The 56,401-nt window shown below is 71.7% G+C and carries 47 protein-coding genes (2 of these 47 only partly in view); 21 read left to right on the forward strand and 26 right to left on the reverse strand.

Annotation, left to right across the window (positions count from 1 at the left end; all coding sequences use genetic code 11):
• On the reverse strand, positions 1-598 hold the beginning of the coding sequence (locus GWK15_RS10790; protein ID WP_168041280.1) for a CaiB/BaiF CoA transferase family protein. The gene continues 650 nt to the left of window position 1, outside the view; only the first 598 of its 1,248 coding nucleotides appear in the window; it begins with the start codon at positions 596-598; the stop codon falls past the left edge of the window.
• An 8-nt stretch (positions 599-606) separates the two neighbouring features.
• Positions 607-1,575 carry a Bug family tripartite tricarboxylate transporter substrate binding protein gene (locus GWK15_RS10795; RefSeq protein ID WP_168041281.1) on the reverse strand — a complete coding sequence of 323 codons (969 nt, stop codon included), beginning with the start codon at positions 1,573-1,575 and terminating at the stop codon, positions 607-609.
• A 131-nt stretch (positions 1,576-1,706) separates the two neighbouring features.
• On the opposite strand from GWK15_RS10795, the gene GWK15_RS10800 reads away from it, so the two are divergent.
• Positions 1,707-2,186: a hypothetical protein gene (locus GWK15_RS10800; RefSeq protein ID WP_168041282.1), complete on the forward strand. Its 480-nt coding sequence runs from the start codon at positions 1,707-1,709 to the stop codon at positions 2,184-2,186.
• A gap of 103 nt (positions 2,187-2,289) precedes the next feature.
• On the forward strand, positions 2,290-2,856 hold the full coding sequence (locus tag GWK15_RS10805) for a hypothetical protein (protein WP_168041283.1): 567 nt from the start codon (positions 2,290-2,292) through the stop codon (positions 2,854-2,856).
• 105 nt (positions 2,857-2,961) lie between these two features.
• Here GWK15_RS10805 and bcp read toward each other — a convergent pair whose 3' ends face one another.
• Both bcp and GWK15_RS10815 read right to left on the reverse strand, forming a co-directional pair.
• The gene (gene bcp / locus GWK15_RS10810; RefSeq protein WP_168041284.1) at positions 2,962-3,429 is read right to left on the reverse strand and encodes a thioredoxin-dependent thiol peroxidase; all 468 of its coding nucleotides are present in this window, start codon (positions 3,427-3,429) and stop codon (positions 2,962-2,964) included.
• Positions 3,426-6,416: a bifunctional [glutamine synthetase] adenylyltransferase/[glutamine synthetase]-adenylyl-L-tyrosine phosphorylase gene (locus GWK15_RS10815; protein WP_168041285.1), complete on the reverse strand. Its 2,991-nt coding sequence runs from the start codon at positions 6,414-6,416 to the stop codon at positions 3,426-3,428. Before GWK15_RS10815 ends, bcp begins: the two co-directional genes overlap by 4 nt.
• 50 nt (positions 6,417-6,466) lie before the next feature.
• Between GWK15_RS10815 and GWK15_RS10820 the strand changes: the two genes are divergently transcribed.
• From GWK15_RS10820 to GWK15_RS10830, 3 genes are all read left to right on the forward strand, one after another.
• On the forward strand, positions 6,467-9,631 hold the full coding sequence (locus tag GWK15_RS10820; protein ID WP_168041286.1) for an AsmA-like C-terminal region-containing protein: 3,165 nt from the start codon (positions 6,467-6,469) through the stop codon (positions 9,629-9,631).
• Between the two features lie 56 nt (positions 9,632-9,687).
• On the forward strand, positions 9,688-10,989 hold the full coding sequence (locus GWK15_RS10825) for an aspartate aminotransferase family protein (protein ID WP_168041287.1): 1,302 nt from the start codon (positions 9,688-9,690) through the stop codon (positions 10,987-10,989).
• Positions 10,990-11,060: 71 nt separating this feature from the next.
• Positions 11,061-11,372, forward strand: coding sequence for a chorismate mutase (locus GWK15_RS10830; RefSeq protein ID WP_168041288.1), 312 nt, complete (start codon positions 11,061-11,063; stop codon positions 11,370-11,372).
• Between the two features lie 29 nt (positions 11,373-11,401).
• On the opposite strand, the gene upp is transcribed toward GWK15_RS10830, so the two are convergent.
• Positions 11,402-12,034, reverse strand: coding sequence for a uracil phosphoribosyltransferase (gene upp / locus GWK15_RS10835; protein ID WP_168041289.1), 633 nt, complete (start codon positions 12,032-12,034; stop codon positions 11,402-11,404).
• A gap of 150 nt (positions 12,035-12,184) precedes the next feature.
• Here upp and GWK15_RS10840 point away from each other — a divergent pair, with 150 nt between their 5' ends.
• Positions 12,185-13,426 carry a nucleotide sugar dehydrogenase gene (locus GWK15_RS10840; protein ID WP_168041290.1) on the forward strand — a complete coding sequence of 414 codons (1,242 nt, stop codon included), beginning with the start codon at positions 12,185-12,187 and terminating at the stop codon, positions 13,424-13,426.
• 10 nt (positions 13,427-13,436) lie between these two features.
• On the opposite strand, the gene GWK15_RS10845 is transcribed toward GWK15_RS10840, so the two are convergent.
• From GWK15_RS10845 to GWK15_RS10855, 3 genes are read right to left on the reverse strand one after another with little or no spacing between them, the layout of a single operon-like run.
• Complete coding sequence (locus GWK15_RS10845) at positions 13,437-15,062, reverse strand: caspase family protein (RefSeq protein ID WP_168041291.1); 1,626 nt, start codon at positions 15,060-15,062, stop codon at positions 13,437-13,439.
• Positions 15,063-15,109: 47 nt separating this feature from the next.
• The gene (locus GWK15_RS10850; protein ID WP_168041292.1) at positions 15,110-17,530 is read right to left on the reverse strand and encodes a glycosyltransferase family 2 protein; all 2,421 of its coding nucleotides are present in this window, start codon (positions 17,528-17,530) and stop codon (positions 15,110-15,112) included.
• Complete coding sequence (locus GWK15_RS10855; protein WP_168041293.1) at positions 17,531-19,165, reverse strand: thiamine pyrophosphate-binding protein; 1,635 nt, start codon at positions 19,163-19,165, stop codon at positions 17,531-17,533.
• A gap of 163 nt (positions 19,166-19,328) precedes the next feature.
• Between GWK15_RS10855 and GWK15_RS10860 the strand changes: the two genes are divergently transcribed.
• From GWK15_RS10860 to GWK15_RS10870, 3 genes are all read left to right on the forward strand, one after another.
• Positions 19,329-20,315 (forward strand): Bug family tripartite tricarboxylate transporter substrate binding protein, encoded by a 987-nt coding sequence (locus tag GWK15_RS10860; RefSeq protein WP_168041294.1) that lies wholly within the window; start codon positions 19,329-19,331, stop codon positions 20,313-20,315.
• Positions 20,316-20,345: 30 nt separating this feature from the next.
• Entirely contained in the window at positions 20,346-21,320 is a 975-nt protein-coding gene (locus GWK15_RS10865) for a Bug family tripartite tricarboxylate transporter substrate binding protein (RefSeq protein WP_168041295.1), read from the forward strand.
• A gap of 70 nt (positions 21,321-21,390) precedes the next feature.
• Positions 21,391-22,365 carry a Bug family tripartite tricarboxylate transporter substrate binding protein gene (locus GWK15_RS10870; RefSeq protein ID WP_168041296.1) on the forward strand — a complete coding sequence of 325 codons (975 nt, stop codon included), beginning with the start codon at positions 21,391-21,393 and terminating at the stop codon, positions 22,363-22,365.
• A 70-nt stretch (positions 22,366-22,435) separates the two neighbouring features.
• On the opposite strand, the gene GWK15_RS10875 is transcribed toward GWK15_RS10870, so the two are convergent.
• Both GWK15_RS10875 and GWK15_RS10880 read right to left on the reverse strand, forming a co-directional pair.
• Positions 22,436-24,478: a BAR domain-containing protein gene (locus tag GWK15_RS10875; protein ID WP_168041297.1), complete on the reverse strand. Its 2,043-nt coding sequence runs from the start codon at positions 24,476-24,478 to the stop codon at positions 22,436-22,438.
• A 48-nt stretch (positions 24,479-24,526) separates the two neighbouring features.
• Positions 24,527-25,114: a LysE family translocator gene (locus tag GWK15_RS10880; protein ID WP_168041298.1), complete on the reverse strand. Its 588-nt coding sequence runs from the start codon at positions 25,112-25,114 to the stop codon at positions 24,527-24,529.
• A gap of 96 nt (positions 25,115-25,210) precedes the next feature.
• Between GWK15_RS10880 and GWK15_RS10885 the strand changes: the two genes are divergently transcribed.
• Positions 25,211-25,678: a RidA family protein gene (locus GWK15_RS10885; protein WP_168041299.1), complete on the forward strand. Its 468-nt coding sequence runs from the start codon at positions 25,211-25,213 to the stop codon at positions 25,676-25,678.
• Between the two features lie 49 nt (positions 25,679-25,727).
• On the opposite strand, the gene GWK15_RS10890 is transcribed toward GWK15_RS10885, so the two are convergent.
• The gene (locus GWK15_RS10890) at positions 25,728-27,182 is read right to left on the reverse strand and encodes an N-acyl-D-amino-acid deacylase family protein (protein WP_168041300.1); all 1,455 of its coding nucleotides are present in this window, start codon (positions 27,180-27,182) and stop codon (positions 25,728-25,730) included.
• Between the two features lie 159 nt (positions 27,183-27,341).
• Between GWK15_RS10890 and GWK15_RS10895 the strand changes: the two genes are divergently transcribed.
• Together GWK15_RS10895 and GWK15_RS10900 are read left to right on the forward strand one after the other, a co-directional pair.
• Positions 27,342-28,589, forward strand: a complete 1,248-nt coding sequence (locus GWK15_RS10895) for an ABC transporter substrate-binding protein (protein WP_168041301.1) — start codon at positions 27,342-27,344, stop codon at positions 28,587-28,589.
• A 180-nt stretch (positions 28,590-28,769) separates the two neighbouring features.
• Positions 28,770-31,190, forward strand: a complete 2,421-nt coding sequence (locus GWK15_RS10900; protein ID WP_245211520.1) for a recombinase — start codon at positions 28,770-28,772, stop codon at positions 31,188-31,190.
• Here the strand turns inward: GWK15_RS10900 and GWK15_RS10905 are convergent, their stop codons facing one another.
• Genes GWK15_RS10905 through GWK15_RS10930 form a run of 6 tightly spaced genes read right to left on the reverse strand, consistent with a single transcriptional unit; the run spans position 31,191 to position 37,602 of the window.
• The gene (locus GWK15_RS10905) at positions 31,191-32,387 is read right to left on the reverse strand and encodes a hypothetical protein (protein ID WP_168041302.1); all 1,197 of its coding nucleotides are present in this window, start codon (positions 32,385-32,387) and stop codon (positions 31,191-31,193) included.
• The gene (locus GWK15_RS10910; RefSeq protein ID WP_168041303.1) at positions 32,384-33,514 is read right to left on the reverse strand and encodes a hypothetical protein; all 1,131 of its coding nucleotides are present in this window, start codon (positions 33,512-33,514) and stop codon (positions 32,384-32,386) included. Before GWK15_RS10910 ends, GWK15_RS10905 begins: the two co-directional genes overlap by 4 nt.
• A gap of 46 nt (positions 33,515-33,560) precedes the next feature.
• Positions 33,561-34,343, reverse strand: a complete 783-nt coding sequence (locus tag GWK15_RS10915; RefSeq protein WP_168041304.1) for an enoyl-CoA hydratase/isomerase family protein — start codon at positions 34,341-34,343, stop codon at positions 33,561-33,563.
• 30 nt (positions 34,344-34,373) lie between these two features.
• Positions 34,374-35,312, reverse strand: coding sequence for a 2-hydroxyacid dehydrogenase (locus GWK15_RS10920; protein WP_168041305.1), 939 nt, complete (start codon positions 35,310-35,312; stop codon positions 34,374-34,376).
• Positions 35,309-36,598, reverse strand: coding sequence for a phosphopyruvate hydratase (gene eno / locus GWK15_RS10925; protein WP_168041306.1), 1,290 nt, complete (start codon positions 36,596-36,598; stop codon positions 35,309-35,311). The genes GWK15_RS10920 and eno overlap by 4 nt, the downstream gene beginning before the upstream one ends.
• Positions 36,595-37,602 (reverse strand): phosphotransferase family protein, encoded by a 1,008-nt coding sequence (locus GWK15_RS10930; RefSeq protein WP_168041307.1) that lies wholly within the window; start codon positions 37,600-37,602, stop codon positions 36,595-36,597. The genes eno and GWK15_RS10930 overlap by 4 nt, the downstream gene beginning before the upstream one ends.
• Positions 37,603-37,729: 127 nt before the next feature.
• Here GWK15_RS10930 and GWK15_RS10935 point away from each other — a divergent pair, with 127 nt between their 5' ends.
• The 7 genes from GWK15_RS10935 to GWK15_RS10965 all read left to right on the forward strand — a co-directional run bounded on the left by GWK15_RS10935 (position 37,730) and on the right by GWK15_RS10965 (position 44,567).
• A complete protein-coding gene (locus GWK15_RS10935) occupies positions 37,730-39,319 on the forward strand; it encodes an ABC transporter substrate-binding protein (protein ID WP_168041308.1) in 1,590 nt (529 codons plus the stop codon).
• Positions 39,320-39,424: 105 nt separating this feature from the next.
• On the forward strand, positions 39,425-40,393 hold the full coding sequence (locus tag GWK15_RS10940) for a S1C family serine protease (protein ID WP_168041309.1): 969 nt from the start codon (positions 39,425-39,427) through the stop codon (positions 40,391-40,393).
• Positions 40,394-40,948: a cupin domain-containing protein gene (locus GWK15_RS10945; protein ID WP_168041310.1), complete on the forward strand. Its 555-nt coding sequence runs from the start codon at positions 40,394-40,396 to the stop codon at positions 40,946-40,948.
• Positions 40,949-41,043: 95 nt separating this feature from the next.
• Positions 41,044-42,381, forward strand: coding sequence for an ABC transporter substrate-binding protein (locus tag GWK15_RS10950; RefSeq protein WP_168041311.1), 1,338 nt, complete (start codon positions 41,044-41,046; stop codon positions 42,379-42,381).
• A 68-nt stretch (positions 42,382-42,449) separates the two neighbouring features.
• Complete coding sequence (locus GWK15_RS10955) at positions 42,450-43,364, forward strand: carbohydrate ABC transporter permease (RefSeq protein WP_168041312.1); 915 nt, start codon at positions 42,450-42,452, stop codon at positions 43,362-43,364.
• Positions 43,361-44,188 carry a carbohydrate ABC transporter permease gene (locus tag GWK15_RS10960; RefSeq protein WP_168041313.1) on the forward strand — a complete coding sequence of 276 codons (828 nt, stop codon included), beginning with the start codon at positions 43,361-43,363 and terminating at the stop codon, positions 44,186-44,188. Before GWK15_RS10955 ends, GWK15_RS10960 begins: the two co-directional genes overlap by 4 nt.
• A gap of 58 nt (positions 44,189-44,246) precedes the next feature.
• Positions 44,247-44,567, forward strand: a complete 321-nt coding sequence (locus GWK15_RS10965) for a hypothetical protein (RefSeq protein WP_168041314.1) — start codon at positions 44,247-44,249, stop codon at positions 44,565-44,567.
• On the opposite strand, the gene GWK15_RS10970 is transcribed toward GWK15_RS10965, so the two are convergent.
• A complete protein-coding gene (locus GWK15_RS10970) occupies positions 44,568-45,107 on the reverse strand; it encodes a carboxymuconolactone decarboxylase family protein (RefSeq protein ID WP_168041315.1) in 540 nt (179 codons plus the stop codon).
• A gap of 125 nt (positions 45,108-45,232) precedes the next feature.
• Between GWK15_RS10970 and GWK15_RS10975 the strand changes: the two genes are divergently transcribed.
• Entirely contained in the window at positions 45,233-46,654 is a 1,422-nt protein-coding gene (locus tag GWK15_RS10975) for a M20 family metallopeptidase (protein WP_168041316.1), read from the forward strand.
• Between the two features lie 57 nt (positions 46,655-46,711).
• On the opposite strand, the gene GWK15_RS10980 is transcribed toward GWK15_RS10975, so the two are convergent.
• The 8 genes from GWK15_RS10980 to GWK15_RS11015 all read right to left on the reverse strand — a co-directional run bounded on the left by GWK15_RS10980 (position 46,712) and on the right by GWK15_RS11015 (position 54,162).
• Positions 46,712-47,914, reverse strand: a complete 1,203-nt coding sequence (locus GWK15_RS10980; protein WP_168041317.1) for an ABC transporter substrate-binding protein — start codon at positions 47,912-47,914, stop codon at positions 46,712-46,714.
• Between the two features lie 26 nt (positions 47,915-47,940).
• Positions 47,941-48,972 carry a branched-chain amino acid ABC transporter permease gene (locus GWK15_RS10985; RefSeq protein WP_168041318.1) on the reverse strand — a complete coding sequence of 344 codons (1,032 nt, stop codon included), beginning with the start codon at positions 48,970-48,972 and terminating at the stop codon, positions 47,941-47,943.
• Positions 48,973-48,974: 2 nt separating this feature from the next.
• A complete protein-coding gene (locus GWK15_RS10990; protein WP_168041319.1) occupies positions 48,975-49,847 on the reverse strand; it encodes a branched-chain amino acid ABC transporter permease in 873 nt (290 codons plus the stop codon).
• A 9-nt stretch (positions 49,848-49,856) separates the two neighbouring features.
• Positions 49,857-50,567: an ATP-binding cassette domain-containing protein gene (locus GWK15_RS10995; protein ID WP_168041320.1), complete on the reverse strand. Its 711-nt coding sequence runs from the start codon at positions 50,565-50,567 to the stop codon at positions 49,857-49,859.
• Complete coding sequence (locus tag GWK15_RS11000; protein WP_338147233.1) at positions 50,551-51,339, reverse strand: ABC transporter ATP-binding protein; 789 nt, start codon at positions 51,337-51,339, stop codon at positions 50,551-50,553. The genes GWK15_RS10995 and GWK15_RS11000 overlap by 17 nt, the downstream gene beginning before the upstream one ends.
• Before the next feature lie 195 nt (positions 51,340-51,534).
• Positions 51,535-52,347: a DUF169 domain-containing protein gene (locus tag GWK15_RS11005; RefSeq protein WP_168041322.1), complete on the reverse strand. Its 813-nt coding sequence runs from the start codon at positions 52,345-52,347 to the stop codon at positions 51,535-51,537.
• 67 nt (positions 52,348-52,414) lie between these two features.
• Complete coding sequence (locus GWK15_RS11010; protein WP_168041323.1) at positions 52,415-53,227, reverse strand: DUF6065 family protein; 813 nt, start codon at positions 53,225-53,227, stop codon at positions 52,415-52,417.
• Between the two features lie 71 nt (positions 53,228-53,298).
• Positions 53,299-54,162 carry a hypothetical protein gene (locus GWK15_RS11015; protein WP_168041324.1) on the reverse strand — a complete coding sequence of 288 codons (864 nt, stop codon included), beginning with the start codon at positions 54,160-54,162 and terminating at the stop codon, positions 53,299-53,301.
• Positions 54,163-54,688: 526 nt separating this feature from the next.
• Here GWK15_RS11015 and GWK15_RS11020 point away from each other — a divergent pair.
• Positions 54,689-56,401, forward strand: partial view of a BTAD domain-containing putative transcriptional regulator gene (locus tag GWK15_RS11020; protein WP_168041325.1) — the 5' portion only. Its footprint extends 195 nt past the window's final position; 1,713 of the gene's 1,908 nt are visible here — the first part of the coding sequence; its start codon is at positions 54,689-54,691; the stop codon falls past the right edge of the window.

The following is a 56,401-nucleotide window of genomic DNA, read 5'->3' on the forward strand; positions in this document are numbered from 1 at the left end:
CGCCGCCCGCTTCCGCATGACGCAGCGCGATCATCGCGACCGAGGCGCCGTAGAGGCCCGCATAGGCATCGCCCATGAACATCGGCGGCAGCACCGGCTCGCGGTCGTCGAAGCCGTTGACGGCCGCGAAGCCGGAATAGCCCTCGACCAGCGTGCCGAAGCCGGGCTTGTGCTGGAACGGCCCGTCCTGGCCCCAGCCCGAGATGCGCACGATCACCAGGGCGGGATTGATTTCCAGCAGCACCGAAGGCGGCAGGCCCATCGCCTCGAGCACGCCGGGGCGGAAGGATTCAACGAAGATCGCGGCGTCCTTCACCAGCGCCTTGACCACCGCGATGCCCTCGGCGCGCTTCAGATCCAGCGCGACCGACTTCTTGTTGCGGCAGATGGTCTTCCAGGATGTCTCGACGCCGCCGACGCGCCAGGCGCGCAGCGTGTCGCCCTCGGGCGGTTCGACCTTCACCACCTCGGCCCCGTGGTCCGAGAAGACCTTGGTCAGCACGTTGCCGGCGACGAGGCGCGAGAGGTCCACCACCCGCACGCCGTCCATGGCGCCGCGCGCGGCGGGGTCGAAGTGCTTGCGGTGGATGCCGGTCATGGCGGTCCTCAGTCGATGCGGATGTTCGCGAGCTGTGCGACCTCGCGCCAGCGGGCGATGTCGGCGCGCAGCATGGCGGTGAATTCCGCGGGCGTCGCGGGGGAGGGGCGGGCGCCCTCGCCCTGGTAGAGCCGCGCCATGTCAGGGTCGCGCAGGGCAGCGTTGGCCTCGGCGTTCAGCCTTTCGAGCAACGGCGCCGGCAGACCGTGCGGCGCGAAGAGGCCCCACCAGATCGAGATGTCGTAGTCGAGCCCGCTCTCGGTCACGAGCGGCGCGGGCGGCGAGCCCTCCGGGATGCCCTGCGCGCTGTAGGCCAGGAGCCGCACGCGCCCGTCCCGCACCACGCCCGCCGCGCTCGGCAGCGTCGTGATCATCAGCTGGATGTGGCCCGCGACGAGGTCCGTCACGGCCGGGCCGGTGCCGCGATAGGGCACGTGGTTCATCTGCACGCCGGCGCGCTGGCAGAAGTATTCCGTGACGAAGTGGTTGATGCCGCCGGGCCCCGAGGTGCCGTAGTCGATCCGCCCGGGACGTTCCTTCGCGAGGTTCACGAGGTCCCGCACGCTGCGCGCCGGCAGGTCGTTGTTGACGATGACGATGAAGGGCGAGCGCCCCAGCCAGGCGACCGGCGTGAAGTTCTCGAGCACCCCCCAGGGCACGCGCTGGGAGACGGAGGTGGTCGCGAAGGAGGAGGAGGAGACCATCAGCGTGTAGCCGTCCGCAGCGGTCTGGGCGACTGAGGTCGCGCCGATCGCCCCGCCGGCGCCAGGCCGGTTCTCGATGATCACCGGCTGGCCGAGCCGCTGCTGCAGCCGTTCGGCGAGCGGGCGGGCCACCACGTCGTTCGACCCGCCGGGCGGGAAGGGCACCACGATCTTCACCGGCCGGTTTGGCCAGGCGCCCTGTGCGCGCACCGCCGGCGCGGCGAGCACAAAGCCCGCCGCCAGCGCCGCGCGGCGTCCCGTCATCATGGTCATGGTCGTCACTCCCGGTCGTTTCCTGGCGCGAGTGTCGCCCAACCCGCAACGCGCCGGAAGCCGGGGACGTCAGCGCTGCGTTAACCCGCGCCTGTCACATCGCTGGGGCAGACCAGGAGGGTCCGCCGCCGATGGAGTCGGACAGGCCGTTCCGGGAATGGCCGCTGGAACAACTGGCCGAACAGGCCATGCTGCATCGCGCCGATGCACGGGTGCTGGCCGGCCTCGCCGCGGAGGCCGCCCGCCGCCCCGGCGTGCGCGCCAAGGCCGTCCATGCCCGCATCCGCCAGATGCAGGACGGGGCAGGCCCATTGGCCGGCGCAGGCGTGCCCGAGCTGCGGGAGATGCTCGCCGCCGCGGCCGGGGAGATCGCCCGGCTGCGCGCGCGCCTTGCCGCTGTGACGGCCGAGGAGGCGGGGGCGGGGCCACATCGCCGCGTCTACCTCACCCCCGATGCCCCGGCCTGGCTGATTGCGGAAGTGCGTCGCGCCTTCCGCAGGCGCTACCATCCCGATTCGCAGCCCGACCCATCGCGCAGGACGCGGGCAGAAGAGGTGTTTAAGCGCGCAGAAGCAGTGTTCATGGCAATTGAGCGCACGAAACAGTTGTAATTGCTGGAATCGATTCGCTGGCTCGCGCAACCGCGAGTTTCTTGAACTGAGACGTAAGCCCGGTTACGTTCGAATTTCGAGAGCGGGGACCAGAATAGACCCCATGGCGGCAGGAACAATTCCGCTTCCAAACCGGAAGTCGATCCAGAGCTGGCCTTCGGCCCGGCTGCTGGAACTCGCCGAGGCGCATGTCGGCGATCGCGACCTGTTGGAATTCATCCAGGTCGAGCTTAAGCGCCGTGACGTCGAGGTCGCGCACGCCGCGGCCCAGCGCGTCGCGGACCTGCTGAGCCGCGGCGTCGCGCCGGCTGCCGCCGCAGCGCCCGCGGACGACGAGGACGAGGACGCTCTCGCCCAGCGCGACCTCCGGATCGGCGCCCTGAAGGCGCGCATCGAGGCACTTGAGCAGCGCGTGCGCGAATCGGAGATGCGGGCGACCGCGGCGGAGCGGGCGCTGTCGATGGAATCGCTCCCCGCGCGCGGCGGCGGACTGCTGCGCCGGGTCCATCTGGCGGATACCGCGCCGGCCTGGCTGATCGACGCGGCGCGCCGCGCCTTCCGCCTGCGTTTCCACCCCGACCGCTTCGCCGACCCGCTGATGAAGTCGCGGGCCGAGGAAACCTTCAAGGAAGCCGAGGAAGTCTTCCGCCAGATCTCCGGCGGAAGCTGACCGGCTGCACGGGGCGGATCCCGACCGGGTTGGTTTGCCCGGCCGGGATGCCAGCGCGCCGGGAGAACGCGCCGTCGCCCTGCGCCAGTCCGGCCGTGACCGGCTTCAAAGCGCCGCGGCCGCCTCGAGCACCTGGGCCGCATGGGCCTCGGGCTTCACCTTGCGCCAGACCTTCACGATCTTGCCGTCGGCGCCGACCAGGAAGCTGCTCCGCTCCATGCCCATGTAGGTCTTGCCGTACATCGACTTCTCGACCCACACGCCATAGGCCTCGGCGACCTTGTGGTCCTCGTCAGAGGCGAGCGGGAATTCGAGGCCGAATTTCTGGGCGAACTTGTCGATCGGCGGGATCGGGTCCGGGCTGACGCCGATCACCTCGAGCCCCAGCTTGCCGAGCTGCGGCAGGGCCTCCTGCACGCCGCAGGCCTGCTTGGTGCAGCCCGGCGTATTTGCCTTCGGGTAGAAATACAGCAGGTAGGGCTTGCCCTTCAGCGCGGCGGAGGAGACCTCCCGCCCGCCCGAGGCCTTCATCTTGAACGCGGGCGCCTTCTTGCCCTCGGCCAGTTCGGTCATTCGCGATCCCCGTTGATGTCGGGGCGGCCGAGGCGCCGTTCGAACACCGCGCGGACCTCGTTCGCCCGCCGGGCGATCTGTGCCTGGAGTGCCGGAAGGTCAACCGGCGCCTCGTCGGGCGTGAGGCGGCGGCAGACATTCAGCAGGGCGGCGGCGACGCTGTCGGGCAGCACTTCCTCCTTCCAGCGGCCCACGGTCAGGCGCAGCAGGCCGCTCACGGTCCGCCAGAGCCGCTCGGCGCCGATCAGGCGGGCGGCCTCCTCCGCGTCCAGCACCCCGGCCTCGGCGAGGCGCGCCAGGGCGAGGCGCGTCGTCGTCGCGAGCACGCCCGGATGCTGCCGGACATGGGCGATCTGCAGGGCCTGGGCGACGAATTCCACCTCGACCAGCCCGCCGCGGCCGAGCTTCAGGTCCCACGGCCCGTCGGGCGGCAGGTCCCGCAGCATCCGCGCGCGCATCGCGACCGCGTCGGGGATCGCCTTTTCCGCCGCGTCCGGGCGCAGCAGGGCGGCGCGGATCGCCGCCTCGATCTTGCGTTTGAGGCCGGGCGGGCCGGCGACGACCCGCGCGCGGGTCAGCGCCATGCGCTCCCAGGTCCAGGATTCCTCGGCGTGGTAGCGCTGGAAGGAGGAGAGCGAGACGGCGACCGGCCCCTTCGAGCCCGAGGGCCGCAGCCGCATGTCGACCTCGTAGAGCCGCCCTTCCGCCCCCGGCGCGTTGATCGCGCCGATCACCTGGTGCGCGAGGCGCGCGAAGTATTGGCTGACCGGCAGCGGGCGGGGGGCTGGCTGGCCGCGCTTCGCCTTGCCTTCGCTCATCTCCGCCTCGGCGGCGTGGTCGTAGATGAGGACCAGGTCCAGGTCCGATCCGGGCAGCATCTCCCGCCCGCCGAGCTTGCCGAGCGCAACCACGGCGAGAGCACCGCCCTTGACCTTCCCGTGCCGCTCCGCGAAGGCAGCGGTGACATGGGGCAGCAGGGAGGAAATGGCGGCGTCGGCCAGCGCGGAGCGCGCCTCGCCCGCCACATCCACGTCGATCGACCCTTCCAGGGTCGCGGCGTCGATCTCGAACTTGCCTTCCTGGACCAGGCGCCGGGCGGCCTCGAAGGCTTCCTCGATGTGCCGCGCGTCCTTCAGCTGGGCGGGCAGGGTCTGCGCGGCGTTGCCGATCGTCCCGCCGGCGCCGACCAGCAGCCCCTCCAGCGCCGCCGTGTGGCTCGCCAGGAAGTCGGCGAGCTGCGGCGCGGCGCCGAGGATGCCGGCCAGCCGGTCGAGCAGCGCCGGGTTGCGCGACAGCAGGCTGAGCACCTGCACGCCGGCCGCGAGCCGGCCCAGCACCCCGTCGAGGCGAGCGAGCGCCGCATCAGGGTCGCGCTGCTTCGCGAAGGCGCCGAGCAGGGCGGGCATCAGGGCGGTGAGGATCTCGCGCGCCCGTTCGCTGCGCGTCGCGCGGGTGTGGCCATGGTGCCAGCCGCGGACCAGCGCCGCGACGCCCGAGGGGTTCATGTAGCCCATGGACCGCAGCGTCGCGATCGTCGCCGGGTCGTCCTCGACGCCGGTGAACACCAGGCTGCCCTTGGTCTCCTCCGAGGCGAGCGTCGGCTCGGCCTCGAACATCCGGCCGTAATGGCGCTCGACCTTGACCATGTGGCCGGTGAAGGCAGCACGGAAGGCCTCCGGATCCTTGAAGCCGAGGAAGGAGGCGATGCGCGCCACGCCCTCGGCGTCTTCCGGCATGCGGTGGGTCTGCCGGTCGGCGACCATCTGCAGCCGGTGCTCGAGGTTGCGCAGGAAGACATAGGCGTCGGCGAGGTCGGCCGCCGCCCGCCGGTCGATCTTGCCCGCCGCGGCGAGGGAGGAGAGCGCGCCGAGCGTCGTCGGGTCGCGCAGCCCGGGATCGCGCCCGCCCCAGATCAGCTGCAACACCTGGGCGGTGAACTCGATCTCGCGGATGCCGCCGCGACCGAGCTTCACGTCATGGCCCTCGACCTGCACGGTGTCGTGGGCGCCCTTGGTCCCCTTGTGGGCGTGGATCTGGCGCTTGATCGAATGGATGTCGGCGACGGCGGCGAAATCGAGGTGGCGGCGCCAGACGAAGGGGCGGATCTCGCGCAGGAAGGATTCGCCCGCGGCACGGTCGCCCGCCACCGGGCGCGCCTTGATCATGGCGGCGCGTTCCCAGTTCTGGCCCATGCTCTCGTAGTAGGTGATGGCCGCCGGGATGGAGACCGCGAGCGGCGTCGCGGCCGGGTCGGGGCGGAGCCTGAGGTCGGTGCGGAAGACGTAGCCCTCCGCCGTGCGTTCCTCGAGCAGCCGCACCAGGTCGCGGGCGATCCGGACATAGACCGCCTGGGCCTGGTCGGCGTGGTAGGCTGCCGCCGACGGCTCGAACAGCACCATGAGGTCCACATCGGACGAGTAGTTCAGTTCCCGCCCGCCGAGCTTGCCCATGCCGAGCACGACGAGGCCGGAATTCCGCCCGACGATGCGCGGATCCGCCCGGCTGGCGCCGGAAAGCCGGAGTTCGCCCCGTTCCGCCGCATGGCGCAGCAGGTGGGCGCAGGAGGCATCGATCGAGGCCTCGGCGAGGTCCGACAGCGCCCCGGTCACCCGGTCGAGCGGCCAGAGCCCGGTGATGTCCCCGAAGGCCGCGGCGAGCGCCCCCTGCCGCTTGGCCTGGCGCAGCAGCGTCGCCAGCGCGGGGCGGGGCGTGGCGGGATCGATGCGCCCGAGCGGATCGACGGCGCGGGCGAAGGCCTCGTCCGGCCCCCGTTCGGCCATCAGGAGCAGCGTCGCCGACTCCCGTGCCGCGAGGTCCGCGAGGTAGGGGCTGTGCCCCCCGAGCGCCTCCAGCAGCGCGGCCCCGGCCGGGGTCGCGGCGAAGGCGGCCTCCGCGGCGCCGCGTTCGGCAAAGGTGTCCCGCGCCGCGGTGGCCGCGGCGGGATCGAAGGGGCGGGGCAGGCGCTCGGGCGCGAAACAGGCCGGCATGATGGGGCAGGGAAGCGGTGAGGCGCGCCGCCGGTCAAGCCGGGCGCTATGTGAGCCGCTGCCTGCGGCTCATCCTCGCGGGCACCGTGCTGGCGGCGGCGGGGGTGACCGCGCTGGCTTGGCGGCTCGAACAGGGTCCCATGCCCATCCCCTGGCTGGCCAAGCGGGCCGAGGCGGTGCTCAACGCCGCCGGCGGCCCGACGCGGCTCGAGATCGGGGGCGCCTCGGTCACCTGGGCCGGCTGGCGGGAGGGGCACCGCTCGCCCCTCGGGCTTTTCCTCGAGCAGGTCCGGGCGGTCGAGCCGGACGGCGCGGTCCGGGCGGAACTGCCCGATGCCATGATCTCGCTCTCGGTGACGTCGCTGCTGCGCGGGCAGGTCGCGCTGCGCGCGCTCGAATTGCGGGGACTCGAGCTGCGCGCCATCCGCGCGGCCGATGGCGGCTTCCGGCTCGACCTCGGCACCCTCGGCGGGCAGGGCGGCGCGGCGGCGGAGAGCCCGCCCGCGGCCGAGGGCGACGGCATCCTGCTCGAGATGCTGGCGGACCTGATGCAGCCGCCGACCGAGGGCTCGCCGCTCGGGGCGCTGCAGTCGCTCCGGCTGCTCGATGCGCGGCTGACCGTCGCCGATGCGCAGCTCGGCCGGTCCTGGAGCGCCGAACTCGGCCGCCTCTCGATGACCCGGCGCCAGGGGGGCGGCGTCGACCTGGCCGGCACCGGCGACTTCGCCCTGGGCGGCGAGACCGTGCCGCTGCGCATCGGCGGGATGCTGGAAGGCGCGGCCTTCCGGGGGACCGCGGCGCTGACGCTGCCGTCGATCCGACCGGCGGCCCTGGCGCGGGCGGCGCCAGTGCTGGGCGCCCTCGCGGCGCTCGACGCGCAGGCCTCGGTGACGCTCGCCGTGCGGATCGAGGGGCTGCGCATTCCATCCGAGGCCGAGGCGCGGCTGCGGGTCGGGCCGGGCGTGATCGACCTCGGCGCACGCGGCCGCGTCCCGTTGCAGGCGCTGGAGGCGGACGCCGGCCTGGCCGATGGACGGCTGCGCCTGTCGAGCGTCGTGCTGCGCACCGCCCCGCCGCCGGGTGCCGCGGCACGGGCGCCGACCATCACCGGCCAGGCGGAAGCGCGACAGACGGATGCCGGCTGGCAGGCCGAGGCGACCCTTCGCGTCGACGAGGTCGCCTTCGCCGACCTGGGCCATTACTGGCCGTCGGGGATCGCCCACGGCGCGCGGGAATGGATCACCGAGAACATCACCGCCGGGCGGGTGCGCGGCGGCGAATGGCGCATCGGCCTGGAGGGGGACCCGGCGGGCGGGCGGGTGGCCGTCACCGCCCTCGAGGGCAGCGCGACCGCCGAGGATGCCGAGGTCCACTGGCTGCGGCCGATCCCACCGGCGCAGCATGTGCGCGGCGTCGCGCGCTTCGGGCGCGAGGCGATCGAGCTCGAGGTCGGCGGCGGGCGGCAGGCCGGCGGCGCGATCGGCGTGCGCGACGGGCGCATCCGCTTCGCCTTCGACACCGAGCCCGAATCGGCCGAGATCACCTTGCAGCTCGACGGGTCGCTGCCCGATGTCTGGACGCTGCTGAAGCACCCGCGGCTGCATCTGTTCGACACCCGCCCGCCGCCGGTGCCCGCGATCTTCGGGACGCTGCGGGAAGCCCGGCTGCAGATCGCCTTCCCGCTGATCTCGGAGCTGCCGGTCGAACGCCTGCGCGTCAGCGCGACCGGCCGGGCGAGCGAGGTGCGCGTGCCGCGCGCCCTGCTGGGCAAGGACCTCGAGCGCGGGGTCTTCGAGTTCTCCGCCGACACCGAGGGGCTGCGGATCAACGGCACCGGCGTGCTCGCAGGCATTCCGCTGCGCATCCAGCAGGAAGCCGATTTCCGCCCCGGCAACGCGAACCAGGTGGTGGCGCGGGAGGTCGTGACGGGCCGCGCCGATGCGCGGCAGATCGCGGGGCTGGGCCTCGACCCGCGGCCCTTCGTCGAAGGCCAGGTCGGCATCGATTCGCGCAGCGAGACGCGTCGCAACGGGCAGACCCGCGTCCGGCTGCGCACCGACTTCACCCAGTCGCGCCTGGCCGTCGACGCGCTGTCCTGGGCCAAGCCGCCGGGCGTGACCTCGGCAGGCGAGGCGATGCTGATCCTGCAGAACGGCACGCTGCAGCGCATCGAGGGCATCCGCGTCACCGCCCCCGATGCGCTGCTGCGCGGCACGGCGGGCGAGACGCGCGACAACATCCCCGGCCGGATCGAGATCCAGCAGGCGCAGTTCGGCCGCAACCGCATGACAGGGGAGATCTTTCCGCCGCGCTCGGGCTCGGCCGGCTGGCAACTGGCGCTGCGTGGGCCGGTGCTGGACCTGGCGCCGGTGCTGGCCGCGCCGGCGCCGCCGCCGGCCACCGCGGGAGAGGAGGGCGGCGGGCAGAGCGTCTCCGTCGAGGCCCGCTTCGATCGGATGCTGCTGCGCGAGGATCGCGCGCTGACCGGCGTTTCCGCCTCGGCCCGCGTCAACGGCCAGGGCGTGGTGAACGCGGCGGAGGTGCGCGGCCGTGTCGATGGCGGTGGGACCTTCGAGATGCGCATCGCGCCCGAGGGCGGCGGCCGGCGCTTCCTGCTGACCAGCGAGGATGGCGGCGCCCTGCTGCGCGCCTTCGGCGTGCTGCGCACCGTCCAGGGTGGGCGGCTGACGGTCGATGCCACCTACCCGCATTCGCGCGCCGGCGCGCCGCTGACCGGCGCGGCGGAGCTTGAGAACTTCGCGGTGCGCGACGCGCCGGCGCTCGCGAAGCTGCTGCAGGCCATGACGGTCTATGGCGTGTTCGAGGCGCTGTCGGCCCAGGGCCTCACCTTCGCCTCCCTGACCGCGCCCTTCACGCTGACGCGGGAATCGCTGGTGCTGAACGATGCGCGGGCCTTCTCGGTCTCGCTCGGCATCACCGCCAAGGGGCGCATCGACCGGATGCGCGAGACGATCGACATGGAGGGCACCATCGTGCCGGCCTATGTCTTCAACTCGCTGCTCGGGCGCATCCCGATCCTGGGGCGGGTGTTCAGCCCCGAGCGCGGCGGCGGGCTGTTCGCCGCGACCTATCGGATGCGCGGGCCGCTCTCGGATCCGAACATCACGGTCAATCCGCTCGCCGCGCTGACGCCGGGCTTCCTGCGCGGCGTCTTCGGGCTGGGGCAGGAAGGCGCGCCGACGACGCCGCGATAGGGTGACGCGCCGCCGCTTGCGTCCTAGCCTGCCCCGCGGATCGCAAGGAGCAGCCCATGACCGGCATCGCGAAGAGCCCCGAGGAACTCGCGCTGATGGAGGCCGCGAAGCGCGTGCTGCCCGCGGGCGGCTTCGGCAACTTCCCCGCCGACATCGTGATCCGTTCCGGCAAGGGCGGCCACGTGCAGGACGTCTCGGGCAACGACTACATCGACTACCTGCTCGGGTCCGGGCCGATGTTCATCGGCCACGACCATCCGGCGGTGACCGAGGCGGTGCTCGAGCAGATCCCGAAGGGCACCACCTTCTTCGCCAACAATGAGCACGGCATCCGCCTCGCCGAGGCGATCGTGGACGCGGTGCCCTGCGCCGAGCAGGTGCGCTTCCTCACCTCCGGCACCGAGGCCGATTTCTACGCCATGCGCCTCGCGCGCGCCTATCGAGGCCGCCCGAAGATCGTGAAGTTCGAGGGCGGCTACCACGGCATGTCCGACTGGGCGCTGATGAGCCTCGCACCCAAGCGCCTTGCCAACTTCCCCGAGGCGGTACCCGACAGCCCGGGCATCCCCGACGCGCTGCGCAACCAGGTGCTGGTCGCCCCCTACAACGATATCGAGGCCGCGGTGCGGCTGATCGAGGCGCACCAGGACGAGATCGGCGGCGTCATCATGGAGCCGCTGCAGCGGCTGATCCCGCCCAAGCCCGGCTTCCTGCAGGCGGTGCGCGAGGTGACCGCGCGGCTCGGCATCCCGCTGATCTTCGACGAGGTGGTGACCGGCTTCCGCTTCGCCTATGGCGGCGCGCAGGAATACTACGGCGTGACGCCGGACATCTGCACCATGGGCAAGATCGTGGGCGGCGGCTTCCCGCTGTCGGCCATCGGCGGCAAGCGCGAGATCATGGCCCTGTTCGACAAGGCGGCGGTCGGCGAGGAGCGGTTCCTCACGCAGATCGGCACGCTGTCGGGCAATCCGGTCGCCGCCGTCGCGGGGCTCGCGACGCTCGAGGTACTGCGCGAGCCTGGCACCTACGAGAAGGTCTTCGCCACCGGCCGTTCCCTGATGGACGGCATCGCGACGCTGATCGCGGAGGCCGGCATCCCGGCGCAATGCGTGGGCGAGCCGGTGCTGTTCGACGTCGTCTATGCCGAGGGCGACCTGCGTGACTACCGCAGCATGCTGCGCCAGGACGCGGCCATGCAGAAGCACGTCAACACCGTGCTGCGCGCCCGCGGCATCCTGAAGGGGGACAGCAAGTACTACGTCTCGACCGCGCATACCGCGGCCGACATCGCGCAGACCCTCGACGCCTTCCGCGCGGCGCTCGCGAGCCTGCCGGCGACGCGCAAGGTCGCCTGACGTCTTGACGGAAGGGCCCGCGCGCTTCAGCAGGCCCTTCCCAGACGAGACGCCACACGGGGGAGACGGCCATGGCGGACAGCCAGGACGCGGCGCGGCAGGAACTGCTCGCGATGCGCAAGACCATCGACAACATCGACGCGGCGATGATCCATATGCTCGCCGAGCGCTTCCGCTGCACCCAGCGGGTCGGCGCGCTGAAGGCGAAGCACGACATGCCGCCCGCCGACCCGAAGCGGGAGGAGCAGCAGGTCGCCCGCCTGCGCGCCCTCGCGAAGGAAGCCGACCTCGATCCCGAATTCGCCGAGAAGTACCTCGCCTTCGTGATCCGCGAGGTGATCCGCCATCACGAGGCCTTCGCGCGCACCCGGCACGAGGGCTGACGCCCGGGCCAGCCTTCAGGAACGCCCCGTCACTTCGTCCCCCACATCCGGTCCCCCGCGTCGCCGAGGCCGGGCCGGATGTAGCTGTGGTCGTCGAGCTGCCGGTCGATCGCCGCGGTCCAGACCGGCACGTCCGGGTGATGGGCGTGGAAATGCGCGAGGCCCTCGGGCACCGCGAGCAGGCTGACGAAGCGGATGTCCCTGCACCCGCGCGCCTTGAAGCGGTCCACGGCCGCGACGGCGGAATGGCCGGTCGCGAACATCGGGTCGAGGATCAGCACCAGGCGTTCGGCGACGTCCGGCGGTGCCTTGAAATAGTATTCGACCGCCTGCAGCGTCGCCGGGTCGCGGTAGAGCCCGACATGCGCGACGCGCGCCGCCGGCACCAGCGCCAGCATCCCGTCCAGCATGCCGAGCCCGGCGCGCAGCACCGGCGCCAGCACGAGTTTCCGCCCCGCGATGCGCGGTGCCATCATCGGTTCGAGCGGCGTCGAGATCGGCGTCTGCTCGAGCGGCAGGTCCCGCGTCACCTCGTAGCAGAGCAGCATCGAGATCTCGCCCAGCAGGCGGCGGAAATCGCCCGAGGGGCAGGAGGCCTCCCGCATCAGGGTCAGCTTGTGCTGCACCAGCGGGTGGGTGACGTGGTGGACCTGTCCCGTCATGCGCCGATGCGACCCCTTCTGCGCGGTTCGACCGGACGCCGACGCGCCCGCCGGACGTCTTTCGCGCAAAGCCGGGCGGCCCGCCAGGGGCGGCGAAGGAAGAAACCAATAAGTTGAAATTTAAATCTTACAATTTTACTGTGGCGGGCAATGCCCGATACCGGTCTCCTGCCCGAAGCACTGTTCCAGCCGGCCGACCAGGCCGGGCGCGTCGTCGTCATCGGGCTCGGCTATGTCGGGCGGCCGCTGGCGCTGGAAGCGGCGGCGAGCGGCTTCGAGGTGACGGGCTTCGACCTCGACCCGGCCGCCGTGGCCGCCTGCCGGGGCTCGATCCGCGCCACCTGCCGCGCCCAGGACCTGCCGCCGGCCTCGACCTGGCTGATCTGCGTGCCGACGCCCCTCGATGCCGAGGGGCGGCCCGACCTGTCCGCCGTCGCCGCGGCGCTCGAAACCTGCCGCGCCCATGCGCCGGAGGGCGCGCTGGTCTGCCTGGTCTCGACCTGCCAGCCCGGCGCGACCAACGGGCTGTGCCGCCGCATCCTCGAACGCTATGGGCGGGAGGTCGGGCGCGACATCTTCCTCGCCGTCTCGCCGGAACGCGAGAACCCGGGCGATCCGATGGGCGGGCCGCGGCGTATCCGCCGCCTGCTCGGCGCGCCGGACCCGGTCTCGCTGGCCCGGGCGCGGGCCTTCTGGGAACGGGTGACGGACCGCGTCATCACCGTCTCGGCGCCCGAAGTGGCGGAATGCGCGAAGCTGCTCGAGAACACCTATCGCCTGGTGAACGTCGCGCTGATGGACGAGCTCCATCGCGCCTTCGCCGCCTTCGGGGTCGCGACGCGGGAGGTGGTGGCGGCGGCCGCCACCAAGCCCTTCGGCTTCCAGCCCTTCTGGCCGGGGCTCGGGGCCGGTGGGCACTGCATCCCGGTCGACCCGGCCTACCTCCAGATGGAGGCACGGCGGGCCGGGGCGGCATCCTCGCTGCTCGACGCGGCGCTCGCGGCGAACCGGGGGCGGCCGGCGCGGGTGCTCGGCGCGGTGGTGCAGGCGATGGATGGGCGGCTCGCCGGGCGGCGCATCCGCGTGGCGGGCGTGACCTACAAGCCCGGCGTGGCGGACCTGCGCGGCGCCGCGCCGGTCGCGCTGCTGCAGGGGCTCTCGGCCTGCGGGGCGGATGTGTCCTGGTGCGACCCGCTGGTTAGCGACGTGCCGGAGGACCTCGCCCGCTGGCCGCGGGCCGCGACCTTCGCCGAGGGCGCGCCCGAGGCGATCGTGCTCGGCACGCCGCACCGCGACTTCGACCTCGCACGCCTGGCTGGGGCCGCGCCGATGGTCTTCGATCCCTTCGGCGTACTGCCGCAGGACCCCGAGGGCCGCGTGCGCGTCGTGTGATCCGCGACGGTCAGCGCGGCGGGGCGGTCAGCCGCGAGGGCAGGACAACGGTGTTCCCCACCGCATAGACGACGCAGGTGCCGACCAGCCTTTCGCGCTGCGCCATCGTCCGGCAGGCGGCGAGCGCCTTCTGCGCGGCATCCTGGTCGTCCCGCGCGCCGGTCGCGACGGCAACGCGCCCCTGCGGATGCAACGCCATCGCCTTGGCGCCGGGCTGCGACGCATAGGTCATGACCTCGGACATCTCGGGGCGGCGGCGGGCGGCGATGGCCGGCACGCGCTCGGGGTCGTAGGCGCCGGCATACTGCAGGCGTGACATGTCGCGCCGGCGGGTCGCGAGTTCCGGCGGCACGACCGTGTCGTTCACCGCGACCAGGATGCAGGGCGTGCCGAAGGTCAGCTGGCAGCGTTCGAGCATCACCACCTCGGCGTCCTCGGCGGTCGCGAAGCCCTGGACGCGGAAGGCGGTCGCGCGTTCGGGGTTCACCGCCAGCGCGCGGTTCCCCGGGGAGGCGAGGTAGCCATCCGCCGTCGTGCGCGCATTGGCAGGCGACAGGTTCGGGATGCGGGGCGCGAGCGCCGCGCTGGTCAGCCGCGGCGCCGCGGCGGCGACCGGTTCGGCCGGGCGGGGCTGCGGTGCGACGGGCGCGACCGGCGCAACCGCCGCGGCGACGGCGGGGGCCGGCTCCATCACCTGCAGCCGCGCGCGCGCGAGCGGGGCGAAGGTGCCGTTGGGGAAGCGCTCGAGATAGGCGCGGTAGTCCGCGACCGTGTTGCCCGCGCGCACCGTCTCCCAGAACAGCAGCTCGGCGCGGTCGTCGCGCGGCGTGGCGGGGGCGGGCGGGGCCGGCGTCGCAGGCACGTTGATGGCCGCGGGGACGAAGTAGAAGGCGCCCTCCATCGCCGAGTGTTCCCAGGGCACCTGGCGGCCGCCGGTCGCCTCGCGCACCTCGCGCCGCACCTCGGCCATCATGGCCCGCAATTCGAGGCCGGGGGTCGCGATCTTGCGCAGCAGGGCGGCGGTGAAGGGACTGTTCTGGCCGGCGCCGTCCTCGGCGACCTCGCCCGGCGCGGTGGCGAAGGCGATCAGCGTGCCGACCGCGGCGCGCACCGGCGTCAGCCCCGGCCCCGTGGCGATGCCGCGCGTCGCGCTGGCAAGTCGCAGCCGGAAGGGATTGTCGCGGCAGCCATCGAGCAGGACGATCGACACCCGCGCGCTTTCGAGCTGCGCGAGGATGCTGTCGAGCTCCAGCGCCTCGAAGCGCAGGTCGCGGTCGGTGCGGATGTCGGTCGAGACCGGCAGCAGCCAGTTCCGCCCGCCGTATTCCAGCGCATGGCCGGCGTAGAAGAACAGCGCGGCCTCGGCGCCCACGGCCCGCTGGCCGAGCCGCCGGACGGCCTGTTCCATCGCCAGCCGGTCGGGGTCGATCACCAGGTCGGTCTCGAAGCCCATGCCGCGCAGCAGTTCGGCCAGCGCGCGCGCATCGTTGGGCGGGTTGGCGAGCGGCGGGATGGCGCGATAGGCGCCGACGCCCATCACGAGGGCCACGCGCGCGCCCGGCTGCGCGGCGGCCGGTGCGGCAAGCACCAGCAGCGCGGCGAGGGCGACGATCAGGTGGCGCAGGCAGCCTCGCATGACAGTCGGTCCATACACGATCGAACCGGCCTGCGCATTGCGTTCGCTCACGTGCCCTGAAGCACTTCGTGGCGCGATGCCCGCAACAGCGCGGTGAGGCGCGGCGCGAGCAGCAGCGACTGCCCCCGGCTCTGGCGGCGCGCGCGACTGTCTGCATTCTCCGGTGGTGGCGCCTCGCCCGGCAGCAGCAGCGGCAGGGTCCGGCGCTCCTCTTCGGTGAACAGCGCCGCGAGGCCAGGTGCGCCTAAGACCGGAACACTGCCGGCGAGCAGGGCGCGCACGAGGCCGTCGCGATCCGTCACCACCATCGTCTCGGGCCCGGCCGGCATCCCGGCGGCATCCGCGGCCGAGACCGTCCCGCAGGGCGGGGCGAGCGCCGGCAGGACGATGGCGCGGTCCTGCAGCAGCGCGCTGCGCCGCGTCGCGCGCGACGGCACGACGACATCGAGCCCGCGCGCCGTCGCGGCATTGGCATAGGCGTCGCGGTCGTCCTCGATCAGCCAGCCGATGACGGGGCCGAGGAAGCCGGCCTCGCGCAGCGGCGCCACCCAGTCGGCGCCGTCATGGGCGCGCAGCAGGCGCAGCACCAGGTCGGCGCCGGGGGCGTGGTCCGGCAGCTCGCCCCGGATGTCTAGGGCGATGCCCTCGGCGGCGAGCGCGGCGCGCGCCTCCTCCCGCGCCGCGGGGGCGATGGTCTCGGCGCACCAGGCGTCGACCAGCAGCAAGCGCACGGCGCGGCCATGCTGGGTCAGCGCGCCGCGCAACCGCGCGCGGATCGCCTCCTGCCGCGCGGGCGGGGGCGCGGGCGCGGCGACGCGGTCGCGCACGGCGACCTGTTCGTCGGCCAGCGCGGTCCGCGCCGCCGTCCGCTGCGCGGCATGGATGCGATAGAAGGCGGCGGGCCAGGGCACTTGCAGGATGCGCGGCCGTTCCGCCGCCGCGCGCAGCCAGAGCTCGTAGTCGAAGACGGCGGCGAGCGAGGTGTCGAGCCGCCCGCCCAGCCTCTCCCAGAAGCCCCGTGCGACCAGCGCCTCGGGCTGGAGGAAGAAGCGGCCTTCCGCCCAGCGGCCGAAGACGTCGCCGAGCGCCTCGGTCGTGAAGCCGGCCGGTCCCTCGGCGAGTGGGCGCTGGTGGCCGATGATGCGCCGCCCGCGATGGGGCAGGGAGGAACCGTGGACGATGTCCACCTCCGGTGCCCGCGCGAAGGCGGCGCCGAGGCGATGCAGCGCGCCGGGCGCGAGCAGGTCGTCGGCGTTGATCCAGCCGAGCAGGTCGGCGTCGCTGCCGGCGAAGCCCTTGCAGATCGCCTCGGCGGGGCCGTTGTCGGGCTCGCTGATGACGTGGTGCAGGTGGTGGCGGTGGCGGGCGATCAGCGCCGCCGTGCCGTCAGTCGATCCCGCGTCGACGATGACGTGCTCCACCGCCGGGTAGCCCTGGGCGGCGACGGAGAGGATCGTCTCCTCGAGCCAGGGGCCGGGATTGAAGCAGGGTGTGACGAGGCGAATGCGCGGCCATGACGCGCCCGCCGGCAGCAGCGCGTCGAAGCCGGCGGGCGGGCGGGCGAAGGGCCAGGGCAGTTCGCCGAAGCGCGGCCAGGCGGCGCCGGCCATCGCGGCCTCATCTGCCGCGGGCAGGGGGGCGAGGATGGCGGCGGCGGCGTCCGGATCGCCCGCCGCCAGCGCCGCGTAGCCGGCATTGAACCGCGCGGCGGGATCGGCGGGCGCGAGGTGGTGCGCGAGCGCGAAGGCGATGCCCGCGCGCGCCGGGCGATGGGTCGCGAGGTGCCGCAGCCCGCCCTCGTTCGGCGCAGCCTCCCCGATGGCGGCGAGCAGCCGGGCGCGCTGGTTGTCTCCGGCCGCGATCGCCGCGGCGCCGAGGGTTCGCAGCAGGTCGCCCCGCCCCGCTTCCTCGGCGAGGCGGGCGAGTTCCGCCAGCGCCTGCTCCGGCATCTCCGCGATGGCGCCGGCGGCGGCCTCGGCCATTTCGGCGAGCAGCGCTGTGTCCGCGCCCTCGTTCAGGCTGCGGCGATAGGCGGGTAGCGCGGCGTCGAGGAAGCTGCGCCGCATCAGCGGTCGGGGACTGGCGCGCCAGGAATGGCGCAGCACGTCGACGGCGGCCTCCACCGCACCGATGCGGCGCAGCGTGTCGCCGGTCATGCCGAGCAGGTCGGTCAGCACCGGGTCTGTCGCCGCGGCGCCATAGGCCGGGGCGGCGACCGCGCGCGCCGCCGCCGGGCGCGCGAGCCGCGCATGCAGCAGCGCGACCTTCAGCCGGTGCGCCGCGTCCTCCGGCGCCTCGTCCAGCGCGGCCTCGGCCAGTGCGACGGCCTCGGCCTCCTGCCCGGCATCGGCGGCGGCGCGGGCGGCGGAGAGCAGCGCCTCCGGCCAGGGCAGGCCGAGCCGGGCGACGAGCAGCCGCCGCGCGCCCTCGGGCAGTCGTCCCGACAGGTGCGGCGGCAGCGGCGCCATCTATTCCGCCGCGCGCATGGCAGGCGCGGGCAGCACCGCGGCGAGGGAGGTCCGCACCACGATCGCCGCCGGGCCCGGCGCGGCCAGCGCGGCCTCGAGCGCCGGAAGGTCGGCATTGCTGTCCACCCGCGTCACCGGCACGCGGAAGGAGGAGCACCAGGTCACGAAGTCCGGGTTCTCCAGCGTCGTGCCGGAGACGCGGCCCGGGTGCGCCTTCTCCTGGTGGATGCGGATCGAGGCATAGGTGCCGTTGTCCGACAGCAGCAGCTTCAGCGGCACGCCGCGCGCGACGGCGACGGCGAATTCGCCCGCCGTCATCAGCGCCCCGCCATCGCCCACCGCCGCGATCACCTGGCGGTTCGGGTAGCGGAGCGATGCCGCCACGCCCGCCGGCACGCCGAACCCCATGGCCCCCGAGACGGGCGCGAGCAGCCGCTGCGGCGGCGTCCAGGGCACCTTGCGGTAGAAGGGCGCGCCGAAGGTGCCGGCATCGAGGGTTATGATGGCATCCGGCGCCGCGATCTCGCCGATGCGTCGCGCGACCTCGGCGAAGGCGACGCCGTCATTGTGGTTCGCCGGGCGGACCCCGGTGTCGGACACATGAATGGCGCGCAGGCGGGCGTTCCAGGCTTCGCGCGCGGCCGGGGCCGCGGGCCGTTCCGCGCCGAGGGCGGCGATCAGCGCCTGGGCGTCGGCGGCGAGCGCCATCTCGGCTGGGAAGAGCCAGCCGAGGAAGCGCGGCTCGGCGCAGACATGCACCAGCCGCTTCCCCGGCGCGGGCCAGGTCCACCCCTGGGTCGTGATGTCGGTCAGCCGCGTCCCCAGCGCGAGGACGAGGTCGCTCTCCGCGAAGGCCGCCCGCTGCGCGTCCGGGTTCCGCAGGCCGAGGTCGCCGGCATAGAGCGCATGGTCGTTGGGGAAGAGGTCCTGGCGGCGGAAGGAGACCGCGACGGGCAGCTGCCAGGCCTCGGCGAAGGCCTGCAGCGCCTCCCGCCCGCCCGGCCGGTCGAAGGCATGGCCGGCGAGCAGGATCGGCCGTTCCGCCGTGCGCAGCATCGCCGCGAGGCGCGCGACCTCCGCCGGCGCCGGGATGGCCGGGGCGGGGATCGTCGCGGGCATGACGGGCGCGGTGCAGGGCTCGGCCAGCACGTCCTCCGGCAGGGAGATCACCACCGGGCCCGGCACGCCCTGCATCGCCATGGCGTAGCCGCGCGCGATCAGTTCCGGGACCTGGTTCGGCTCGGTCGCCTCGCCGACCCATTTGGCGATGCCGCCGAACATCCGGGTGTAGTCGATCTCCTGGAAGGCGTTGCGGCGCAGGTCGCGCTTCTCGACCTGGCCGACCAGCAGGATCAGCGGCACGGCGTCCTGCTCGGCCGTGTGCACGGCGATCGAGGCGTTGCAGGCGCCGGGCCCGCGGGAGACCAGCACCACGCCTGGCCGCCCGGTCATCTTCGCGTCGGCCACCGCCATGAAGCCGGCCCCGCCCTCGGACCGGCAGGTGACGAGGTCGATCCTGGGATGAGCGTGCAGCGCATCGAGCAGCGCGATGTAGGACTCACCCGGAACGCAGAAGGCGCGGTCGATCCCCTGGTCTGCGAGGAATGCGATCAGGCGCTCGGCGGCAGTGGGCATCGGGCAAGGTTTCCTTGTGGCTTGCCCCTCCGATAGCGCGGGACCGGCCGGTGATCCATGGCGGGGGATGGCTTTGGGCACTGTTCGGGCTATGGAAGGTCCAGAAGCATGGCGTGCGCCCCCCGTCCGGGAGGGGTCACAGCCGTGACCCAGGGAGACGTCCATGATGCCGGATCGCCGCGCAACGCTTGCCCTTGCCCTCTCCGCCGGGCTGGTCGCCCCGCGACTTGCGCTGGCCCAGGCCGCGACCGGGTGGCGGCCGAACCGCTCGATCCGCCTGATCGTGCCCTTCGCGCCGGGTGGGTCGAACGACATCGTCGGCCGCATCCTGGCCGATGCGGCGGGCGGCATCCTGGGTCAGCCCGTCGTGGTCGAGAACCGCGCCGGCGCGGGTAGCGTCATCGGCGCGGAGGCTGCCGCCCGCGCGCCGGCCGACGGCTACACCGTCCTCATCAACAGTGCCCATGCGGCGGTGCCCGCCCTGGTGGCGCGCGTGCCCTACGACACCATCAACGACTTCGTCGGCATCGCGATCGCCGGCTTCTCGCCGCATGTGCTCGTCGTCAACGCGCGCCTGCCCGTGCAGACCGCGGCTGAGTTGGTCGCGCTGCTCAAGGCCAATCCGGGCCGCTACAACTTCGCCTCCGCCGGCATCGGCAGCGGCGTGCACCTGGCCGGGGAGATCTTCCGCGGCGTCAGCGGCACGCAGTTCGAGATGGTGCACTACCGCGGCGGCGGGCCCGGCGTCGCGGCCCTGGTGAACGGGGAAGCGCAGTTCGGCACGCCGACCATGGCGTCCTCGATCGGGCAGATCCGCGGCGGCACGCTGCGCGCCCTCGCGGTCGCGGCGGAGAACCGGAGCGCGGCGCTGCCCGATGTGCCGAGCGCGCCGCAGGCCGGCCTGCCGGGGCTGATCTTCGAGGAGTTCTTCCCCATCCTCGCGCCCAAGGGCACGCCGCCCGAGGCGGTCGCCGCCCTCGGCGTCGCCTTCCGCGCCGCGATCCAGCAGAGCGCGCCGCGGCTGAACGAGGTCGCGGGCGTCGCGCCGCGCGCGGGGCTCGACACGCCGGACAAGGTCATGGGCGTCGTGCGCGACGGCGTGCAGCAATACACCAGCATCCTGCGCGCCGCCGGCGTGCAGCCCGAATAGGCCGGGCCGGCCAACAGGGAGGAGACGACAATGAACATCACAAGGCGCCCGCTGTTGCTGGCGGGCCTGTTCGCGCCCGCGATCGCCCGGGCCCAGGCCGCGTGGCGGCCGGACCGGCCCGTGCGCATCGTCGTCCCCTTCGCGCCGGGCGGGGCGACCGACGTCGTCGCGCGCGTGCTGTCCGAAACGCTGGCCGCGCAACTGGGCCAGCCGGTCGTGATCGAGAATCGCGCCGGCGGCGCGGCGGGCCTGATCGGCAGCGACTCCGTGGCGAAGGCGGCTCCGGACGGGCATACGCTGCTGCTGCATTCCAACGCGCATGTCATCGCGCCCAGCCTCGTGGCGCGGATGCCCTACGACCCGATCGCCGACTTCGCGGCCGTCGCATACAACGGCCGCGTGCCGCAGGTGCTGGTGGTGAACAACCGCCTACCGGTGACCGACATGGCCAGCCTGATCACCTGGCTGCGCGCCAATTCGGGGAAGATCAACTTTGCCTCGGCCGGCATCGGCAGCGGCAACCACCTGGCGTCCGAGGTGTTCCGCGCCGCGCTGCCGGGGATCGAGATGCAGATGGTCCAGTACCGCGGCGGCGGGCCGGCCATGGCGGCGGTGATCTCGGGCGACGCGCATATGGCGATCGACCCCATCGCGTCCGCCGTCAGCCACATCCGCGCCGGCACGGTGCGGGCCATCGCGGTGGCGGGGCCGACGCGCGCGGCGATCCTGCCGGACACGCCCTCGGCCACCGAGGCAGGGCTCCCGGCCTGGTCCATCGCCGCCTGGTTCGCGACCTTCGCCCCGGCGCGCACGCCGCCCGCGGCGATCGCGACGCTCAACGCGGCCTTCAACGCGACCTCCGAGCGGCTGGCCACGCGGCTCGGGGAACTCGGCGTCGAGCCGCAGCCGCAATACGCGACGCCCGAGGCGGTGATGGCCTTCGTGCGCGAGGACATGGTGCGCAGCGCCGCCATCCTGCGTGCCGCCGGCGTGCAGCCCGAATGATGTAGCCTTCCCATCCCGAGGACCGGCCGCCCTACGAGCCGTCCCGGCCAATCGAGGAGATGCCGCGTCCATGATGAACCGTCGCACCCTGCTCGCCGCCGCGGGCAGCCTGCCGCTCGCGGCACCGGTACTGGGGCAGTCGCCCTGGCCGAACAAGCCGGTGCGCGTGATCGTGGGCTTCCCGCCGGGCGGGTCGCTCGACGTCATGACGCGGCTCGCCTGCGAGCAGATGCAGTCCCGCTTCGGCCAGGCCTTCGTGGTCGAGACGCGGTCCGGCGCCTCGGGCAACATCGGGGCGGAGGCGATCGCGCGCGCGACGCCCGACGGCTACACCATCGGCACGATCAGCATGCACAACCTGCTGATCAACCCGCTGCTGTTCACGCGGCTGCCCTATGACGCGCGCAAGGACTTCGCCTGGATCAGCGCGATGTGGGACCTGCCCAATGTCGCGGTGGTCCCCGCCCAGCACGTGCCCGCGCGCACCGTCGCGGAATTCGTCACCTGGGCGAAGGCGCGGCCGAACGGGGTCAGCTACGGGTCCTCGGGCGTCGGCACCACGATCCACCTGTCGGGTGCCTACCTCATGGCGCAGGCGGGCATCCGGGCGGAGCACGTGACCTTCCGCGGCGCGGCGCAGACCATCCCGGCGATGCTGTCGGGCGACATCCAGATCGCCGTCGACAACCTCGCCTCCTACGTGCCGGTGATCCAGGAAGGGCGGATGCGGCCGCTGGCGGTCACGACGCGGGAACGCTGGCCGGGCCTGCCGGACGTGCCAACCATGGCCGAGGCCGGCTTTGCGGGGCTGTCCTACGGGCCGTGGCATCTCTGGGCGGCGCCGGCGGGCACGCCGCGCGCGATGATCGACCGCCTGTCGCAGGAAATCCGCACCGCCTTCGCCGACCAGGCGCTGCAGCAGCGCGCGATCGGGATGGGGGCGCGTCTGCTCGGGACGACGCCGGAGCAACTCGCGGAACGGCTCGAGCGGGAACGCCCGATCTGGGCGGAGATGGTGCGGATCTCCGGGGCGCAGCCCGAGTAGGGACGCGCAGGGGCGCCGCCCCTCCGGACCTCCCCGCCAAAGGCCGAAAGGCCTTTGGGAACCGTGACCGTCAGGTGCCGCGCTGGAGCAGGGCGATGACGGCGCGCTGCCAGGTCTCCCAGGCCTGGTCCATCGCGGCGCCGGCCTGTTCGGCTTCGCGGCTCGCGACGTTCAGGCGCCGGCGGGCCTCCTGCTGCTCGGCGCCGGTGCGGTCCTCGGCGGCCTTGCGCGCGCGGTCCAGCGCCTGGTCCGCGGTGCGATAGGCCCGCGCCTTCATCCGCGCATCGTCGAGCAGCCGGCGCAGCTCCTGCATCGCGGTGACGACGCTGGCGAGGTCCTCCTTGCCCGGCGTGCCGTCGGCGACGCGGCCGAGGATCTCCTGCAGCCGCTCGAGCGTGCCGGGGCCGCCGGGCAGGCGGCGCAGGTTCTGCTCGATGTCGAACTGCTGCCAGCGCAGCAGCACGGGTTCGCCGAGGCCGGTGTCCCACAGCGGCACGTCCTGGCGCACCGCGCGTTCGAAGGGCAGGCGGATCGTCTGCGTCGTGCCGTCCAGCGCGGCCTCGAAGCGCAGGCCGTAATCGCCTTCCGACACGGTCGCGAAGCGCGGCGTCGCGCCCGGGCGCCGCGGCACGTCGATGACAAGCGTGCCCCGCGCCCCGCGCGGGTCGATCGCGATCGCCGTCTCCTCGCTGCGCGCAAGGTCGATGGCCACGAAGCCGCGGCGCAGCTGGATGCGCGTCACCCGCTCGGTGGTCGAGGAGGACTGGCTGTACTGCACGTCGCGATCGCGCGCGAAGGCGAGGATGCGGCCATCGCCCGCGGGCATGGCGCGGATCTCCGCATCGCCGAGGAAGACGCCAGCCTCCGGGCCCTCGAGGCCGTAGACCGTCGCGAGGCCGTCGGGCAGCGCACTCTGCGACGCGTTGCGGATGCGAACCGCGTTGAGCGGGTTCCGCGCCGAGAGGTCCTGGATCCACCAGATGCGTTCGGCCGGCAGGCGGACATCGAGGAAGGGGACGTTCGCCGTCTCGCCGCTGCGGATGGTGACGGGTTCGGCGAGCACGAAGGCGACGCGCCCGGCCGAGGCCTCGGCGGTGGCGGCGGTGGCCGGCTGGGCCGGGGCGCCCCCACCGATGCGGCCGCGCGCGTCGCCGCCATCGGCCAGGCGCGCGGCCTGGGGCGCGGCGGCGCTCATCTCGGCCGCAGCGCGCGGCGCGGGCGCGGCCATGAGCGGCGCCGGCGGCGGGGCCGGGCGCGCGCCGGTGTCGGGGCGCACCTGCACCGCACCGGCCACGCGCACCGGCAGTTCGGGCCGCGGCACGGTGATCGGTTCGTAGATCGGCTGGCGGAAGGCCGCGGCATCCCCCGAGACGAGGGCGAGGCGGATGCGGTCCCAGTCGCTGCCCGAGGCGTTCTCGACCACCGCCCAGCCCTGCAGCCGCGCCTGGGCGTTGCCGCCGGTGGCACCCATCGGCGGCACCAGCAGGCGGTAGGAGGGCTTCCACAGCGGCGCGCCCGCGACGTAGAGCACCGCGACCGTGCGCGCGCGGTCGGCGCGCAGGCGGATCTCGATCGCGCGTTCGTCCGCGGCGCGGGCGGCGGCGAGCGCCTCGGCCGCGCGTGCGACGCGCGCGGCGAGGCCGGCGTCCGTCAGCTTCACCTCGTCGCCCTCGCGCAGCAGCACGGTGACAAGGCCGCGCTCGGTGATGAGGGACAGGCGCAGGCCGGCGGTGACCTCGGATGCGTCGGCGATGCGGCCGCGGGTGCCGCCGGCCTCGGCTTCCTGGCCGCGCAGGGCGGCAAACAGGCGGGTGCGCGATTCGAAATCCTCGGGACGCAGGGGCAGGCCGCGGAAGGCCTCGCCGGCCAGGTCGCGGGCGGGCAGGCGCAGGCCCTCCACCGTGCCGGCGGTATCCACGACGATCAGGCTGCGCAGCAGGTCGTCCACGTCCTCGGTCGGCGCGCGGAAGGTCACGCTGTCCTGCGGCCCGACCTCGCCGGCGCGCTCGATCTGCGCAAGGCCCGCGGAGGAGAGCGTCACGCTGCGCACCGGCAATTCGTTCCCAAGGGCGGTCGAGGCCATCAGGACGAAGGCCAGGGTCAGGCGGCGCATGGGCGTTCTCCTCTCCGCAGGGGCGCGGAGGGTAGGGGGGCGCGCCGTCTAGAGGAAGGCCGGAACGATCGAGGCGACCATCAGCGCCGCCATCACGATGTTGAAAGTCCGCAGCGCCGCGGGCGCGCGCAGGACGCTCGCCGCGCCGGCGCCGAGCCAGGCCCAGGCCAGCGTGCAGGGGAATCCGACGAGGACGAAGGCCGCGGCGATGCGCAGCGTCTCGGTCAGCGTGTCGCCGGACGGGGTGGTGAAGGCAGGGATTGCGGCCATCGCGATCATCCAGGCCTTGGGATTGACCCATTGGAACAGGGACGCGCCGATGAAGCCGAGCGGCGGCCGCGGCGGTCCTTCCCCCGGCGCGCCGGCCCGCGCGATCTTCCATGCGAGGAAAAGCAGCCAGGCCCCGCCGCCCCATTTCAGCGCGATGTGCAGCGCGGGCCAGGCGGCGAAGGGTGCGGCGAGGCCGAGGCCGACGATGACCAGCATGGCCGCGAAGCCGAAGGCGATGCCGATCATGTGCGGCACCGTCGCGCGCACGCCGTTGTTCGCGGCCGAAGCCGCGACCATGAGCACGTTCGGCCCGGGCGTGATGGAGGTGGCGACGGCGAAGGCGAGCAGCGGGGCCAGGGATTCCATGCCGTGATTTTATGTCAGTAATACTGACATTAATATGCGACCTTGCCGGACCGCCCATGCACGTGTCGCATGCGATGGTGGTTTGAGGAGGACGCGATGTCGAACGAAACCCCCGAACAGCGGCTCGCCGCGCTGGGACTGACGCTGCCGCCGGTGCCGCAGCCGATCGGGACCTATGTGCCCTACCGGGTGGAGGGCGGCTTCGTCTACACCTCGGGCCAGGGCCCGCGGCGGCCGGATGGCGTGAAGGTGCGCGGCAAGGTGCCCTCTGAGATGAGCATCGAGGAGGCCTATGGCTATGCCCGGATGATCGGGCTCGGCCTCCTGGCGACGGCCGCGGCGGGCGCAGGCGGGCTCGCGCGACTGAAGGCCGTGAAGGTGCTCGGCATGGTGAACAGCGACATCGACTTCGAGGACCATCCGAAGGTGATCAACGGGTGTTCGGACCTGTTCGTCGCCGTGCTGGGCGAGAATGGCCGGCATGCACGCTCGGCCGTGGGCATGATGTCGCTGCCCGGCCGCATTCCGGTCGAGATCGAGGCGATCTTCCGCATCGTCGACTGACGGCGGCGACCCGGAGGAGCTGCGCGGGGGCGGGGCCCCCGCGCTTCCGTCAGACGCGATTGCGCGTGACGAGCCGTCCCGGCTTTTCCCCCGTCGCGCCCTTGCCGGCGACGAAGGTGGGCACGCCGTTCGCCCAGACTTCCTCGATGCCGGCGCTTTCCTGCTTCGGTTCCTCGAAGGTCGCCTTGTCGATGACGGTGTCGGCGTCGAACAGCACCAGGTCGGCATAGGCGCCCTCGCGGATCACGCCGCGGTCGATCATGCCGAACAGGGACGCCGTGCGACCCGTCATCTTGTGGATGGCGGTCTCGAGGCTGAACAGGCGCAGCTCCCGCGCATAGAGCCCGAGGACGCGCGGGAAGGTGCCCCACAGGCGCGGATGCGGATGCGCATCGTGCGGGATGCCGTCCGAGCCGATGACCGAGGACGGATGCGCCATGATCCGCCGCACGTCTTCCTCGTCCATCTGCCACGTGACCTGGCCGGCCGGCAGCAGGCGCTGGGCCGCCATCCGGATGTCGGTGTTCCAGCCGCGCGCGATGTCCGAGAGGTACTTGCCAGCCATCTCCGGATGCGGGACGGACCAGGTGATCATCACCTTCACGTCGTCGCGCAGGCGGTCCGGCATCAGGACGGTGGACCCGGCCGGGTAGGGGTACATGTCGAAGAAGACGTCCTGCGACTGCGTGTAGGCGTCGATCAGCGCCAGCGTCTGCGTCGAGCGGCCGTAGTTCTCGGGCATCGAGCATTTGTGGTGGCTGATCCAGACCGGCACGCCGACGCGCTTGCCGATCTTCGCCGTCTCCTCGATCGAGGCGCAGACGCGGTCGGCCTCGTCGCGCATGTGGGTGACGTAGATGCCGCCATAGGCGCGCAGCGGTTCGGCGACCGCGATCACCTCCTCGGTCGGCGCATGCATGTTCAGCGGGTAGTAGAGGCCGGTCGAGAAGCCCGAGGCGCCTTCGGCGAGCGAGTTGCGCACCTTGAGGCGCATCGTCTCGATCTCGGAATCCTTGGCCGGGCGCATGACGTCGCCGTTCATCACGTCGACGCGCATCGTTTGGTGGCCGACCAGGGCGTAGGTGTTCACCTCCGATCCGCGCTTCTTCAGTTCATGCGCGTAGTCGCCGAAGCTGTCGAAGCGCCACCAGCCATCCTCCCCGATCAGGTCGAGCGGCGCCGGCGGGCGGGAGGCGAAGCGCGCCGGGGCGAGCGAGACGCCGCAATTGCCGACGACGACGGTCGTGACGCCCTGGCTGATCTTGCAGGTCATGCATTCCGCCCCGCACATCACCGCGCGGTCGTCATGCGTATGGGCGTCGATGAAGCCCGGCGCGAGCGCCTTGCCGTTCGCGATCACCTCGCGGTCGGCGCTGTAGCCGCCGAGGTCGCCGACCGCGACGATGCGGTCGCCGGTGACGCCGACGTCGCCGCGCTGCCGCGGCGCCCCCGTGCCGTCGAAGATCGTCGCATCCCGGATGATGAGGTCGCAGCGCAGCGCCATGGTCGATCGGTCCCGAACAGGAAGACGTGATGGCTCGATCATGGACCGGGCGGGCGCGCGGCGGAACCCCGCCCCCTTGCATCGGCGCCCCGCGCGCGGCCAGCATGCGGTCCGCAGAAGCAAGGGGCAGCAAGTCCCGGCGCGAGCAGAGGAACGTTCATGACCGCATTCAACCGCCGCCAGGTCCTGGCAGGGGGCGCCGCTGCCGGTGCCGCCGCGATCGCGCCGACCAGCCGGGTCTGGGCGCAGGCGCGCGACCAGGTGATCCGCATCGGCGTGCTGGCCGATTTCTCCGGGCCGTACCGGTCGACCTCGGGGCCGACCAGCCTCGCGGCGGCGCAGCAGGCGGCCGAGGACCTCGGCGTCGCGCAGCGCGGGCTGCGGGTGGAGGTGATCCAGGGCGACCACCAGAACCGGCCCGATGTCGCGCTCGCCCTCGCCCGCCGCTGGGTCGACCAGGACGGCGTGGACATGATCTGCGAGACGAACAATTCCGCCGTCGCGCTCGCCGTCGCGAACCTGGTGAAGGAGAAGGACAAGATCCAGCTCACGTCCGGCGCGGCGAGCTCCGCGCTGACCGGCGCGCAGTGCAGCACGCACACGATCCAGTGGACCTACGACACCTGGATGTTCGCCAACGTGGTCGGCGGCGCCTCGGTCCGGGCGGGCGGCGATTCCTGGTACTTCATCACCGCCGACTACGCCTTCGGCCACCAGCTGGAACGCGACACCGGCCAGTTCGTGCAGAAGGCCGGCGGGCGGGTGATGGGCAGCGCGCGCTATCCCTTCCCCGGCACGTCGGACTTCTCCTCCTTCCTGCTGCAGGCGCAGGCGAGCCGGGCGAAGGTCGTGGGCCTCGGCATGGCGGCCGCCGACATGGTGAACTGCGTCAAGCAGGCGCATGAATTCGGGCTGACGCGGCGCGGCCAGCAGCTCGCCGGCATGATCATGTTCGTGCAGGACATCCGCGGCATCGGGCTCGAGGCCGCGCAGGGCATGCTGCTGAGCGAGGTCTACTACCATGACCTCAATGACCGCACGCGCGGCCTCGCGCAGCGCATCCTGCGCCGCACGCCCGACAACATGCCGAGCCAGGAGCACGCGGGGACCTATTCCTGCTGCATCCACTACCTCAAGGCGGTGATGGAGGTCGGCGCCGCGCGGGCCAAGGCGAGCGGCATCGAGGTCATCAACGTCATGAAGCGCATGCCGACCGACGACGACGCCTTCGGACCGGGCCGCGTGCGCGAGGACGGGCGCAAGATCCACCCCGCCTACCTTTTCGAGGTGAAGAAGCCCGAGGATAGCCGCGGCCTGTGGGATTTCTACAAGCTGCGCGCCACGGTGCCGGCCGAGGAAGCCTTCCGTCCGCTCTCCGAAGGCGGCTGCCCCCTGGTGCGAGGCTGATTTCCGCGAGGGGCAGGCGCGAACGCGGCCTGCCCCCGCGATTCCCGCGTGACAACCATCCCTAGCGGTTGATTGGCCTGGGACACACAACATCTAGTGGCAACGAAGTGGCATTCCTGATACCACTTGTCCTGCCGGCGCGACGCGGAGGGGCGACGCGGCCGGAAGGGGAATGTCGCGATGGATGGAATGCAGGCCGGTGCCCGTCTGGCACCGAACGGGATGGTGCGGCCGCTGCCCGGGGGCGCCTTCGGGGAGGCGCCGCTGACGCCGCGCCCGCTCGATGCCGGCATGGGCCTGGCCGTCGCCCGCCGCACCGTCTTCCGCCCTGAGGATGCCGAATGCTTCGGCCGCGTCGCCGACCGTGTCGCGGAAGGGAACATGTCGTTGCTCGGCCGTCCGCTGGGCGCGCGGGAGGTCGCGGAACGCGCCCGCCTGCGCAACGCCATCGCGACCGGCGCGCTGATCACCTCCGGTCGCCACCTGCAGCATGGCGATGCGCAGCAGGCCAGCCGCAACATGGAGGTCTTCACCAACTGCGCGACGGCGATCGCCTCCTTCGCCAAGTTCTACCTGCTGCTGAACGGGTCGGGCGTCGGGCGCGCGTATGACGACGCACTGGTCGCGGTGGACTGGGCGCAGGCGCCGGACGTGGTGCTGCACCTCTCGCCCGACCATGCAGACTTCCCGAGCGACCGCGCGGCGCTGCACCGCTTCGGCACCGAATTCGGCCTGCTGCCCTGGGGCACCGGCGAAGCGGCGTTCGACGAGGCCGCCGTGCGACGCTTCATCGCGGAGGAATGGCTCGCTTCGACTGCCGATGCGCCGGCGGGCGCCATCGTGCACGCCATCGAGGACAGCCGCGAAGGCTGGGCCAAGGCGATCGAGCGGCTGGAAAGCCTCGCCTTCGAAGGCGCGCGCGGCCGCACGCTGGTGCTGGACTTCTCCGCCATCCGCCCGCGCGGCGCGCCGATCGGCGGCATGCAGGGGCGGCCGGCCTCGGGGCCTCTGTCGCTGATGCGCGCCTTCATGGCGATCCGCCGGGATGTCATCGCCCCGGCGCGCGACGGACGCCTCGCCGAACCCTGGGAACAGGCGATGCTGGTCGACCACCACCTCTCGGTCGAGGTGCAGGTCGGCGGTGCACGCCGCGCCGCGCGCATGGCGACCAAGAACTGGCGCGACCCGGGCATCATCCGCTTCATCCGCGCCAAGTCCGAAGGCGGGCTCTGGACGGCGAACAACTCCGTCATGGTCGATGCCGCCTTCTGGCGCGGTGTGCAGGCTGCCCGCGCCGGGTCCGCGCGCGCCGAGGACAAGCGCGCGCTCGAGGTCTTCGAGGAAGTCACCCGCTGCGCCTTCGTCAACGGCGAGCCCGGCTTCATCAACGGCGACATGCTGGAGGACCACCGGACCGGCCGCGCGCGGGAGAAGCCCGTGCACCATGACGGCCGCGACGTGCGCTCGGCGCGCTACCAGGTGGACCATGCCTCCGCGTTGCTGGCCGACCTCGCGGCCCGCGCGGCCGAGGCGCATTTCCCCTGCACCACCAACCCCTGCGGCGAGATCGTCCTGCACGTCACCGGCGGTTATTGCGTCATCGCGGATTTCGCGCCGCTGCTGGCCTGCCCGATCGATCCGGCGACGGTGATCCCGGGCGTGATGCCCGACGCCATGGCCGCGGACTGGGACAACCGCGTGGAGGATGCCGTGCGCCTCGGCGTGCGCTTCCTGATGCGGGCGAACTCCATGGACGCGCTCTATGCCGAGGAGGTGCGGCGGACCAACCGCATGGGCATCGGGCCGACCGGGCTGCACGAATGGGCCTGGGCCCGCTTCGGCCTCGGCTTCGACGACCTGCTCGACGAGGCGAAGGCCGCGCCGTTCTGGGAGGCGCTGGCGCGCTTCTCGGAGGCCGCGAAGGAGGAAGCCGACGCCTATGCCGAGGAACTCGGCCGCGTGCGGCCCTTCACCGTCACGACGGTGAAGCCCGCCGGCACAACCTCGAAGCTGTTCGGCCTGACCGAGGGCGCGCATCTGCCGGCCCGGCGTCAATACCTGCGCTGGGTGCAGTTCAAGGGCACCAAGGGCGAGTCCGGGAACTGGCTGCCGGATTCCGATCCGCTGCTCGCGGACTACGAGGCGCGCGGCTATCCGGTGCGCACGCTGCGATCCTTCCCCGGCATGAGCATCGTCGGCTTCCCGACGCTGCCGCTGATCCAGCGGCTCGGCCTCGGCGACCGGCTCAAGACCGCGCCGGAGGCCAGCCCGGAGGAGCAGTATCGCTGGCTGTCCCTGATGGAGCGCCACTGGATCGGCGCCGAGCGGGGCAACCAGATCTCCTACACGCTCAAGGTCTATACCGACCGGCACGACCTCGAGGCCTTCCGCGACATTCTGCTGACGCACCAGCCGCAGGTGCGCTGCTGCGCCGTGCTGCCCTCGGCGCCCGATGCCGCGCTCGGCTACGAATACCTGCCGGAGGAAGAGGTCGATGAAGCCGAGTTCCAGGCCATCGTCGCCGCCATCCGCGACCCCGCGCTGCATGAGGCGCTGGACATGGCGCACCTGGCCTGCGCCGGCGGCGTCTGCCCGATCTGATCAGCCGTCGAGCAGGCGCAGCGCCGCCTCGGGACCCGCCAGGATCTCGGTGAGCCTGGCAAGGTCCGCCGGGTTCGCCCCTGGCGCGGCGCGCAGCGCGCCGAAGGCGTCCGTCACGCGGCGCAGCGCGGCGTCGTAGGCGGTCGCGCCGCCCAGGGCGCGCCCGGCCTGTTCCAGCCGGCGGATCGATCGCGCCGTGCGCTCGATCTGCATCATCGCGCCGTCGTCGATGCGCCCCGCGTTGCGGGCCATGGGCTCGATGAGGCTTTGAGTCGTCGCGTCGACGAACGCGGCCCGGCAGGCCTCGTCCACCTGGCGGCGCAGCGCGGCGACGCGCTGGCGGCGTTCGGGGCGGCGCACCATCGGGGAGGCATCGAGGTCCTCGATGGCCTCGGCGAAGGCTTCCGCGAGGCGGGCGGCGCCGGCCGCATCGCCCGCCGGCAGGTCGGGCGTGCAGCCCTCGAGCCAGCGGTCGAGCACGCGTTCCGCGCTGCCCGGCGGCGCGGCGCGGGATGCCGCGGCGGCGGCCGCGACGGTGCCGGGCCGCGCGGCCTTGAGCAGGATGGTGGCGATCATCGCCTCGATCACCATGGGGTCCTCACCGGCGGCGGCGGCGATGGCGTCGCGGACCATCGGCTCGGGCGGGCCCTCGGCGGCGAGGGCCAGCGCGGCCCAGAGCGCATCGGCGTGGCGCCAGACGCCGGCCGACAGCGCGGCGCAATGACGGAAATCGGCGGGGCCGAGGCCGCTCGCCTCCCATTGCGGCGGCATCGCCACGGCCGCCGCCGCGGCGGCACGCCACAGCCGCCGTCCGGCGCGCTCGATCGCGGCGGCATCGGCGAAGGTTGCGCCGGCGAAGACTTCCTCGATGGCGGCGGCCTCGGCGCCCAGCGCCTCCTGCATCGCGGTCCCGATCGGAAGCAGGGCGCTGCGCGGCAGCGTCCCCTCCTTCCGGTTCCAGGCGCGCGGATCGACGATGGCGCCGTCGAGCGGCAGGAAGAGCAACCGCGCGAAGGAGATCGGCCGCGGCGGCCGCAGCCGCCGCAGGCGCGGCCGCGCGGCGTCGAGCAGCCGGTCGGCCTCCCGCCGGTCCGCCATGCGGTCGAAGACCGCGACGACGCGCGCGAGCGCCTCGTCCGAGGCCGCGGCGACGGCGTGGGTCAGCCGACGCTGCTCGGCGGCGTTCGCTCCGCTCATGCGGCCCGCGCCCGGAGGCGCTCATTGCGCGCGACGATCTCGATCATGCGGCCGCTCCGCCAATCCTCATTGGCGCGGACCAGGCGGCGCAGGCGGGTCGGGCGGTCCCAATCCTCGGTGACGCCGAGCCAGTCCTCGACCTCCCGCGGCATGACGGGGGCGAGGAGGGCCATTTCCCACAGCGCGCCGGGGCGGGTGTCGGGCTCGGCGTCGCGCCACAACTCGCAGATCACCTGCCAGCCATCGAGCAGCCAGTCCGGCCGCGTGGCGCGCCGGCCGAGCGGTGCTGCGTCCTCCCGCCAGGCGCGCAGCAGCGTGGGCGTGTCCGACAGCAGCCCGTCGAGGTCGCGGAAGGCGGCGTCCGCGCAATGCAGCGTCAGCTTCGCCGCGTCGGTGACGAGCACGGCCGCGTGCTGTTCGCCCGGATCGGGGCTCTGGGCGATCCAGAGCTCGATCTCCTCGACCATGCGGCGCAGGCCGGCGACCAAGGCGCGGGTGCGCGAGACAGTGCGGTCGCCCGGCACGCCGACGCCGCAGAAGGCGGCGGCCAGCGCCTCGAGCCAGGCGGCGACGATTTCGGCGCTGACGCCGATGCGCGGGGCGAAGCGCGCCACGGCGCGGCGGGCGCGCGATTCGATGTTCTGGGGCGTGTCGGATTGCGGGGGAATGGCGGCTTCCTCCCGCGTCTCGGTGCGGCGGATCAGGTCGAGCAGCAGCAGGAAGTTCGCGCGCATCCGGGCGGCGGATTCGGCCCCGCGCGCCTCGGCGACCGCGGCGGCGGCGGCGCGCCCGGCCAGGCCCTCGGCCGCGACGGCGCGCGCTGTCTCCCGCACCAGGGAGGGTGTCACCGCCGTCTGGTCCGACAGCCGCTGCCACAGGCGCCGGTCATGCAGCGTGGGCGAGCAGACCTCGGGCATCGCGGCCCAGGGGACGATGTAGAAGCCGCGCCCACCGGCGGGGTTGGAGATGACGAGTTCGAGCCCCGATCGCGTCTCGGTCGGGCGGATGCGCGCGCCGAGCAGGAAGGGCGTGGTGAAAGGCACCGTCACGCCGCGGTCGAGGAAGGTCGCCGGCTGGTAGGCCGCCGTGCCGAAACGCTCGAGGAGGTCGTGGCGGATCGCTGTCATCCGGCGCGCATCCTGGCGCGCCGGAGGTAAAGGAGCGGTGAGCGCCTCAGCGCCCCTGGAACACCGGCTTGCGCTTGGCGAGGAAGGCCTCGGCCGCGTTGCGGAAGTCCTCGGTATAGGCGAAGGAACCCTCGCGCTCGCGGTCGGCCGCGCTGATCGGCTGCGCGCCCCGCAGCTTCTGCATCGCATACTTGTGGAAGCGCGCCGAGAGCGGCGAGCCCTGCGCGATGCGCTCGGCCAGCGCCGCGGCTTCCGCATGCACCGTGCCGTCGGGCACCAGGCGCGACAGCAGGCCCTTGCCGAAGGCCTCCTCGCCCTTGAAGACGCGGCCCTCGATCAGGATCTCGGCGGTCACGGCATAGCCGCAGATCTGCAGGATAGGGTCGATCTCCTCGAAGGCATAGTAGATGCCGAGGTTGCGCGCGGGGATGCCGATCCGCGTGGCCTCCGACCCGATGCGGAAGTCGCACATGGTCGCGATGCCGCAGCCGCCCCCCATGGTCCAGCCCGAACAGGCGGCGATGGTCGGATGGATGCAAGTGCGGATGGCGTGGAAGGCGTTGTGCAGCTCGCTGCCGTAGACCGCCTCGCGTTCCGGCGTGCCGCGCTCGCGCGCGAAGGCGGAGATGTCGGCCCCGGCGCAGAAGGCTTCGGTGCCGGCGCCGCGCACGATCACCGCGCGCAGGGATTCGTCGGCCGAGAGCGCGTCGAACGCCTCCCCCAGCGCGATCCACATCGGCAGGTCGAGACAGTTGCGCTTGTCCTCGCGGTCGATGAGGACGGTGGCGACGACGCCCTCGCGGGACGTCTTGATCAGGTCGTGCGGCATGGCGCGCCCCTTTAGCCTGGATTGGGTCGCTCAGGCGACCCGGTGCAGCAGCGGCTCCCTGGCCGCGAGGCGCCGGACATTCTCCGCCGCGATGGCGAAGGACCGGTCGAAGGTGCCCGTGGTCAGCCAGGCGATGTGCGGGGTGACGACGACGTTGGGCAGGCTGAACAGCGGGTCGCGCGGATCGGCCGGTTCCTGGGCGAAGACGTCAAGACCGGCGGCGGCGAGGTGGCCGGACCGCAGCGCCTCGGTCAGCGCGGCCTGATCCACCAGGCCGCCCCGCGCCGTGTTCACCAGCACCGCGCCCATCTTCATCCGCGCGATCGCGCCGGCGTCGATCAGGCCGCGGGTTTCCGGTGTCTCGGGGATGTGCAGGGAGACGATGTCGGCTTCCGACAGCAGGCCGGCGAGGGTGCGGTAGGAGCCCTCGGCATCCTCCTTCGGCGTGCGCGCGGTGTAGAGCAGCCGGCAGCCCAGCGCCGCGAGCACCGGGGCGAGCAGGGCGGGGATGGCGCCATAGCCGACGAGGCCCACGGTCCGCCCGCCCAGTTCGAACAGGCTGTCCTGCAGTTCCGGCTGCTGCGACCAGCCCTGGCCGGCGCGCGTCGCGGCGTCGAAATGCGCGACGCGTCGCAGCGCGGCGAGCATCAGCAGCAGCGTCAGTTCCGCCACCGCGCGCGAATTGGTGCCGGGCAGGTTGCACACCGCGATGCCGCGTGCCTTCGCCGCCTCGACGTCGATGGTGTTCACGCCGACGCCGATCTTCTGGATCAGGCGCAGCCGCGGCGCGGCGGCGATGTCGGCGGCCGAGAGCGGCCGCAGCACGTGCCAGATCGCCTCGGCCTCCGGCAGGGCACGGGCGAAGGCGGCGTCGTCGGTGTCCGACACGACCGTGAGGTCGAGGCCCGGCAGGTGCGACAGCCGCTCCGCGAGCCCGGGCCCGGCGCGGTAATGCAGCAGGACCTTCATCGCCGCGAACGGCCGAGCACCGCGCCGCCGGCGAAGCGCGCGCGGGCGCCGAGGCCTTCCTCGATGCGCAGCGCCTCGTTCCACTTCGCCATGCGCTCGGAGCGCGCGAAGGAGCCGACCTTCAACTGCCCGACGCCCCAGCCAAGCGCGAGGTGGACGATGGTGACGTCCTCCGTCTCGCCCGAGCGGGCGGAGACGATGCCGGCATAGCCGACCTCCTTCGCCGCCTCCCACGCCGCCTTGGTCTCGGTCAGCGTGCCGCGCTGGTTGGGCTTGATCAGCACGGTGTTGGCCGCGCCCACCTTGGCGGCCTCCCGCACGCGTGCGGCGTCGGTGACGAGGAAGTCGTCGCCCACCACCTGCACGCGGTCGCCGACTTCCTTGGTGAAGGCGGCGAAGCCGTCCCAGTCGTCCTCGGCCAGCGGATCCTCGATGGAGGCGATCGGATAGGCCTTGAGCCAGCCGAGCAGCATCCTGATCATGCCGTCGGTGTCGAGCTCGCGGCCTTCGAGGCCGAGGCGATACTTCCCGCCCTTGCCGAAATCGGTCGAGGCGATGTCGAGCGCGATCGCGACCTGTTCGCCCGGCTTGAAGCCGGCGCGCTCGATCGCGGCGACGAGCGTCTCGAGCGCCTGTTCGTTGGCGTCGAAGGCCGGCCACCAGCCGCCCTCGTCGGCGACGCCCTGCAGCTTGCCGCGGTCCTTCATGATGGCGCCGGCGGCGCGGTAGACCTCGGCGGTCCAGTCCAGCGCCTCGGCGAAACTCGTCGCGGCCGGGCAGATCACCAGGAAGTCCTGGATGTCGACGCGCCGCCCGGCATGGGCGCCGCCGCCGAGGATCTGGATCTGCGGCAGGGGCAGCAGCGTTGCATCCTCGCCGCCCAGATGCTTCCACAGCAGCATCCCGTTCGCATGCGCCGCGGCGTGTGCGGCGGCCATCGAGACCGACAGCGTGGCGTTCGCCCCGAGCCGCGACTTGTTCGGCGTGCTGTCGAGCGCGATGAGCTTCGCGTCCAGCCCCGCCTGGTCGGCCGCATCCATGCCGAGGATCGCCGGGGCGATCACCTCGTTCACCGCGGCGACCGCGCCCCTCACGTCATAGCCGCCGAAGGCGGTGCCGCCGTCGCGGCGGTCCAGCGCCTCGCCGCTGCCGGTGCTGGCCCCCGCGGGCGCGATGGCGAGGCCACGCGCGCCGCCGGCCAGGCGCAACTCGGCCTCGACCGTCGGGCGGCCGCGGCTGTCCCAGACGCGGCGGCCGCGTACGCCCGCGATGATCGTCGAACTCATTGAGTGATCTCGTCCTCCCAGGCCCGGCGCACCGTCCGCAGCCGGTCCGGCGGCGCCAGCAGCAGCGCGCGCGCCACGCGGCGCACGCGGTCCTTGTCCTTCTCCTCGGTCAGGTACTCGACCGGGCTCTTGCCGTCCACGCGGGCCAGGAACAGGCCGGGCAGCAGGCTGGCGGCGCGGGATTCGACCACGGCGGGCGCTTCCCATCCCACGCCCACCAGGTAGGCCGTGGCCAGCGCGTCGAAGCAGGCGAGGAAGCCCTGCGCCGCGCCCGGGTTCCACAGGCACTTCAGCAGCAGGTGGTTGAGGCAGAAAGCGAGGTCGAAGGCCGGATCGCCCCACCAGGCGCATTCCGCGTCGAGGAAGACCGGTCCTTCCGGCCCGACGAGGATGTTCTTCGGGCTGACATCGCCATGCACCAGCGTGCGCTTCGTCGCCGCCGTCCGCGCGACCAGCGCGCCGAGCTGCGGGGCGAGGTCGGGATGCGCGGCGGCGGTGGCGACGAGGTAGGGCTCGAGCCGGATCGCGTGGAACAGGTTGTCGGTCGGGAAATCCGAAGCGAGTTCCGGCCGCTCGGCCATGCGCGACTGGATGCGCGCCAGGCGGCGCCCGACCTCGGCGGCGAAGCCGGCATCGGCCTCCCCGTCGCGCAGGCGCGCCTTCCATACCGGATAATCCTCGGGCGGCAGCCACTGCATCGCCAGCGTGCCGGTCGCCTCATGCTGGCCAAGCAGCTCGGGCACCGCCGACGGCGCTGCTTCCCGCGCCCGGGCCAGCCATCGCGCCTCGTAGCGGTTGCGCACGACCGGCGCACGCCAATCCGCCGCGACCTTGAGCTTCGCCAGCGCGCGCTTGACGCAGACGTCGCGTCCGTCGGGCAGGACGACATGCCAGATGTCTGAGGATACGCCGCCCGACAGCGGCACGCCGTGCGCCGTCGCCCCCGGGGCGAGCAGCCCCATGGCGCGCAGGCCTTCCTGCATTTCTCCCGGAACGTCTTCCATCCGGCACAAGCGTAGCGCAGTCCGGCCACATGACCAGAGAGGGCAATTTCCGGGCTGTGCAGCGGGGATGCGGCTGCTAGCGTCCCAGCATTGGGAGAAAGCCGGTCACAACAAATCCGGAGGCAACATGTCCGTCAGCCGTCGTTCCGTCCTCGCCCTTACCGCGGCGGGAGTTGCAGCGCCGCGACTTGCCGGTGCACAGGGCGCCAACGTCCTGCGGTTCATTCCGCAGATCGACCTCGCCTTCCTCGATCCGCACTTCACCACCGCCTATGTGACGCGCGGCCATGGGCACATGGTCTTCGACATGCTCTACGGGTCGGACGCGTCGTTCAATCCGCATCCGCAGATGGTGCAGGGCCACACCATCGAGAATGACGGCAAGCTGTGGAACCTGACGCTGCGGCCGAACCTGTTCTGGCACGACGGGGAAAGGGTGACGGCGCGCGACTGCGTCGCCTCGATCCGGCGGTGGGCGAAGCGCGACGCGCTGGGCGGGGCGCTCATGGAACGCACCGACGAGCTCAGCGCGCCCGACGACCGCACCATCCGCTTCGTTCTCAAGCGGCCCTTCCCGCTGCTGCCGGCGGCGCTCGGCAAGGTGACCTCGCCGATGCCGGCGATGATGCCGGAACGGCTCGCCAACACCGACCCGTTCACGCAGATCACGGAGATGGTCGGCAGCGGCCCCTTCCGCTTCGTCGCGAACGAGCGGATCGCCGGGTCGCGCAACGTCTACGTGAAGTTCGACCGCTACGTCCCGCGCGAGGACGGGCCGATGGAATGGAATGCCGGGCCGAAGCGCGTCTTCATCGAGCGCGTCGAGTGGACCACCATTCCCGACGCCGCCACGAAGGTCGCGGCCCTCGCGCAGGGCGAGCAGGACTGGTGGGAGAACCCCACCCACGACCTGCTGCCGCTGCTGCGGCGGAACCGCCAGGTGAAGATCGAGGTGACCAACCACACCGGTTCGGTCGACATGATGCGGCCCAACCACCTGCAGCCGCCCTTCAACAATCCGGCGATCCGCCGCGCCATGCTGCACGCCTTCAGCCAGGCGGATTTCATGCAGGCGATCGTCGGCAACGACGCGGCGATGTACCACGTCCCGCACGGCGTCTTCTGCCCCGGCACGCCGATGGCGAGCGAGGCCGGGCTCGAGCCGCTCAAGGGCCCGCGCGACCTCGCCAAGGTCAAGGAGATGCTGAAGCAGGCCGGCTACGCGAACGAGAAGGTCACCCTGCTCGCCGCCGTCGACTACGCCCAGTTCAAGGCGATCGGCGAGGTCATGGCCGATGTGATGGGCCGCATCGGGATGAACGTGGACTATGTCGCGACCGACTGGGGCACCATGCTGTCGCGGCGCAACAACCGCGGCCCGGTCGACCAGGGCGGCTGGTCCTGCTTCAACACCGGCTGGGAGGGCGTGGACCACATGGACCCGTCCAACCACTATGCCATCCGGGGCAACGGCAACGACCGCGCGGGCTGGCCCGGCTGGTGCGTCAGCCCGAAGCTCGAGGAACTGCGCGAGGCCTGGTTCGAGGCGCCGACCATCGCCGCCCAGCAGGAGATCTGCCGCCAGATCCAGGTCCAATGCATGGTCGACGTGCCCTCGATCCCGCTCGGCCAGTACCTTCAGCCCATCGCCTACCGCGCGAACGTCACCGGGGTGCAGAAGGGCTTCCCGACCTTCTGGAACGTGCGGAAGGGTTGAGGGACAGGCAGGTCAGCCCCGCCGGGGCCGCGCGCCATGCGCGCCCCGGCGGACCGTGCTAGAAGCGGGCAGCCGACCTCTATCGCGGAGCGCCGACGGACCAGCATGGCCAAGGACGATTGGGATATTCCGGAGCACCTGCAGCCCGATCCGACCGACTACGACTTCGACCTCGGCAGCGCCCTCGGCGCCATCGTCGGCCTGCGGTCGACCGTGCCGGCGGATGCCTTCACTGCCCGGGTGCTGGGGACCGAGCGCGAGGGCAGCGGCGTCGTCATCCGCGACGGGCTCGTCCTGACCATCGGCTACCTGGTGACCGAGGCCGAGACGATCTGGATCACCGCCGCGGACGGCCGCGCGGTGCCGGGCCATGCCCTGGCGGTCGACCAGGAAACCGGCTTCGGGCTGGTGCAGGCGCTCGGTCGGCTGGGTGTCGCGCCGTTGGAATTCGGGGACAGCGAGACGGCGCGGATCGGCGCGCCCATGGTGCTCGCCGCCGCGGGCGGGCGGGGCAACGCCGTCGCCTGCAAGCTGGTCGCGCGCCAGCCCTTCGCTGGCTACTGGGAATACCTGCTGGAGGACGCGCTGTTCACCGCGCCGGCGCACCCGTCATGGGGCGGGGCGGGGCTGATCGGGCCGGACGGCAAGCTGCTCGGCATCGGATCGCTGATCCTGCAGCAGGGGGAGGAGGGCCGGCGGCTCGACCTCAACATGGTGGTGCCGGTGCACCGGCTGACGCCGATCCTGGACGACCTGCTCGCCTATGGCCGGGTCAACCGTCCGGCGCGGCCCTGGCTCGGCCTTTATGCGACCGAGGACGACGAGGGCGTGGCGATCGCCTCCCTCGCACCCGGCGGGCCTGCCGAGAATTCGGGGGTGCGCACCGGGGACCGCGTGCTGTCGGTGGACGGCGCGGCGGTGACGGACCTCGCCGAGCTCTGGCGCGCGGTCTGGTCGTGCGGCGATGCCGGGGCGACGGTGAAGCTGAAGCTCGGCCGGTCGCGCGGCACGCGGGACGTGACGGTGGTCTCGAGCGACCGGGCGAGTTTCCTCAAGCACCCGAGGATGCACTGAATGACCGGCGTGATCGTCGTTCCGCCCGGCCAGGGCGAGCAGCACTGGCAGCCCCAGCCGGCCAATGGCTGGATCGAGGTGCTGGCCGCGCCCCGCTTCGCCGGCGCGCCGGCGGGCTTTTCGGCCGGACTGCAGGAACTGCCCCCGCTCGGCAAGATCCGCGAGCATGCCCATCCGGCGCAGACCGAGATCTTCTGGATCGTGCAGGGCCAGGCGCTGGCACGGCTGGACGGGTCGGTGCGGCGCATCACCGCCGGCACCTTCATGGTGGCCCCGCCCCATGCGCGGCACGGCTTCATCAATGACGGCGATGTGCCCTACCGGATGCTGTGGATGCTGATCCCGGCGGGGCTCGAGGATTTCTTCATCGCCATCGGCCGACCGAAGGGCCCGGGACTGCCCGACCCCACGCCCTATCCGCGGCCGACCGAGACGGGGTCGATCGAGCTCGCCACCGTGTTCGAGACGCTCGATCCGCCGCCCGAGGCACCCTGGGACACCGCGCCGATCACCGATCCGTCGGTCCTCGAGCCGCTGCGCCGCATCGCCACCTGAACTCCGGCTTGCGGCGCGACGCGCTTCCGCCGAGGATCGCGCCCGGGACCAAAGGGGCGGCCGCGCAGACGGCGCCCCGATCCGGAGGAAACGACATGACCCGTGGCATCAGCCGCCGCCAGGCGCTCGCAGCCGGCTCCGCCCTGCTCGCGGCGCCCGCGATCGTCGAGAAGGCCAATGCGCAGAGCGCCTTCGACTGGAAGCGATTCCGCGGCGAGCGGATCGAGGTCACGGTCCAGCTTTCCCCCCGCGGGCAGCTGCTGCAGCGCGGCAACCAGGAATTCGAGGAACTGACCGGCATCCGCTGCGGCATCGAGGTCGTGCCCGAGCAGCAGCACCGCCAGAAGATCATCGTCGAGTACGCCTCCGGCCGGCCATCCTTCGACGTGGCGGAACTCAGCCTGCACGTGAACAAGCGGCAGGTGGGCAAGGCGCGGTGGAACACCGACATCCGCCCGCTGATCCAGGATACGAACCTGACCTCGCCCGATTTCGACTTCGCCGATTTCGGCGCGGGGATGGTGCAGTACGCGACCCAGGCCGACGGTCGCATGGACAGCCTGCCGGCGTTCGCCGACTACTTCATCATCTACTACAACAAGGAGCTCTTCGCGGCCCGCAACATCGCCGTTCCCACCACCTGGGACGAGATGTACGAGGCGGCGAAGCGCCTCGCGGACCCGTCGCGGCAGGTCTATGGCCATGTCGGGCGCGGCCTGAAGAACGCGAATGTCGTGCTGTGGTCGTCCTACCTGCTCGGTACCAACCAGCGGGACATGATCGACGGCAATCGCCAGCTCATCACCGACACGCCGGACGCGATCTGGGCCGGCGAGATGTACAAGAAGTTCCTCCGCGACGTCTCCCCGCCCGGCTCGATCGGGTTCAACTGGAACGAATGCCAGACGACCTTCATGCAGGGCCGCGCGGCGATGTGGGTGGACGGCATCGGATTCGCGGCGCCGCTCGAGGACCGCGCGCGGTCGCGCGTGGCCGGCAAGGTCGGCTATGCGCTGGTGCCGAAGGGGCCGGGGGCGAACCACCATTGCGCGCTGTTCGGCGCCGGCTACGGCATCCCCGAGGCGTCGCGCAAGAAGGGGCCGGCCTGGTATTGGCTGCAGTGGGCGCTCAGCAAGCAGAACCAGCTGCGCTTCCTGACCACCGGTGCCGGCGTGCCGGCCCGCTCCTCGCCCTTCAGCAACGAGGAAGCGATCGCCGCGAGCACCTTCCCGCGCGAGTTCTTCCAGACGCTGTCCGCCAGTGCCCGCATCGCGCGCGCCGGCCTGCCCGAGATCGTGCCGGTGACGCAGTTCCGCGACGTGATCGGTACGGCGCTGACCAACACGATCAGCGGCGCGGACGTCGCGACCGAGCTGCGCCGCGCGACCGCCGAGTTCCGCCCGGTGCTCGAGCAGAGCGAGCGCGAGAGCTGAGACCCGCCGGGGCGGGCGCCGCCGTCGCGGCCCCGCCCCGCACACCGGACGCGGCGGAGGACTGACCCTTGGCGAGCGACATCGCCCTATCGCAGGCAGCGGCGGCGGAGACCAAGCGCCGCCGCAACTATGCGCGCCACTACGCCTGGTTCGTGGTGCCGGCGGCCGTCGTCGTGATCGCCGTGATCATCTTTCCCTGGGTCTTCACTCTCTATGTCTCCGCCTTCAACTGGCACCTGGGCGGGGAGCGGGAATGGGTCGGCTTCGGCAACTACGTGAAGCTGTTCACCGACAGCCGCTTCGGCTGGGCGGTGGCGCGCACGCTGTTCTACACGGGGCTCGCGGTCGTGCTGCCGATGATCTTCGGCCTCGCCGCCGCACTCGCCTTCCATCGCAAGTTCCCGTTGCGGGGGCTGGCGCGCACGGTGTTCATCCTGCCGATGATGGCGACACCCGTCGCCGTCGCGCTCGTCTGGACCATGATGTTCCACCCGCAACTCGGGGTGCTGAACTGGCTGCTGAGCCAGGTCGGCCTGCCGCCCAGCCTCTGGGTCTACAGCGCCGAGACGGTGATCCCGACGCTCGTGCTGGTCGAGGTCTGGCACTGGACGCCGCTGGTGATGCTGCTGATCCTGGGCGGCCTCGCCTCCCTGCCGACCGATCCCTATGAGGCGGCGAAGATCGACGGGGCCAATGCCTGGCAGGCCTTCCGGCACATCACTATGCCGCTGCTCGCGCCCTTCGTCGTGGTGGCGCTGATCATCCGCACCATCGACGCGCTGAAGGCCTTCGACACCATCTACGTCATCACCCAGGGCGGTCCCGGCCAGGCGAGCGAGACGATCAACATCTTCCTCTACCTGCAGGCCTTCGCCTTCTACAACGTCGGCTACGCCAGCGCCGTGGTGGTGGTGTTTTTCGCGATCATCATGCTCCTCGCCGCGCTGTTGCTCTGGACCCGCCAGCGGGTGAAGGCGACATGAGGAAGCTGAAGCGCACCCTGTCGAACGCCGCCTTCGGCGTGTCGGTGCTGCTGCTGGTCTCGCCGGCGGCGCTGGTCTTCCTGTGGATGCTGTCGCTGTCGCTGAAGAATGAGCTCGACAACACCGCCTTCCCGCCGATCTTCATCCCGGACCCGCCGACGCTCGACAACTATCGCGAGGTCTTCGCGCGCAACGACTTCCTGCTGTTCGCCTGGAACAGCGTGGTGGTGTCCTTCTCGGCGACGGGCCTCGCACTCGCGATCGGGGTGCCGGCCGGCTACGGCATCGCGAAGATGCGCGCCATGCGCGCGGCGGCGCTGATCCTGATCGCGCGCATCACGCCGGGCCTGTCCTACCTGATCCCGCTGTTCCTGCTGTTCCAGTGGCTCGAGCTGACCGGGACGCTGGTGCCCATCGTCATCACGCACCTGGTCATCACCGTGCCGATCGTGGTCTGGGTGATGATCTCCTTCTTCGAGGGATTGCCGGCGGAGCTCGAGGAAGCGGCGCTGGTGGATGGCGCGACGATCTGGCAGGCCTTCCGCTACGTGGCGATGCCGCTCGCGCGGCCGGGCATCACGGTCGCCACCATCCTCGCCTTCATCTTTTCGTGGAACAATTTCGTCTTCGCCATGGTGCTGGCGGGGCGCGAGACGCGCACCCTGCCGGTCGCGGTCAACAACATGCTGACCTTCGAGCAGATCTCCTGGGGGCCGCTCTCGGCCGCGGCGCTGCTGGTGACGGCGCCGGTGCTGATCCTGACGCTGCTGGCGCAGAAGCAGATCGTTGCCGGATTGACCGCGGGCGGTGTCAAAGGGGCGTGAGCGCAGGCTTTCAACACGGGGCCAACCTGCCTACTATCTAATGGACAAGGAGGCCCGCATGAGCCTGCGCCGCATTCCGCCCGCCGTCCGCTTCATGGTCCTGCATGGCCTGGTGGGCTTCGGCCTGTCCGCAATCTTCGTGGCGGCCGTGCTCTGGGCCGATCCGGGTGGGGTGGGCAGCCTGATCCTGAAGCATGGTGGGCTGCCGGTCATCGCCATGCTGTGGTTCTTCAGCGGCCTGACCTTCGGTTCGGTGCAGATCGGCACGGCGATCATGCTGCAGGACGGTCAGGACGAAGGCGGCCGTGGCCGCCGGATGCGCCTGCCGCCGGCGCTGCGCCCGGTCCCGGTCGCCCTTCCTGCCCGTCGCCGCGGCTGATCAGGCCTCTGCCGTCGCCTCCTCCTCGATGCCGAGGGCCGAGGAGAATCGGTTGAAGAAGCCGGTCAGGGTGATGCGCAGCGTCAGTTCGACGATCTGCGCATCGGTGAAATGCTCGCGCAGCGCCCGGAACAGGCGCTCGGGCACGCGGTGGCTGTTCTCCCAGGCCGCGACGGAATAGGCGATCACGGCGCGGTCGCGATCCGTCAGCGACGGATGGTCGAGGCCTTCCGGCAGGGCTTCCACCACCTCGGGCGGGATGCCCTCCACCGCCAGGAAGGGCTGGTGGTGACCGATGCAGTAGTCGCAGGCGTTCAGTTTCGACACCACCACGATCGCCAGTTCCAGGCAGCGGCGCGGCAGCGTTCCCGCGGCACGCAACTCCATCAGCATCGGCATCAGGTGGCGCAACACCGCCGGCACATGCGCGAAGACCTCCAGCTGCCCTTCGAAGGGGCCGTAGGTGGTCACGTAACGCTGCCAGATGGCGGCGAGGTCCTCGGGCAGGTCGTCGGGGCGGACGGGCGTCACGCGGGGCATGGCGGTCTCCTCCTGGGCCAATGATGCTGCGGCGCGGCGCGGGCAGCGTCCAGGGGCGGGCGCTGGACGGGCCCGCCGCGCGGCGCGAGAGTGCGCCCCGTCATTCGCCCACGAAGGAACCCGGCATGCGGAATACCGAAGAGATCTGGCGCTACGTCGACGCCAAGGCCGAGGACGCGATCGGGCTCGCCGACCGGGTCTGGGGCATGCCCGAGCTCTGCTATGCCGAAGTCCGGTCCTGCGCCGAGCACACCGCGATGCTCGAACAGCACGGCTTCCGCGTGACGAAGGACGTCGCCGGCATCCCGACCGCCGTGATGGGCGAGGCGGGGGAGGGCGGTCCGGTGATCGCCATCCTCGGCGAATACGATGCGCTGCCGGGCCTGTCGCAGGAAGCGGGCGTCGCCGAGCACAAGCCCCTGCCGGGCGACGGGTCGGGCCATGGCTGCGGGCACAACCTGCTCGGCGCGGCCTCGCTGCTCGCAGCCTCGGCCGTGAAGGACTGGATCGAGAAGAACGGCATCAAGGCGCGCGTGCGCTACTACGGCTGCCCGGCCGAGGAAGGCGGCGCGGCCAAGGGCTTCATGGTGCGGTCGGGCGCCTTCGACGACGTGGACATGGCGATCTGCTGGCACCCGGCCGCCTTCACCGGCGTGAACGAGGCGGTCTCACTCGCCAACACGCGCATCGACTTCTCCTTCACCGGCCGTGCCTCGCATGCCGCGGCGGCGCCGGAGCTCGGGCGCTCGGCGCTCGACGCGGTCGAGCTGATGAATGTCGGCGTCAACTACATGCGCGAGCACATGCCCTCGGACGCGCGCATCCACTATGCCTATCTCGACGCCGGCGGCATCGCGCCCAACGTGGTGCAGGGCACGGCGAAGGTGCGCTACCTGATCCGCGCGAAGGACCTGGTGGGGCTGAACCAGCTCGTCGCGCGGGTGCGCAAGATCGCTGATGGCGCGGCGTTGATGACCGAGACCTCGGTCAGCACCAAGGTGGTGAGCGCGGTGTCGAACCTGCTCGCCAACACGCCGCTCGAGCAGGCGATGCACGAGAACATGCAGCGCCTGGGTCCCCCGCAGTTCGACGAGGATGACCGCGCCTTCGCGCGCGAGATCCAGAAGACCCTGTCCGACGAGGACATCGCCGCCGCCTTCCGCCGCCATGGCCTGAAGGTCGAGCGCGACAAGGCGCTGTGCGACATCATCGTCCCGCTGGATGCGCATGGCAGCGGGGGGGTCGGTTCGACCGACGTCGGCGACGTGTCCTGGGCGGTGCCGACGGTCCAGGCGCGCGGAGCGACCTATGCCATCGGCACGCCGGGCCATTCCTGGCAGCTGACGGCGCAGGGCAAGTCCGGCATCGCCCACAAGGGCCTGGTGCATGTCGCGAAGATCATGGCCGGCACCGCGGTCGACGCCATCGTGAAGCCCGAGCTGCTGGACGCGGCCAAGGCCGACCACAAGGCGCGCACGGATGCGCACCCCTATGTGTGCCCGCTGCCGCCCGACGTGAATCCGCCGATCAAGATGTCGGCGGACTGAAGCCAATCTGCCGGCCCGCCCCGCCCCCGTCCCCTGGGGCGGGCCGGCAGGACGTCGTCAGACGTCGGCCCCCTGGATCACATCCCCGAACCGTTCCCAATGCGCGCCGCTCCATTTCTGGAGCTGCATCTGGCGGATCGGATGGAAGTTGGTCGGGCTGGTGCTGACCTTGATGCCGGGCAGCAGCAGCGGCACCTCGAGGTCGTGGATGTTCGCGACCTGGCGCATGATGTTCTCGCGCGAGAAGTCGCCCTCGCACTGGCGCAGCACCTGCATCAGCGTGAAGGAAACGTTGTAGGCGGTGGCATAGCCGCTGTCGGACATGTCCGCCTCGGGCAGGTATTTGCGCATGAATTCGCGCCAGGCCTGCATGTGCCGGTCGTCGTTCCAGACCGGGTCGGTGATGTCCTTCTGGTAGGCCGAGGTGATGATGCCGACCCCGCGCTCGGGTCCGGCCGGGCGCATCACCGCGGCGATCGAGATCGACACGTTGGACAGGAAGTGCATCGGCTGCCAGCCGATGTCATGGACCTTGCGGATGGTCTGGGCGGCGAATTTCGGCGTCGCGGCCGTGACCAGCACGTCTGCGCCGGTGCCGCGCAAGGAGACCACCTGCGAATCGATTGTGGGGTCCGTGACCTCGTAGGAGGCGGTGGTGACCATCTGGTCGAAGCGCGCGCCGAGAACGTCCTTCACGCCGGTGACGTAGTCCTTGCCGAAGTCGTCGTTCTGGTAGAGCAGCGCGACCTTGGCGTTCGGCTTCTGCTCCAGCATCCACTTGGCGTAGATCTGCGCCTCCGTCCGGTAGGAGGGCTGCCAGCCGATGGTCCAGGGCGTGTCCTGGTAGTTGCCCCATTTGTCGGCGCCTGTCGCAAGGAACAGGTGCGGCACGCGGCGCTGGTTCACGTAGCGCACGATGGCGGAGTTGGACGGCGTGCCGAGGGTGTGGAACAGCAGCGCGACGCGATCCTGTTCGACCAGGCGGCGGGTCTGTTCGACGGCGCGGGGCGGGCTGTAGCCGTCGTCGTAGGTGATGAAGTTGATCTGCCGGCCGCCGACCCCGCCCTGGTCGTTGATCATCTTGAAATAGGCTGCGTCGCCCCGCCCGATCACGCCATAGGCCGAGGCCGGGCCGCTATAGGGCATGAAGTTGCCGATCTTGAGTTCCGTCGCGGTCACGCCGACGGTCACCGCGGCGCCGATCCTCGGCGCGGCCAGCATCGCCGCCGAGGCGGCGAGGAGAGTGCGACGCTGCATCATCTTGGGTCCTCCCTGGATGTCGTGGTTCAGCCCTCCGGGCGCCGCCGCAACAGGGCGCGGATCCGCTGGGGGAAGCCCGCGAAGCCTTGCGGCAGCAGGTAGAGAAAGAAGATCAGGATCACGCCGTAGATGACCCCGGGCGCGGCGCGCGAGATGGATTCCGCGAGGTTCGGGACGAACACGGCGAAGACCCCGCCGAACAGCGGCCCGACGATGGAGCCGACCCCGCCCACCACCAGGCCGACGAACAGCGTGATCGACAGTTCGACCGAGAAGCTGTCGGGGGCGACGAACTCGATCGCGATCGCCGAGAGCGCGCCGGCAAGGCCGGTGATGCCGGCGCTGAGCGCGAAGGTGCGCGTCTTGATCCGGGCGATGTCCATGCCCATCGCCTCTGCGGCGATGGAATGGTCGCGGATCGCGCGCATCGCGCGCCCGATCCTGCTGTGCAGCAGGTTGTGCGCGAGAAGGAAGATCGCGACGGCGAAGGCCAGGACGACCAGGTAGAGGAACTGGTCCGCATCGAGGCCGAGCCCCTCGGGCGCGTCCGGCTTGCTGATGAAGACGCCCTGCACGCCGCCGGTCCAGTCCTCGACGCCCTTGTATTTGAGGATCTGCGGCACCGCGACGGCGAGCGAGAAGGTGGTCAGCGCGAGATAAAGCCCGCCGAGGCGCAGCGCCGGGAAGCCGATGCCGAAGCCGAAGGCGGCGCAGATCAGGGCGGAGACCGGCAGCGTCTCCCACCACGGCAGGTCGAAATGCGACATCATGATCGCGGTGGCGTATGCGCCGACGGCGTAGAAGGCGCCGTGGCCGAGCGAGATCTGCCCGTTGAAACCGGTGACGATGTTCAGCCCGAGGATCGCGATGGCGAAGATCAGCGCGAGGGTGAGCTGGAAGAGCTGGTAGCTGCTGGCAAAGAGGGGCGGCAGCACCGCCGCGACGGCGACGAGGCCGAGCAGGCCCAGCAGCCGCAGTGGCCGCGCCGCGCTGCGTTCCGCGGCGCCGGCCGCCGGCAGCGCGATCCCTGTCCCGATCCGGTCGCGGCCTGCGTCCATGCTCATACCCTGCTCTGCACGACGCGGCCGAACAGTCCCGTTGGCCGGACCAGCAGCACGCAGATGATGATGCCGAGCGCGAGCGTCAGCTTGAGCTCGGTGCCCACCAGGTAGGCGCCGCCCAGGTTCTCGATGATACCGACGAGGAAGCCGCCGAGGACTGCGCCGCCCGGGTTGTCGATCCCGCCCAGCAGCGCGCCGGCGAAGGCGTAGAGCAGGATGCCGAGCATCATGTTCGGCTCGAGGAAGACGACCGGGGCGATCATGATCCCCGCGATCGCGCCGATCGCCGCCGCGAGGCCCCAGCCGAGCGCAAGCATCCAGCCGACCCGGATGCCGACCAGCCGGCTCGAGGAGGCGTTGAAGGCCGCCGCCCGCATCCCGAGGCCGAGTTTGGTGAAGCGGAAGAAGACATAGACCAGGCCGAGCACGACCAGCGTCACCGCCGTCGATCCGAGCTCATGTCCGGAGACCAGCCCGCCGAACAGCGGCGTGCCGGTGTCGAAGGGCGTGGGGAAGGCCTTGATCGTGTAGTCGAAGATCCAGCCCATCGCGTTGCGGAACACCAGCAGCAGGCCGATGAAGACGCCGACATTCGCGAGCACCGACGCGTTCTGCATTGGACGCAGCATGATCCGCTCGATGAAGACGCCGATGCCGAAGGAGATCACCAGCGTGGCGAGGAAGGCCACCCAGTAGGGCAGACCGGCCTGGATCAGCGTCAGGGCGATGTAGGTCGAGAAGGTCGCCATCTCGCCCTGAGCGAAGTTCAGGTGGTGGGTCGACTGGTAGATCATGACCAAAGCGAGCGCGACCGAGGCGTAGATGCCCCCCGTGGCGATGCCCGCGATCAGCTGGTGGGCGAGTCCCTGCATGGCCTTCCCTCAGTAGCCGAGGTACGAGCGGCGGACCTGCTCGTCCTCGCGGATCTCGTGGGCGGGGCCCGAGACGACGATGCGCCCGGTCTCGAGCAGGTAGGCGCGGTCGGCGAAGTCGAGCGCGAGGTTCGCGTTCTGCTCCACGATCAGGATGCCGACGCCCTGTTCGGCGCGGACCTGGCGAAGGATCCCGAAAATGTCCTGCACGATCAGCGGCGCGAGGCCGAAGGAGGGCTCGTCGAGCAGCAGCAGCCGCGGGCGCAGCAGCAGTGCGCGGGCGATGGCGAGCATCTGCTGCTCGCCGCCCGAGAGCGTTCCGGCCTGTTGTCGCCAGCGCTGCTTGAGGCGCGGGAAATAGCCGAACATCCGCTCGAAATCCGCGTGCACCTCCTTGTCCTGGCGGACGAAGGCGCCGAGGCGGAAATTCTCCTCGACCGTCAGTTCCATGAAGGTGCCGCGCCCGTCGGGGACATGCGCGACGCCGCGCCGGGCGATGTCCTCGGTCGGGCGGCCCTGGATGGGCTCGCCGGCGAGGCTGATGTCGCCCGAGGTGCGGACCATGCCGCAGACAGCGCGCAGCGTCGTCGTCTTGCCCGCGCCATTGGCGCCGAGCAGTGCTGTGACGCCGCCCGGGTCGACCACCAGGTCGATGCCGTGCAGCACGCGCGTCTGGCCGTAGCCCGCATGGACATCGCGGAGTTCAAGCAGCGCGCTCACGCGGCGCCTCCCCGAGATAGGCGGCGATCACCTCGGCGTTCGTGCGGACCTCGAGCGGCGTGCCGTCGGCGATCTTTCGCCCGAAATCGAGCGCCACGACCTTGTCCGAGACATGCATGACCAGGTTCATGTGATGCTCGACGAGCAGGATCGACAGCGAGAACTCGGCGCGGATCCGCCGCAGCAGGTCGGCGAGGTCGTCGACCTCCCCGTGGTTCAGCCCGCCCGCGGGCTCGTCGAGCAGCAGCAGCCGGGGGCGGGATATCAGCGCGCGCGCGAGCTCGACCCGCTTCTGGGTGCCGAAGGGCAGCGAGGCGACCGGGATGTCGGCGACCGCCTCGAGGTCGAGCAGCGCGAGCAGTCGGCGCGCCTCGCCCGCGGTCGCGGCCGCTTCCCGCACCGCGCCCGGCAGCCGCAGCGCGCAGGCGAGGAAGCCGGCACGCCCGAGGTGATGCGCGCCCGCGAGCACGTTGTCGCGGACCGACAGGGATCGGAACAGCGCGAGGTTCTGGAAGGTGCGCCCGATGCCGAGTCCGGCCATGCGATGGCGTGGCGCGCCCGTGATGCGCTGACCGTCGAAGCGGATCTCGCCCTCGTTCGGGCGATAGAATCCGCTGATGCAGTTGAAGAGCGTGGTCTTGCCGGCGCCGTTTGGCCCGATCAGGCCGCAGATCTGCCCGTCACCGACATCGAAGGAGACGCCGCCCACCGCGGTCACGCCGCCGAAGCGCACGACGATGTCGCGCACCTCGAGCAGGGCGGTCGCCGTCACGCGGCGCGCCCTCCGAGGGGGGGCCACGACGGAACGCATGGCACAATGATTCGGACGAGAAACCTCGCCGATACCCGCATGCTTCCTCCCCGCGGTCTTCGCCGCGGGCGACGCGGCGAGGCCGATCTTGGTTGGAGGGGATTGAATGTCCTTGCGCCGGCCGGCGCAAGGACAAATGCATGCGTCTTGCCGTCGTCAGGTCTTGTCGGCGTAGGACTTCGCCATGCCTTCCGCCGGATCCGCCTGCGGGCCATAGGGCATGATCGGATAGCGCAGCCCGGCCTTGGACAGCCCAAGCAGCCCCTCGACCGCGATCGCGAGGTCGCCCGGCGGCAGCGCCATCAGCATCTCGTCATCCGCGACACCGCCGTAGCGGCGTTCGGCGTAGCAGGGGATCGAAAGCGAGGGCGCGCGGTCGCGCAGCGCGCGGCCCCAGGAATCGGCGCAAGCGCTTTCCCCGGTGATGGAGAATTCGAAGCGCTTGTAGTTCTTCCACTGCAGCCCGTTGACGAACAGGATCATCTGCGCCGGGTTCGCATAGAACAGGCAGATGTCGGGCGGATCGAGCCGCGCGCTGCGCAGCGGGGACACCACCAGGCCGGCGTAGCGCGGCGGGACGCGCGGCATCTCCGCCTGGTGCTTCTTCGCCGCCTCGCGATTCTCGAACCACACGCCTTCGAACTTGCGTCCCGAGAGGTAGAGCTCGGAGGGTTCGTTCAGCCCGATGACGCCGCCGCAGTTCGAGAAGCCCGGCACGTTGTCATGGGTGATGCCGAGGGTGAATCCGGCGATGCGCGCCTGGGTGACGAGCTGGCAGGTCGAGAACTTACGTCCCGCGGCGGGGCGGCGAAGGCCGGGGACCTTCGCCATCTCCTCATCGCTTTCGAACAGCTTCATGCCGATCGGCAGGGTGCGCAGGCGCAGCAGCTCGGTCAGCTGGCGCCCGAGATCGGCGACGGCCTTCCCGTCGAGCGGACGTGGTTCGGCGATGGGTGGCGCATCGTTCATGGGCGATCCTCCTCGGTCTTGGCCGGGATGATGCGCCCTTGCGCGACGAAGTCCAGGAAGGGGCCGGTCAGCCGGCCTCGTTCGCCTCACGCGCCGCGGCCATGGCGGCGAAGGGGCAGCCGGCATTGCGCCGCGCACGGCGCACATCGGCGGCGTAGCGGCCGGCCTGGTGTTCCTCGGCGTTCGCCGGGATCACCACGCTTTCGCGATAGGCGTCCCATTCCGCTTCGCCCCACTGCGTGAAGGCGTCGGAGACGGTCGCGGAATTCAGGATCGGATCAGCATAGGCGAATTGCGGGATCGGGATCACCTGCAGGATCGGACGCAGCTGGTTGATCTCGATCGGCGTGTCGGTGCGGGTGATGCGGATGTTGGTGAAGAGCGGCCCGAACCACTTGTCGAATTCGACGATGCCTTCGAACTGCTCATAGGCGGCGGGGCGCGGCAGGTTGACCGGCGAGCGCGTCAGCACCGACCAGCCAGGCGCGGTGCGCACGAAGAGCCCGGTCCACATCTGCACCACGCCGGCTTCCGGCAGGCCGGTGAGGAAGGGCGGCGAGTAGCCGCGGATGTCCTCGGGGACTTCCTCGTCAAAGCGGGCGCGGAAATGGGGGTACTGCACGGCGCCGAGGCCGAGGGGCATCCACTCGTTCTCAAGCTCGTCGCAGGTCCAGAGCACTTCGTGCCCGTCCCACATCAGCGAGAAGTTGAGCGGGGAGGTGATGTGCCACCCGTAGCCGGTGGCCGTCGTGACCGCGTCGCAGAAGCGATAGGCGCGGGTGGGAAGCCCGCCGAGGCCCGACCTGTCTGCCCGCGTCGGCGCCGGGATCCCGGGGATCAGGCGGTGGAAGGCAACGACGGGGGTACGGTCCTGGGTCATTCTCGAGTCCTGGAGGCGACGCGGATCCTACAAGGGCGGGGGCTCCGCGGGGGAGCCCCCTGCGCCGAGGATCAGCGGCAGCCGGCGCCCATCCGGACGATGCCCTTGTCGATGATGAAGGCCTTCGGGGTGCGGCAGCCGGCACCGAGACGGACGGTGCCCTTGTCGGCGACGGAAGCCTTCGGGGTGCGGCAGCCGGCGCCCACGCGCACGGCGCCCGTGTCCGCGACCGAGGCCTTCGGCGAACGGCAGCCCGCGCCGACGCGAACCGCGCCGGTGTCGGCGACGGAGGCCTTGGGCGTGCGGCAGCCGGCGCCCACGCGCACGGCGCCCGTGTCAGCGACCGAGGCCTTCGGCGAACGGCAGCCCGCGCCCATGCGAACCGCGCCGGTATCGGCGACGGAGGCCTTGGGGGTGCGGCAGCCAGCGCCCACGCGCACGGTGCCCGTGTCGGCGACCGAGGCCTTCGGCGTCCGGTAGCCAGCGCCCATGCGAACCGCGCCGGTGTCGGCGACGGAGGCCTTGGGGGTGCGGCAGCCGGCGCCCACGCGCACGGCGCCCGTGTCAGCGACCGAAGCCTTCGGCGTCCGGCAGCCAGCGCCGACGCGAACCGCGCCGGTGTCGGCGACGGAGGCCTTGGGGGTGCGGCAGCCGGCGCCCACGCGCACGGCGCCCGTGTCAGCGACCGAGGCCTTCGGGGTGCGGCAACCGGCGCCCATGCGGACCGCGCCGGTGTCGGCGACGGAAGCCTTCGGGGTGCGGCAGCCGGCGCCGAGGCGGACGGTGCCCTTGTCGGCGACTGAGGCCTTCGGCGAACGGCAGCCCGCGCCCATGCGGACCGTGCCCTTGTCGGCGACGGAGGTCTTCGGCGAACGGCAACCCGCACCCAGGCGAACGATACCCTTGTCGGCGACGGAAGCGACGGTCTTGGACATGTCTTCGAGCTCCTGGATCAGGTCTCTGGGTTGAGGTCAGTGGCCCAACCGTGAACCAGGAAATTGCGAAGAACAAGGAAACATTCCTACTTGATGTATTATTTTTTCCTAGTAATATGTAGGTATAGGAAAACGATCAGCATTCCTTTCGGCGACGCGCTTAAAGACCAGCAACATGACCTAGACGAACGCTGGTTTCATGCGGCAATAACGTCTATCACGCGAAATTAACGGATTCGGGCACAACCGCAGGATTAACTCGTGGGTAGAACATCACCGCTGAGGCACATCCGGAGCGGATCCCCCCCGCCAAACCGCGAAACCGCTGATATCTTCGCACGCCGAAACGATATCCAGACCAGCGTTTCAGCACCGATTTGGTCGCCGTCACGGTTCCCGTTAGCATCGCGTGAGAATGTCTGAGCTCACATCCGCCCTGGAACAGGACCAAAGACCTTCCCTCGAGGGTCCGTTCGACACTGGCGCCCGCGGCCCAGCCCGGATCCGTGTCGCGATGCTCGGGCGCATGGATGTGCGCGCGATCACAGGCGAGCCGCTGCTGCCCCGTTCCCGCAAGACCCGCGCCGTGCTCGCCGTCCTCGCGCTCGAGGCACCGGCCGCGATTTCGCGCCAGCGCCTCGCCGACCTTCTCTGGAGTCGCCGCGGGGAGGAGCAGTCGCGCGGCTCCCTGCGCCAGGCGCTGCACGAACTGCAGGAGAGCCTCGGCGAGTATGGCAGGGGTCTCCTGACCGCGACGCGCGAGACGGTCTCGCTTGATACTCGCTCCATATGGGTGGATGCGCGCGAAGTGCCTGGGATGGCGCGAGACCGCGTCGAAGCACTCAACCTGCTGTTGTCCGAGTTCCTCTCGGACCTCGACGGCCTCGATGCGGCCTTCGACACCTGGCTGCAGCAGCAGCGCCGAAGGCTGCGCGAACTTGCCCTGGACGTCGCGAGCGCCCGTCTCACCTCCGCGACAACCCCCGCCGCCCGCGCCCAGGAAGCGCGTCGCGTTCTCACCATCGACGCCGCGCAGGAACCTGTCTGGCGCATCCTGATCCGCTCGGAAGCCGAGGCCGGCGACCGCGGCGCCGCCTTCGCCGCCTGGGAGGAATGCCGCCGCATTTTCGCCGAGCGGTTCCGCAGCGCCCCCTCGCCGGAGACCGCCGCGCTCGCTGAATCGCTCCGCGGGGAGGTCCCGGCGCCGGTCCTGATGCCGACGCGGCGTACCGCAGGGCGCGGGGCGCGCCTTGGCGTCATGCCCTTCCGCGTGCTCGGCAACGAATCCGACGAGGAGGTCTCGCTCGGCCTCGCCGGCGAAATCACCGCTTCGCTGGCGCGGTTCCGTTGGCTGGTGCTGGTGGACAGCGCTTCGGTGGCCGCGGCGCGCCGGTCCGAGGGGCAGACGGAGCAGCTCGACCTCGATTTCAGCCTGTCGGGGAGCATCCAGCGCGGCGGCGACCGCGTGCGCGTCACGCTGCAGCTGACTGACCACCGGCCGCCGGAGGCGGTGGTCTGGACCGAGCGCTTCGACCGCGACGCAGCCGACATCCTGAAGCTGCAGGACGAGATCGCGGCCGAGGTCGTGGCCCGGGTCGACCCCGAGATCCTGCTGATCGAGGCGAACCGCGCTGCCGCCCGCCCGCAGGTCGACATCACCGCCTATGACCTGCTGCTGCGCGCGATCCCGGCCATCTACCGGCTGGACCGCCAAGCCTACGAGGCCGCCGGCGCGATGCTCGAGGAAGCGACGCGGCTCGACCCCGACTATGCGCCGGCCTTCGCCTGGCATGCCTATTGGTACCTCTTCCTCGTCGGCCAGGGCTGGGCCCGCGCGGACGAGGAGGTGCTGGCCAAGAGCGAGGAACTGGCCGCGCGCGCCGTCTCGCTCGATCCGTCCGATGCCCATGCGCTCGCGATCCTGGGCCATGTGCGGGCCTTCCTGCACCACCAGATCCCCGAGGCGGTGTCGCTCTACGAGCGCGCGCTCGCGCTCAATCCGAACCTGCCGCTCGCCTGGGTGTTCTCCGCCCTCGCCCTGTCCTATCGCGGCGAGCACGAGGAGGCGCTGCACCGCTGGGAGCGGTACAAGCGCCTCGCGCCCTTCCATCCGCACGCCTTCTTCTTCGATGCGACGCGGCTGGTGCCGCTGCTGCTGCTCGGCCGGCATGAGGATGTGGACACCGCGGCGCGACAGGTGACCGCGCTGCACACCGGCTTCACCTTCCCATACAAGGTG

It is taken from the genome of Neoroseomonas oryzicola (assembly GCF_012163135.1).
Classification (GTDB): Bacteria; Pseudomonadota; Alphaproteobacteria; order Acetobacterales; family Acetobacteraceae; genus Neoroseomonas; species Neoroseomonas oryzicola.

Bases quoted from the DNA above. Each gene is read 5' to 3' on its own strand.
- GWK15_RS10795 (WP_168041281.1), bottom strand. From the start codon at position 1,575: ATGACCATGATGACGGGACGCCGCGCGGCGCTGGCGGCGGGCTTTGTG.
- GWK15_RS10800 (WP_168041282.1), top strand. From the start codon at position 1,707: ATGGAGTCGGACAGGCCGTTCCGGGAATGGCCGCTGGAACAACTGGCC.
- GWK15_RS10805 (WP_168041283.1), top strand. From the start codon at position 2,290: ATGGCGGCAGGAACAATTCCGCTTCCAAACCGGAAGTCGATCCAGAGC.
- bcp (WP_168041284.1), bottom strand. From the start codon at position 3,429: ATGACCGAACTGGCCGAGGGCAAGAAGGCGCCCGCGTTCAAGATGAAG.
- GWK15_RS10815 (WP_168041285.1), bottom strand. From the start codon at position 6,416: ATGCCGGCCTGTTTCGCGCCCGAGCGCCTGCCCCGCCCCTTCGATCCC.
- GWK15_RS10825 (WP_168041287.1), top strand. From the start codon at position 9,688: ATGACCGGCATCGCGAAGAGCCCCGAGGAACTCGCGCTGATGGAGGCC.
- GWK15_RS10830 (WP_168041288.1), top strand. From the start codon at position 11,061: ATGGCGGACAGCCAGGACGCGGCGCGGCAGGAACTGCTCGCGATGCGC.
- upp (WP_168041289.1), bottom strand. From the start codon at position 12,034: ATGACGGGACAGGTCCACCACGTCACCCACCCGCTGGTGCAGCACAAG.
- GWK15_RS10840 (WP_168041290.1), top strand. From the start codon at position 12,185: ATGCCCGATACCGGTCTCCTGCCCGAAGCACTGTTCCAGCCGGCCGAC.
- GWK15_RS10845 (WP_168041291.1), bottom strand. From the start codon at position 15,062: ATGCGAGGCTGCCTGCGCCACCTGATCGTCGCCCTCGCCGCGCTGCTG.
- GWK15_RS10850 (WP_168041292.1), bottom strand. From the start codon at position 17,530: ATGGCGCCGCTGCCGCCGCACCTGTCGGGACGACTGCCCGAGGGCGCG.
- GWK15_RS10855 (WP_168041293.1), bottom strand. From the start codon at position 19,165: ATGCCCACTGCCGCCGAGCGCCTGATCGCATTCCTCGCAGACCAGGGG.
- GWK15_RS10860 (WP_168041294.1), top strand. From the start codon at position 19,329: ATGATGCCGGATCGCCGCGCAACGCTTGCCCTTGCCCTCTCCGCCGGG.
- GWK15_RS10865 (WP_168041295.1), top strand. From the start codon at position 20,346: ATGAACATCACAAGGCGCCCGCTGTTGCTGGCGGGCCTGTTCGCGCCC.
- GWK15_RS10870 (WP_168041296.1), top strand. From the start codon at position 21,391: ATGATGAACCGTCGCACCCTGCTCGCCGCCGCGGGCAGCCTGCCGCTC.
- GWK15_RS10875 (WP_168041297.1), bottom strand. From the start codon at position 24,478: ATGCGCCGCCTGACCCTGGCCTTCGTCCTGATGGCCTCGACCGCCCTT.
- GWK15_RS10880 (WP_168041298.1), bottom strand. From the start codon at position 25,114: ATGGAATCCCTGGCCCCGCTGCTCGCCTTCGCCGTCGCCACCTCCATC.
- GWK15_RS10885 (WP_168041299.1), top strand. From the start codon at position 25,211: ATGTCGAACGAAACCCCCGAACAGCGGCTCGCCGCGCTGGGACTGACG.
- GWK15_RS10890 (WP_168041300.1), bottom strand. From the start codon at position 27,182: ATGGCGCTGCGCTGCGACCTCATCATCCGGGATGCGACGATCTTCGAC.
- GWK15_RS10895 (WP_168041301.1), top strand. From the start codon at position 27,342: ATGACCGCATTCAACCGCCGCCAGGTCCTGGCAGGGGGCGCCGCTGCC.
- GWK15_RS10900 (WP_245211520.1), top strand. From the start codon at position 28,770: ATGGATGGAATGCAGGCCGGTGCCCGTCTGGCACCGAACGGGATGGTG.
- GWK15_RS10905 (WP_168041302.1), bottom strand. From the start codon at position 32,387: ATGAGCGGAGCGAACGCCGCCGAGCAGCGTCGGCTGACCCACGCCGTC.
- GWK15_RS10910 (WP_168041303.1), bottom strand. From the start codon at position 33,514: ATGACAGCGATCCGCCACGACCTCCTCGAGCGTTTCGGCACGGCGGCC.
- GWK15_RS10915 (WP_168041304.1), bottom strand. From the start codon at position 34,343: ATGCCGCACGACCTGATCAAGACGTCCCGCGAGGGCGTCGTCGCCACC.
- GWK15_RS10920 (WP_168041305.1), bottom strand. From the start codon at position 35,312: ATGAAGGTCCTGCTGCATTACCGCGCCGGGCCCGGGCTCGCGGAGCGG.
- eno (WP_168041306.1), bottom strand. From the start codon at position 36,598: ATGAGTTCGACGATCATCGCGGGCGTACGCGGCCGCCGCGTCTGGGAC.
- GWK15_RS10930 (WP_168041307.1), bottom strand. From the start codon at position 37,602: ATGGAAGACGTTCCGGGAGAAATGCAGGAAGGCCTGCGCGCCATGGGG.
- GWK15_RS10935 (WP_168041308.1), top strand. From the start codon at position 37,730: ATGTCCGTCAGCCGTCGTTCCGTCCTCGCCCTTACCGCGGCGGGAGTT.
- GWK15_RS10940 (WP_168041309.1), top strand. From the start codon at position 39,425: ATGGCCAAGGACGATTGGGATATTCCGGAGCACCTGCAGCCCGATCCG.
- GWK15_RS10945 (WP_168041310.1), top strand. From the start codon at position 40,394: ATGACCGGCGTGATCGTCGTTCCGCCCGGCCAGGGCGAGCAGCACTGG.
- GWK15_RS10950 (WP_168041311.1), top strand. From the start codon at position 41,044: ATGACCCGTGGCATCAGCCGCCGCCAGGCGCTCGCAGCCGGCTCCGCC.
- GWK15_RS10960 (WP_168041313.1), top strand. From the start codon at position 43,361: ATGAGGAAGCTGAAGCGCACCCTGTCGAACGCCGCCTTCGGCGTGTCG.
- GWK15_RS10965 (WP_168041314.1), top strand. From the start codon at position 44,247: ATGAGCCTGCGCCGCATTCCGCCCGCCGTCCGCTTCATGGTCCTGCAT.
- GWK15_RS10970 (WP_168041315.1), bottom strand. From the start codon at position 45,107: ATGCCCCGCGTGACGCCCGTCCGCCCCGACGACCTGCCCGAGGACCTC.
- GWK15_RS10975 (WP_168041316.1), top strand. From the start codon at position 45,233: ATGCGGAATACCGAAGAGATCTGGCGCTACGTCGACGCCAAGGCCGAG.
- GWK15_RS10980 (WP_168041317.1), bottom strand. From the start codon at position 47,914: ATGATGCAGCGTCGCACTCTCCTCGCCGCCTCGGCGGCGATGCTGGCC.
- GWK15_RS10985 (WP_168041318.1), bottom strand. From the start codon at position 48,972: ATGGACGCAGGCCGCGACCGGATCGGGACAGGGATCGCGCTGCCGGCG.
- GWK15_RS10990 (WP_168041319.1), bottom strand. From the start codon at position 49,847: ATGCAGGGACTCGCCCACCAGCTGATCGCGGGCATCGCCACGGGGGGC.
- GWK15_RS11005 (WP_168041322.1), bottom strand. From the start codon at position 52,347: ATGAACGATGCGCCACCCATCGCCGAACCACGTCCGCTCGACGGGAAG.
- GWK15_RS11010 (WP_168041323.1), bottom strand. From the start codon at position 53,227: ATGACCCAGGACCGTACCCCCGTCGTTGCCTTCCACCGCCTGATCCCC.
- GWK15_RS11015 (WP_168041324.1), bottom strand. From the start codon at position 54,162: ATGTCCAAGACCGTCGCTTCCGTCGCCGACAAGGGTATCGTTCGCCTG.